The sequence below is a fragment of the Streptomyces lycii genome (assembly GCF_009735685.1).
GTDB lineage: Bacteria > Actinomycetota > Actinomycetes > Streptomycetales > Streptomycetaceae > Streptomyces > Streptomyces lycii.
In genome coordinates, this window is record NZ_WHPN01000327.1 from 1 (window position 1) to 57,671 (window position 57,671).

The 57,671-nt window shown below is 73.5% G+C and carries 42 protein-coding genes and 1 pseudogene (1 of these 43 running past the window's edge); 21 read left to right on the forward strand and 22 right to left on the reverse strand.

Translation table 11 applies throughout. The features are described 5' to 3' along the window. A partial coding sequence (locus GCU69_RS20520) for a lytic polysaccharide monooxygenase (protein ID WP_156206835.1) occupies positions 1-646 on the reverse strand: 646 nt, incomplete at its 3' end. 205 nt (positions 647-851) lie between these two features. Between GCU69_RS20520 and GCU69_RS20525 the strand changes: the two genes are divergently transcribed. Continuing rightward, positions 852-1,733: an SDR family oxidoreductase gene (locus GCU69_RS20525; protein ID WP_098754508.1), complete on the forward strand. Its 882-nt coding sequence runs from the start codon at positions 852-854 to the stop codon at positions 1,731-1,733. 449 nt (positions 1,734-2,182) lie between these two features. On the opposite strand, the gene GCU69_RS20530 is transcribed toward GCU69_RS20525, so the two are convergent. The 4 genes from GCU69_RS20530 to GCU69_RS20545 form a co-directional block, all read right to left on the reverse strand. Beyond that, a complete protein-coding gene (locus GCU69_RS20530) occupies positions 2,183-3,097 on the reverse strand; it encodes a universal stress protein (RefSeq protein ID WP_235978597.1) in 915 nt (304 codons plus the stop codon). 63 nt (positions 3,098-3,160) lie between these two features. After that, complete coding sequence (locus GCU69_RS20535; RefSeq protein ID WP_156206836.1) at positions 3,161-5,593, reverse strand: glycoside hydrolase family 65 protein; 2,433 nt, start codon at positions 5,591-5,593, stop codon at positions 3,161-3,163. Next, positions 5,590-6,471 (reverse strand): HAD family hydrolase, encoded by an 882-nt coding sequence (locus GCU69_RS20540; protein WP_098754510.1) that lies wholly within the window; start codon positions 6,469-6,471, stop codon positions 5,590-5,592. Before GCU69_RS20540 ends, GCU69_RS20535 begins: the two co-directional genes overlap by 4 nt. A 72-nt stretch (positions 6,472-6,543) precedes the next feature. Next, positions 6,544-7,416, reverse strand: coding sequence for a universal stress protein (locus GCU69_RS20545; RefSeq protein ID WP_098754511.1), 873 nt, complete (start codon positions 7,414-7,416; stop codon positions 6,544-6,546). A gap of 188 nt (positions 7,417-7,604) precedes the next feature. Here GCU69_RS20545 and GCU69_RS20550 point away from each other — a divergent pair, with 188 nt between their 5' ends. Continuing rightward, positions 7,605-8,066 (forward strand): cyclic nucleotide-binding domain-containing protein, encoded by a 462-nt coding sequence (locus GCU69_RS20550; RefSeq protein WP_408055826.1) that lies wholly within the window; start codon positions 7,605-7,607, stop codon positions 8,064-8,066. A 13-nt stretch (positions 8,067-8,079) separates the two neighbouring features. On the opposite strand, the gene GCU69_RS20555 is transcribed toward GCU69_RS20550, so the two are convergent. The 5 genes from GCU69_RS20555 to GCU69_RS20575 form a co-directional block, all read right to left on the reverse strand. After that, positions 8,080-9,495, reverse strand: a complete 1,416-nt coding sequence (locus GCU69_RS20555; RefSeq protein ID WP_156206837.1) for a GH1 family beta-glucosidase — start codon at positions 9,493-9,495, stop codon at positions 8,080-8,082. A gap of 9 nt (positions 9,496-9,504) precedes the next feature. Continuing rightward, positions 9,505-10,959: a GH1 family beta-glucosidase gene (locus tag GCU69_RS20560; RefSeq protein WP_098754513.1), complete on the reverse strand. Its 1,455-nt coding sequence runs from the start codon at positions 10,957-10,959 to the stop codon at positions 9,505-9,507. A 126-nt stretch (positions 10,960-11,085) separates the two neighbouring features. Next, entirely contained in the window at positions 11,086-12,006 is a 921-nt protein-coding gene (locus tag GCU69_RS20565; protein ID WP_098754514.1) for a carbohydrate ABC transporter permease, read from the reverse strand. A gap of 4 nt (positions 12,007-12,010) precedes the next feature. After that, positions 12,011-13,009, reverse strand: coding sequence for a carbohydrate ABC transporter permease (locus tag GCU69_RS20570; RefSeq protein ID WP_098754515.1), 999 nt, complete (start codon positions 13,007-13,009; stop codon positions 12,011-12,013). Positions 13,010-13,099: 90 nt separating this feature from the next. Next, a complete protein-coding gene (locus GCU69_RS20575; RefSeq protein WP_098754516.1) occupies positions 13,100-14,440 on the reverse strand; it encodes an ABC transporter substrate-binding protein in 1,341 nt (446 codons plus the stop codon). Between the two features lie 1,759 nt (positions 14,441-16,199). Between GCU69_RS20575 and GCU69_RS20580 the strand changes: the two genes are divergently transcribed. The 8 genes from GCU69_RS20580 to GCU69_RS20615 all read left to right on the forward strand — a co-directional run bounded on the left by GCU69_RS20580 (position 16,200) and on the right by GCU69_RS20615 (position 28,948). Continuing rightward, on the forward strand, positions 16,200-17,234 hold the full coding sequence (locus GCU69_RS20580; protein WP_098755457.1) for a LacI family DNA-binding transcriptional regulator: 1,035 nt from the start codon (positions 16,200-16,202) through the stop codon (positions 17,232-17,234). A 629-nt stretch (positions 17,235-17,863) separates the two neighbouring features. Then, positions 17,864-18,892: an ROK family transcriptional regulator gene (locus GCU69_RS20585; protein WP_235978598.1), complete on the forward strand. Its 1,029-nt coding sequence runs from the start codon at positions 17,864-17,866 to the stop codon at positions 18,890-18,892. A gap of 178 nt (positions 18,893-19,070) precedes the next feature. Beyond that, a complete protein-coding gene (locus tag GCU69_RS20590; RefSeq protein WP_098755293.1) occupies positions 19,071-20,498 on the forward strand; it encodes a GH1 family beta-glucosidase in 1,428 nt (475 codons plus the stop codon). Positions 20,499-20,547: 49 nt separating this feature from the next. Beyond that, positions 20,548-21,681 (forward strand): radical SAM protein, encoded by a 1,134-nt coding sequence (locus GCU69_RS20595; protein WP_156206838.1) that lies wholly within the window; start codon positions 20,548-20,550, stop codon positions 21,679-21,681. 25 nt (positions 21,682-21,706) lie between these two features. After that, positions 21,707-23,338, forward strand: a complete 1,632-nt coding sequence (locus tag GCU69_RS20600; protein ID WP_170315894.1) for an FAD-dependent oxidoreductase — start codon at positions 21,707-21,709, stop codon at positions 23,336-23,338. Between the two features lie 97 nt (positions 23,339-23,435). After that, the gene (locus GCU69_RS20605; protein WP_098755290.1) at positions 23,436-24,674 is read left to right on the forward strand and encodes a sugar efflux transporter; all 1,239 of its coding nucleotides are present in this window, start codon (positions 23,436-23,438) and stop codon (positions 24,672-24,674) included. Further along, on the forward strand, positions 24,667-26,313 hold the full coding sequence (locus GCU69_RS32745; protein WP_170315895.1) for a glycosyltransferase: 1,647 nt from the start codon (positions 24,667-24,669) through the stop codon (positions 26,311-26,313). Before GCU69_RS20605 ends, GCU69_RS32745 begins: the two co-directional genes overlap by 8 nt. Before the next feature lie 61 nt (positions 26,314-26,374). Further along, a complete protein-coding gene (locus GCU69_RS20615) occupies positions 26,375-28,948 on the forward strand; it encodes a glycoside hydrolase family 3 protein (protein ID WP_156206840.1) in 2,574 nt (857 codons plus the stop codon). A 178-nt stretch (positions 28,949-29,126) separates the two neighbouring features. Here the strand turns inward: GCU69_RS20615 and GCU69_RS20620 are convergent, their stop codons facing one another. The 6 genes from GCU69_RS20620 to GCU69_RS20645 form a co-directional block, all read right to left on the reverse strand. Then, the gene (locus GCU69_RS20620; RefSeq protein ID WP_156206841.1) at positions 29,127-30,278 is read right to left on the reverse strand and encodes a lytic polysaccharide monooxygenase; all 1,152 of its coding nucleotides are present in this window, start codon (positions 30,276-30,278) and stop codon (positions 29,127-29,129) included. 178 nt (positions 30,279-30,456) lie between these two features. After that, positions 30,457-31,830, reverse strand: coding sequence for a cytochrome P450 (locus tag GCU69_RS20625; RefSeq protein WP_156206842.1), 1,374 nt, complete (start codon positions 31,828-31,830; stop codon positions 30,457-30,459). A 145-nt stretch (positions 31,831-31,975) separates the two neighbouring features. Continuing rightward, positions 31,976-33,277, reverse strand: a complete 1,302-nt coding sequence (locus GCU69_RS20630; protein WP_098755285.1) for a cation:proton antiporter — start codon at positions 33,275-33,277, stop codon at positions 31,976-31,978. Between the two features lie 51 nt (positions 33,278-33,328). Beyond that, positions 33,329-34,882: a 3-hydroxyacyl-CoA dehydrogenase gene (locus tag GCU69_RS20635; protein WP_156206843.1), complete on the reverse strand. Its 1,554-nt coding sequence runs from the start codon at positions 34,880-34,882 to the stop codon at positions 33,329-33,331. Between the two features lie 102 nt (positions 34,883-34,984). Beyond that, on the reverse strand, positions 34,985-35,782 hold the full coding sequence (locus GCU69_RS20640) for a CoA-transferase subunit beta (RefSeq protein WP_098754793.1): 798 nt from the start codon (positions 35,780-35,782) through the stop codon (positions 34,985-34,987). A gap of 91 nt (positions 35,783-35,873) precedes the next feature. Continuing rightward, on the reverse strand, positions 35,874-36,827 hold the full coding sequence (locus tag GCU69_RS20645) for a CoA transferase subunit A (RefSeq protein WP_156206844.1): 954 nt from the start codon (positions 36,825-36,827) through the stop codon (positions 35,874-35,876). Positions 36,828-36,903: 76 nt separating this feature from the next. Between GCU69_RS20645 and GCU69_RS20650 the strand changes: the two genes are divergently transcribed. The 3 genes from GCU69_RS20650 to GCU69_RS20660 all read left to right on the forward strand — a co-directional run bounded on the left by GCU69_RS20650 (position 36,904) and on the right by GCU69_RS20660 (position 40,893). After that, entirely contained in the window at positions 36,904-37,824 is a 921-nt protein-coding gene (locus GCU69_RS20650) for a LysR family transcriptional regulator (RefSeq protein ID WP_098754795.1), read from the forward strand. A gap of 108 nt (positions 37,825-37,932) precedes the next feature. Beyond that, positions 37,933-39,156: an acetyl-CoA C-acetyltransferase gene (locus GCU69_RS20655; protein WP_156206845.1), complete on the forward strand. Its 1,224-nt coding sequence runs from the start codon at positions 37,933-37,935 to the stop codon at positions 39,154-39,156. 378 nt (positions 39,157-39,534) lie between these two features. After that, entirely contained in the window at positions 39,535-40,893 is a 1,359-nt protein-coding gene (locus tag GCU69_RS20660) for an MFS transporter (RefSeq protein WP_156206846.1), read from the forward strand. A 277-nt stretch (positions 40,894-41,170) separates the two neighbouring features. Here GCU69_RS20660 and GCU69_RS20665 read toward each other — a convergent pair whose 3' ends face one another. Further along, positions 41,171-42,088, reverse strand: a complete 918-nt coding sequence (locus tag GCU69_RS20665; RefSeq protein WP_156206847.1) for an endonuclease/exonuclease/phosphatase family protein — start codon at positions 42,086-42,088, stop codon at positions 41,171-41,173. Positions 42,089-42,465: 377 nt separating this feature from the next. Between GCU69_RS20665 and GCU69_RS20670 the strand changes: the two genes are divergently transcribed. After that, positions 42,466-43,494 (forward strand): glycoside hydrolase family 5 protein, encoded by a 1,029-nt coding sequence (locus GCU69_RS20670; protein WP_098754799.1) that lies wholly within the window; start codon positions 42,466-42,468, stop codon positions 43,492-43,494. A gap of 423 nt (positions 43,495-43,917) precedes the next feature. Continuing rightward, positions 43,918-44,745, forward strand: coding sequence for an alpha/beta fold hydrolase (locus GCU69_RS20675; RefSeq protein WP_156206848.1), 828 nt, complete (start codon positions 43,918-43,920; stop codon positions 44,743-44,745). Between the two features lie 35 nt (positions 44,746-44,780). Here GCU69_RS20675 and GCU69_RS20680 read toward each other — a convergent pair. Then, a pseudogene (locus GCU69_RS20680) lies at positions 44,781-45,575 on the reverse strand (glycoside hydrolase family 16 protein); the annotation flags it as partial. A gap of 373 nt (positions 45,576-45,948) precedes the next feature. On the opposite strand from GCU69_RS20680, the gene GCU69_RS20685 reads away from it, so the two are divergent. Continuing rightward, entirely contained in the window at positions 45,949-47,136 is a 1,188-nt protein-coding gene (locus GCU69_RS20685) for a lactonase family protein (protein ID WP_156206849.1), read from the forward strand. Positions 47,137-47,333: 197 nt separating this feature from the next. Here the strand turns inward: GCU69_RS20685 and GCU69_RS20690 are convergent, their stop codons facing one another. Further along, the gene (locus GCU69_RS20690; protein ID WP_098754802.1) at positions 47,334-47,765 is read right to left on the reverse strand and encodes a DnaJ family domain-containing protein; all 432 of its coding nucleotides are present in this window, start codon (positions 47,763-47,765) and stop codon (positions 47,334-47,336) included. 107 nt (positions 47,766-47,872) lie between these two features. Further along, positions 47,873-48,922, reverse strand: coding sequence for a LacI family DNA-binding transcriptional regulator (locus GCU69_RS20695; protein ID WP_098754803.1), 1,050 nt, complete (start codon positions 48,920-48,922; stop codon positions 47,873-47,875). Between the two features lie 115 nt (positions 48,923-49,037). Between GCU69_RS20695 and GCU69_RS20700 the strand changes: the two genes are divergently transcribed. From GCU69_RS20700 to GCU69_RS20710, 3 genes are all read left to right on the forward strand, one after another. Further along, positions 49,038-49,889, forward strand: coding sequence for a phytanoyl-CoA dioxygenase family protein (locus GCU69_RS20700; RefSeq protein WP_156206850.1), 852 nt, complete (start codon positions 49,038-49,040; stop codon positions 49,887-49,889). Beyond that, a complete protein-coding gene (locus GCU69_RS20705; protein ID WP_098754805.1) occupies positions 49,882-51,294 on the forward strand; it encodes a sugar porter family MFS transporter in 1,413 nt (470 codons plus the stop codon). The genes GCU69_RS20700 and GCU69_RS20705 overlap by 8 nt, the downstream gene beginning before the upstream one ends. Before the next feature lie 433 nt (positions 51,295-51,727). Continuing rightward, positions 51,728-51,976 carry a hypothetical protein gene (locus tag GCU69_RS20710; protein WP_098754806.1) on the forward strand — a complete coding sequence of 83 codons (249 nt, stop codon included), beginning with the start codon at positions 51,728-51,730 and terminating at the stop codon, positions 51,974-51,976. Between the two features lie 141 nt (positions 51,977-52,117). Here GCU69_RS20710 and GCU69_RS20715 read toward each other — a convergent pair whose 3' ends face one another. After that, complete coding sequence (locus GCU69_RS20715; protein ID WP_156206851.1) at positions 52,118-52,867, reverse strand: TetR/AcrR family transcriptional regulator; 750 nt, start codon at positions 52,865-52,867, stop codon at positions 52,118-52,120. A 60-nt stretch (positions 52,868-52,927) separates the two neighbouring features. Here GCU69_RS20715 and GCU69_RS20720 point away from each other — a divergent pair, with 60 nt between their 5' ends. Next, positions 52,928-54,736 carry a CocE/NonD family hydrolase gene (locus GCU69_RS20720; RefSeq protein ID WP_408055827.1) on the forward strand — a complete coding sequence of 603 codons (1,809 nt, stop codon included), beginning with the start codon at positions 52,928-52,930 and terminating at the stop codon, positions 54,734-54,736. Positions 54,737-54,792: 56 nt separating this feature from the next. On the opposite strand, the gene GCU69_RS20725 is transcribed toward GCU69_RS20720, so the two are convergent. Beyond that, a complete protein-coding gene (locus GCU69_RS20725) occupies positions 54,793-55,833 on the reverse strand; it encodes a LacI family DNA-binding transcriptional regulator (protein ID WP_098754810.1) in 1,041 nt (346 codons plus the stop codon). A gap of 127 nt (positions 55,834-55,960) precedes the next feature. Between GCU69_RS20725 and GCU69_RS20730 the strand changes: the two genes are divergently transcribed. Further along, positions 55,961-57,671: the 5' portion of a glycoside hydrolase family 2 protein gene (locus GCU69_RS20730; RefSeq protein WP_235978600.1), read on the forward strand. The gene runs 164 nt beyond the window's last position; only the first 1,711 of its 1,875 coding nucleotides appear in the window; it begins with the start codon at positions 55,961-55,963; its stop codon lies beyond the right edge, outside the window.

Here is a 57,671-nt window from a genome sequence, read left to right on the forward strand (position 1 = left end):
CCCGGGGTGCCGTCTCCCCGTCGCGGCTGCCGCCTGCCGGGACGAGGACGACGTCGGAGCACGCGTAGTAGGTGTCGGGCGTGTCGGTGTTCCGCCAGATCGTGTAGAGCAGATGCCGTCCCGTCCGGCCCCCGGGCAGCCGTCCCGCCATCCGGTACGCACCGTCCCGGAACTCCGGGTCGGTCGCCGTCAGGAAGGGCTCGCGGTCGAGGTCCGACCACGTCAGCGGGCGTGACGGGTCGTAACCCGGCCGGGTGAGATGAACGCTGAACGTCCCCCGGTGCTCGATCGTCGACGCGTAACGGAGCGTCAGCCGGTCCCCCGCCCGCAGCCGCGTCACGGGCCAGTCGGTGCGGGTGGAGTCCAGCGCCCGGTAGGCGTCCCGTCCCGCGCCGCACAGCCGGCCGTCGGGCACCGCCCCGCGGTCCCGGCCGCGGACGTCCGGCAGCCGCAGGTCGTCCCACGCTCCGACGCCCCGGCAGCCGGGCGAGCGGGCGAACTCCCCGCCGGGCGGACCGCAGGCGGCGGTCCGGCTCAGCGGGTCCGCGGGCGCTCCGTGCGCCGCCGCCGGCAGGGGCAGCAGCGGCAGCAGCAGCGCCGCGGCACCGGCGAGGGCAGCCGGAACGGCCGTGCGATGCGCGGTCATACGAGGGACCTCCCGAGCCCGAGCCCGTCCGGCGGCGGACCCGCCTGCCCCTCTATTACGCGGCGGCGGAGCGGCGTGTTCAGGCGCGCGCCCCCGCGGGGAGCACGCGCCCCGCTCGCGCCCCCGCGGGCGGACGGTTTCCGCCGCGGACGGCAGGGGCACCCGTAGACAGCTCCGAGCCGACCGACCCGAACAGGAAGCGCAGATGAGCGACGACCAGCAGAATCCCGTCACCCAGCACCCGCAGCCGGACTTCCCCCAGCAGGACCAGCCGCACCCCGGCCACCCGGGCGACATGCGGCCCGAGCCCGACCACGGCGAGTCCTCCTACCGGGGCAGCGGGCGGCTGGCGGACCGGCGCACCGTGATCACGGGCGGGGACTCGGGCATCGGGCGGGCCGTCGCCCTGGCATACGCGCGCGAGGGGGCGGACGTGCTGTTCACCCATCTGCCGGAGGAGGACAAGGACGCGCGGGAGACCGAGCGGCTGGTCCGGGAGGCGGGCCGGCGCGCGGTGGCCGTGCCCTGTGACATCCGCGAGGAGAGCGCCTGCCGGGATCTGATCGAGCGCGCGGTCTCGGAGTTCGGGCGGATCGACGTCCTGGTCAACAACGCGGCGTTCCAGATGGGGCAGCCGGACGGGATCGAGGGCATCAGCACCGAGCAGTTCGACCGGGTGGTGCACACCAACCTCTACGGCATGTTCTGGCTGTGCAAGGCGGCCCTCCCGCACATTCCGGAGGGCGGCAGCATCATCAACACCACGTCCGTACAGGCGTACAACCCCAAGCCGCACCTGCTGGACTACGCGATGACCAAGGGCGGCATCGTCACGTTCACCCAGGGACTGGCCGCGCAGCTGGCCGAGCGCGGCATCCGCGTCAACGCGGTCGCGCCCGGGCCGGTCTGGACTCCGCTGATCCCGGCCACTCTGCCGGACACCGAGCAGTTCGGGAAGCAGGCCCCGCTCCAGCGTCCGGCGCAGCCCGCCGAGATGGCGCCGGCGTACGTCTTCCTGGCCTCGCAGGAGGCGAGCTACATCACCGCGGAGATCCTCAACGCGACCGGCGGCAGCCCGCTGCCGTAACGGCGCGACGGTGCCGGTGCCAGTTGGCGGTGGCGGTGCCGGTGGAGGTGGCGGTGGCGGTGGCGGTGGCGGTGGCGCCAGGACGTACGGGGCGCGGGGCGCGGCGTACGCACCCACCGTCCGGCGGCCCGCCCGGACGGTGACAGCGCGCGGTCCGCCGGACGGTGACGGCGCGTGAGACCGGATACCCGATGCCGCGCGCCGTGCGGTGCCCGACGCCCCGCGGCGCCCGGCACCGGGCACCGTGCGTCAGCCCCACACCCGTGCACCGCGCGGCGGTCCCACACCGTGCACCGCGCGGCGGTCCCCCACCGTGCGGAGGGGGCCGCACCCGGCGGTGCGCGAGACACCGTGCGTGCCGACGCCGGAGGGCCGCGGCAGGGTCCGGGAGCACCGTGGCCCGCGCGGGCAGCCCCCGCGCAAGCGCCGCGCGAGCAGCCGCGGCCGGGTCAGGGATGCGCCACCACCGCGACCGGGCAGTCGGCGTGGTGGAGCGTCGCGTGCGCCGCTGGGCCGAGGTGCCGGCCGCCGGAGGCGGCCCGGCGGCCGATGACGAGAAGCCGGGCCCGGGCCGAGGAGGTGAGCAGCACCTCCGTGCCGCTGCCGATCTCCACCCGGGTGGTGACGGGCACCTGCGGAAACCGCTCCCGCCACGGCGCCAGCGCGTCCTCCAGCAGCTTCTCCTCGTGCGCCTCGATGCCGCCGTGCTCGTCGGCGAGCCGCATCGCGGACGGGCTGTAGCTGAACACCGTCGGCGGGCTCCAGGCGCGTACCGCGCGCACCCGCAGTCCGTGCGCCGCCGCCGCCGCGAAGGCGAAGGCCAGCACCGGACCGCTCTGTGCGGAGGTCCCCCGCAGTCCGGCGACGACCTCGTCGCGCTCCGGCCGCGGGCTCTCGTCGCCGCGCACCATCACCACCGGGCAGCCGGCCCGCCCCAGCACCCGAAGCCCCACGGAACCGAGCAGAAAGCCCAGCACGGGACCGTACCGGCGGGAGCCGAGCACCAGCATCTCCGCTCCCTCGGCCCCCTCCACCAGGGAGTCCACGGCGGGCTGCGGCACCCGCTCGGCGGTGATCTCCAGACCCGGATGGCGCTCCCGCAGCCCCCGTTCCGTGCTCCGCAGCATGTCCTCCGCCAGCCGCCGGTGGGTTTCCTCGTCCTGGGTGACGGGCATGTCGACCGGTTCCCAGCTCCAGGCGTGCAGCAACAGCAGCGGCAGCCTCCGCGCCGAGGCCTCGTGCGCGGCCCACTCGGCGGCGGCCCCGCCCGCGCGGCTGCCGTCGACACCGGCGACGACGGGACCGGGCAGCCGTCCCGGCCCGGGCACGGCGTCGGGCGTGGGCTCGGGCATGGGCTCGGGCATGGGTTCCACCTTTCGTCGTGACGGCCGGAGCCCGTGGCAGTGGGCCGGGGCGCCGGCTCCCCGTCAGTGCTCCGGGGTCTCCAGCACGCAGGACTCGCCGGGTTCGACGGTGACGGCCCGGTCGGGCAGCACCAGCCGGATCGGCGGCTCGTCGGACTCCGGTACGTCGATCCGCAGCCGGCCGCGGGTCAGCTGCATCCGTACCCCCCAGTGCCCGTGGTACCGCACCGAGAAGCCGTATTCGGACAGCTCGGGCAGCGGCGCCGGGTCGAGCATCAGCTCACCGGTCCGCGGCTCCATGCCGGTCAGGCCCCGCTGGACCAGGTCGAGCGTGCCGGCCATGGCGCCCAGGTGGATGCCTTCCTCCGTGGTGCCGCCCTGGAGGTCGGCGACGTCGCTCTCCAGCGCCTCCCGGCAGAACTTCCACGCCTCGGCGCGCCGGGCCCGGGCGAGGACCCAGCCGTGCACCAGGCCGCTCAGGGTGGAGCCGTGCGAGGTGCGGTTCAGGTAGTAGTCGACGGTGCGCCGCCACACGGTGTCGTCGAGGGTGTGCCCCAGCCGGCGGAACAGCGCGGCGAGTTCGGCGGGCGGGAAGAGGTAGCCGAGCATCAGCACGTCGGCCTGTTTGGAGGCCCGGTAGCGGTTGACGGTGTCGCCCTCGGCCTCCAGGATCCGGTCCAGCCGCCGGATGTCGCCGTGCCGCCGCCGCAGCCCCTCCCAGTCCAGCTCGGCCAGCCGGCCGTAGCCCTCGAACTGGCTGATGACGCCGTCGTGGAAGGGGATGTGCAGGGCACGGGAGACCTCCTCCCAGCGCTCCGGTTCGTCCTCCTCGGTGCCGGTGGCCTCGAACAGCTCCCGGCGGCGCGGCTCGGGCAGGGCGCGCACCACGTCCAGGGTGCGCGCCAGCACCCAGGCCGCGGTGACGTTCGTGTACGCGTTGTCGTCCAGGCCCGGGGACTCCGCGCCCGGGTAGCCCTCGTGGTATTCGTCGGGGCCCACGACACCGCGGATCCGGAAGCGCCCGGGCCGCGGGTCGTACACCGCGCTGCTCGCCCAGAACCGGGAGATCTGCACCAGCGTCTCCACGCCCTTGGTGTGCAGGTACTCGGTGTCCCCGGTGGCCTCGCAGTACCGGAGCACGTTGTACGCCACCGCCGAGCCGACGTGGTGCTGGAGCCGGGAGTGGTCGGGCAGCCAGCGGCCGGAACGCGGGTTGAGGTGCAGCTCCTGGGTCTCCTCCCGGCCGTCGCTGCCGCTCTGCCAGGGGAACATCGCCCCGTCCCGGCCCGCCTCCCGCGCCGACTGGCAGGCCCGCGGCAGCCGCCGGTGCCGGTAGTCCAGCAGGGCCCGCGACACCTCCGGGAAGTGCAGGTTCAGATACGGCAGCACGAACAGCTCGTCCCAGAAGACGTGGCCCCGGTACGCCTCGCCGTGCAGGCCCCGGGCGGGCACGCCCACGTCGAGTTCCGCGGTGTGCGGCGACAGGGTCTGCAGGACGTGGAAGAGGTGCAGCCGCAGGATCTGCCCCGCCTCGCCGGGCACGTCCAGTTCGGCACGCTCCCACAGCTCGCGCCACGCCGTGCGGTGCGACTCCAGCAGCTCCTCGAAGCCGGGTGCCGCCCCCGCCCGGTCCAGCGCCGCGTCGAGCGGCCCGGCGATGGCCGGGTCCCGGGAGGTGTGCAGGGCGACGGTCTTGTCGACGGTGACCGGCCGGCCGGGCCTGGCCGGCAGATACAGCGTCCGGTGGGCCTGGGCGGTGCCCGGCTCCAGCCGGTCCGCGGCGGGCCGCGGGTCGGCGGTGGTGCGCGCGGCGAACGCGATCCGCACGGCGGACTCGCTGGTACGGCAGCGCAGCCAGACCGTGTCGGGGGCGGCCGTGCCGGTGGTGACCCCGGTGAGGTGGCGGCCCGCCAGGTCGCGGTAGCGGGGGACGCCGGAGTTGGTGATCTCGCCGTCGAGCCCGGACTCGACCTCGAAGGCGCCCGACCAGTTCTCCGCCTGCAGCACGGTGCGCAGGACCGCCAGGTGCGGGTCGGCCATGTGCAGGAACCGGGTCTGCCGGACCCGGATCCGGCGGCCCCGCGCGTCCTCGTAACGGGTGTCCCGGTCCAGGGTGCCGCAGCTCAGGTCCAGGGTCTGCCGGTGGTCGAGCAGCCGGTCGGCGTCCGGCGAGAACCAGGCGGTGTCCGGCCCGCCGCTGCCCGGCTCGCCCTCCTGGCCGCGGAAGCGCAGCGGGAGCCAGTTGGGCAGATTGACCATGTCCTCGTTCTCCACGGTCCTGGTCTGCTCGCCGTGGACCGTCGAGGAGAGCCGGTTGTAGCAGCCCGCGGCGTAGGTGCCCGGGTAGTGCAGTCCGTCGTCGGTGGCCTCGGGGGCGGCGCCGCGGGTCGCGAAGTAGCCGTTGCCGAGGGTGCACAGCGCCTCGCGCAGCCGCTCGGCGGACGGGTCGTAACCCGTGTATCCCCAGCTCCACGCGGTCGTCTCGGGTTCGGTCACGGCGGGCCTCCCGCGGGCTCGGGTCCGGGCGGTTCCAGCAGCTCGGCGAGATCGCGGACCACGACGTCCGCGCCGTGCAGATGCAGGTCGCGGGCCGCGGTGGCCTCGGCAGCGGGGTCCGCCCCGGGGGCGTCCGCCGCCCGGTCGACGCCGATCACCAGCCCGAAGCCGCCGCGCCGGCCCGCCTCGACACCGGCGAGCGCGTCCTCGACGACGGCGGCCTCCCCCGGATCGGCGTCCAGCCGCCGGGCGGCCTCCAGGAACAGCGCCGGGTCGGGCTTGCCGGGCAGCCCCAGCCGGGCGGACTCGGCGCCGTCCACGACCGCGTCGACCATCTCCCGCACTCCGGCGCTCTCCAGCAGCTCGGGGGCGTGCCGCGACGCGGAGGCGGCGGCGCAGGGCGTCCCGGAGAGGTTCATCGCGCGCAGCAGCCGCACGGTGCCGGGATACGCCTCGATGCCCCCGGCCCGCAGCCGCTCGGTGAACAGCCGGTCCTTCAGCGCGGCGACGGCCCGCACGGTGTCCGTGCCGGGCGGGTCCTCCGGGTCACCCTCCGGCAGTCCCACGGCGCGGGAGGCCAGAAACGCGGCGGCACCGTCCAGCCGCGACTTCCCGTCCACGTGCCGGCGGTAGTCCTCCGCCGCGTCGAAGGGGCGGCGCTGCGCCGGGTCGGCCGGCGGGTGGTCGCGCAGCGCGGCGTCGAAGGCCTCTTTCCAGGCGGCGGCGTGCACCCGCGCCGAGTCGGTGATCACCCCGTCGGTGTCGAGGACCAGCGCCCGTACGCCGCCCAGTACCCGGGACGGGCGCTCCCGGGGCGCGGTTCCGCCCGCCGGGGCCGTTGTTCCGGAGCCCGCTCGGGGCTCGGCTGACGCCGCCATCGTCGGCTCCCTCCTGCACCGCCACCGCGCCCGGGTGCCCGGGCGCCGGGCGATCACACCTGGCGCGGGCCGTCAGGTCTGCTGCGGTACGACGGCCACCGGGCACGGGGCGTGGTGCAGCACGGCGTGGTTGACCACGCCGAGCTGGAGACCGAGGTGGTGGCCGTGCCGCCGCTGGGCCCCGACGACGAGGAGGTCGGCCGACGCCGACTCCTCCAGGAGGACCCGGCGGGCCGGCCCCTCCGGGGTGCGGCGGGTGACCTGCACCCCGGGGTGGGCGCGCCGCGGTTCGCGCAGCAGGTCGTCCAGGTACTCCGAGGCCCGGTCGGAGTGCGCCTGGGCGGGCTCGCCGCCGATCAGCGGGTGGTCGGGGACCTCGTGGGCGGGACAGCGCCAGGCCCGTACGGCGCGCACCTCGGCGCCGCGTGCCTCGGCCTCCCGGAAGGCGAACTCGGCGGCGGAGCTTCCGTCGGTCTCGTCGCCCGCGCCGAGGACGATCCGGCCGGTGCCGGGCGAGGGCTCCGTGCCCCGGGCCACGACGACGGGGCAGTCGGCGCGGGCGGCCACGGCCAGGCTCACCGAGCCGAGGAGCAGTCCCCGCAGGGTCCCCCGGCCGCGGGAGCCGGTGACCACCGCGGAGGCGTTGCGGCCCTGGCGCAGCAGGGCGTAAACGGGGTCGTCCGGCATCAGTTCCGTGCTGGTGCGCACTCCGGGCTGCCGGGAGCGCGCACGGTCCTCGGCGTGGCCGAGGATCTCCGCGGCGGTCGGCGGGTCCGCGAAGCGCTCGTCCCCGGCCGGTGACTCGGTGCCCTCGTAGGGCCCCCACAGCGAGGCGTGCACGATTTTCAGCGGCACCTGGTGCCGGGCGGCCGCGTCCACGGCCCAGTCGATCGCCGGCAGGCTGTGTTCCGAGCCGTCGGCGCCCACAACAACGGGCAGTTCCATCGTTCATCCTCCTCGTCGGATGACCGGCCCTGCGTGCTCACCTTCCACGGTCGCACCTGAGCGGGCCCGCCGGGAGGGCGTCCGGCCTCTCACGGGCGCGGCTGTCCGGCCCGGGGCATCGCGGAGCGTTCCGTATCACCATGGGAACAGGACACCGGTGGACCGGCGCGCGGGAAGGGGCGAGAACGATGATGATCACCAGAACGGGTGTGCTGCACTCGCTGGCGCCGGAGCAGCGCCGGCGGCTGATGGAGCTGGGCCGGGAGGTGTCGATCCCGGCGGGCACCCGGATCTTCGAGGAGGGCCGGCGGGCCGACCGGTTCTGGCTGCTGCACACCGGGAGCGTCGCCCTGGACCTCAGGGTGCCGGGGCGCCGCTCCCCCGTCGTGGAGACCCTCGGCAGCGGGGACCTGCTCGGCTGGTCCTGGCTGTTCCCGCCCCGGCGGTGGCACTTCGGGGCCGAGACGGTCAGCCGGGTGCACGCGTACGAGTTCGACGTGGCGGCCGTGCTGGAGCTGTGCGAGAGGGAACCGGCGCTGGGCCGGGACCTGGCCGTCGCCGTCGCCGCGGTGGTGGGCGAACGGCTGACGACGGCCAGGACCCGGCTGCTCGACCTGTACGGGCCCTACGGCAGCGGCCCGCGGCCCTGAGGAGCCGGGGTGATCACCGGGCCGAGCCGTGGGCGGCCCGGTGCTCGGCGATCAGTTTCCGGTACCAGTGGTAGCTGTCCTTCGGGGTGCGCTCCAGGGTGTCGTAGTCGACGCGGACGACGCCGAAGCGGCGGTCGTAGCCGAACGCCCATTCGAAGTTGTCCAGCAGGGACCAGACGAAGTAGCCCCGCACGTCCACCCCGGCGGCGATGGTGTCGGCCAGCGTGTGCAGGTGGTCGTGCAGATAGGCGACGCGTTCCTCGTCGTGCACGGCGCCGTCCGCGGAGACCTCGTCGGCCTCCGAGGAGCCGTTCTCGGTGATGAAGATCGGCGGCAGCCCCGGGTAGTCGCGGCTGAGCCCGGTCAGCAGGTCGGTGAGCGCGCCGGGGACCACGGGCCAGCCCATCGTGGTGTGCCGGACGTCGGTCCGCCAGGACTCCGCGGCGCCGATGTCCACGGCGGTGCGGGCGGCCGGGTCCGGCTCGTTCCGGGGCGCGTCCCGCACGGTGACCGGCCGGTAGTAGTTGATGCCGACGAAGTCCAGCGGCGCGCCGATCAGCTCCAGGTCCCCGTCCAGCCGGTACGGGGGGTCCTCGGCCAGCGTCTCCCAGGTCTCCCGCTCGTGGAGCGGGTAGCGGCCGGCGAACAGCGGGTCCAGCCAGACGTCGTTGTGCACGGTCCGCGCGCGCCGCACGGCGGCGATGTCCGCCGGGGAGTCCGTCGCCGGCAGCAGCAGGTCCGGGTTGAGGGTGATGCCGATCTCCCGCGCCCCCGCGGCCCGCAGCGCCCGGACGGCGAGACCGTGGCCGACCAGCAGGTGGTGCGCGGCGGCCAGGGCTCCCCGGCCCTCGCGGACGCCCGGGGCGTGCCGGCCCAGCCCGTAGCCGAGGAAGGCGCTGCAGTACGGCTCGTTCAGCGTCATCCAGCGCTCGACCCGGTCGCCGAGCCGCTCGGCGACGGTCCCGGCGTACTCGGCGAACCGCTCCGCGGTCTCCCGCACCCGCCAGCCGCCCCGGTCCTCCAGGGCCTGCGGCAGGTCCCAGTGGTAGAGCGTCGCGGACGGCGAGACGCCCGCTTCGAGCAGCGCGTCGACCAGCCGCTCGTAGAAGTCCAGGCCGGCCGGGTTCAGCGGGCCGTCGCCCAGCGGGCGGACCCGGGGCCAGGCGATGGAGAACCGGTAGCTGTCCACGCCCAGGTCGCGCAGCAGCCCGATGTCCTCCGGCCAGCGGTGGTAGTGATCGCAGGCCACGTCTCCCGTCGCGCCCTCGGCGACCTTCCCGGGGGTGCGGCAGTACGTGTCCCAGATCGACGGGCCGCGGCCGTCCTCGGCGTGGGCACCCTCGATCTGGTACGCGGCGGTGGCCGCGCCGAACCGGAAGCCGGCGGGGAACCGGGGGAAGGTGCGGGGCCGCGGGGTGGTCGTGGTCATGAGTTCCTCTCAGTCGTGCGGGTACGGCTCTTCCTCGGGTACGGCGTCCGGGAGCATCCCGGTGCGGGCGACGCCGCCGTACCACCGGGCGCTGGATTTGGGGATCCGGGCCTGGGTCTCGTAGTCGATGTAGATCGCCCCCACGCGCTTGCCGTACCCGTAGGTCCACTCGAAGTTGTCGAGCAGCGACCAGAGGAAGTAGCCGCGCACGTCGGCGCCGTCCTGCACCGCGCGGAGCACCGCGTCGAGGTGGCGGTGCAGATACGCGATGCGCTCCGGGTCGTGCACCGAACCGTCCGGACCGGGCTTGTCGTCGTACGCCGCGCCGTTCTCCGCGATCACCAGCGGCAGGCCGGGGAAGTCCCGGGTGAACTGCGTCAGCAGGTGGTAGAGGCCGGTCGGGTCGACGGGCCAGCCCATCGCGGTGTGCTCGCCCGACGGCTGGTGGAAGTCGACGCCCTCCGCGCCCGGCCAGGGCGACACGGGGCGGCCGGCGGTGCCGCGGACGCGTTCCGGCGGCGGGGCCGCGGACACCACACGGGACGTGTAGTAGTTGATCCCGAGCGAGTCCAGCGGCTGGTGCACCGCCTCCAGGTCCCCTTCGCGCACGAAGGACCAGTCGGTCAGCCGCGCCGTGTCCTGGAGCAGATCGTCCGGATAGGCGCCGGCCAGCATGGGCCCGGTGAAGATCCGGTTGCCGACCGCGTCGATGCGGCGGGCCGCCTCCACGTCCTCCGGCGCCTCGGACAGCGGCCTGACCAGGTGCGGGTTGAGGGTCACGGAGATCTGGGCGCGCGGCGGCAGGGTCTCCCGGAGCACGGCCGCGGCCCGGCCGTGGGCGAGGTTGAGATGGTGGGCGGCGCGCAGCGCGGCCACCGGGTCGGCGCGCCCCGGCGCGTGCGCCCCGGAACCGTAGCCGAGAAAGGCGCTGCACCACGGCTCGTTGAGGGTCGTCCACAGCGAGACCCGGTCGCCGAGGCCCTCGGCGACCAGGGCCGCGTAGTCGCCGAAGCGCTCGGCCGTGGCCCGCCGCGGCCAGCCGCCGACGTTCTCCAGGTCCTGCGGCAGGTCCCAGTGGTAGAGGGTGACCGCGGGCTGGATGCCGTGCGCCAGCAGTTCGTCGCAGAGCCGGCGGTAGAAGTCGAGGCCGCGCTGGACGGCGGGGCCGCGCCCGGTGGGCTGGACCCGCGGCCAGGAGACGGAGAAGCGGTACGCGGTCAGGCCCATCTCCGCCATCAGCCGCACGTCTTCCGGCATCCGGTGGTAGTGGTCGGCGGCCACGTCGCCGGTGTGGCCGCGGAAGACCTTGCCCGGGGTGTGGCTGAACGTGTCCCAGATCGAGGGTGTGCGGCCGTCCTCGGTCGCGGCGCCCTCGACCTGGTACGCGGCGGTGGCCGCCCCCCACACGAAGCCCGGCGGGAAGGAGCGAGCCGTGGTTCCGGGCCGGACGTCGTGCGCGGTCATGGGGGGTGCGCTCCTTCGGGTGGGTACCGATGGGGGGTGGGGTGGTCCCGGCGGCAGGCGGCGCCGGAGCCCGGACCTCGCGGTCGCGCGGACTCCGGCGTCACGGTGCCGGCGGGTGCGGTGCCGTCAGCTCTTGACGGCACCCTGGGTGATGCCGCCGACGACGTGCTTGCCCAGCAGCGCGAAGACCAGGAGCAGCGGCACGGTCGCGATGAGGGCACCGGTGAGGACGATGGCCTGGTTGACGGTGTGGTTGCCGGATCCCAGACCAGCGAGGGCGACTTGGAGGGTGGGCTGGCCGTCCGGGGTCAGGGCGATGAACGGCCAGAAGAAGTCGTTCCATGCCTGCACGAAGATCAGCATACCGAGCACGGCCATCGCGGGCCGGGCCACCGGGAAGACCACGTGCCAGATGACGCGGAGGCTGTTGGCCCCGTCCATCCGGGCGGCCTCGACAAGCTCCACCGGCAGCGCCTCCAGCAGGTACTGGCGCATGAAGAACACGCCGAACGCCGCCACCAGCATGGGCAGCATCACCGACTGGAGCTGGTCGACCCAGCCCAGCTCGGTGATGATCTGGTAGAGCGGGATCACGCTGAGCTGCGGCGGAATGGTCATCGTCGCGACGACGACCGCGAGCAGGGCGTTGCGGCCCCGGAAGCGCAGCTTGGCGAAGGCGAACCCGGCCAGGGTGGCGAAGAGCACCGTGCTGGCGGCCACCGTGCCCGCCACGACGGTGGTGTTGATCAGCGCCGTACCCATGTTGACCTGGTTCCAGGCGATCTCCAGGTTGGTGAAGAGCTGGTCGCCGGGGAGCAGCGGGGACGGGGCCTGGACGACGCGCTCGCCGGTGTGGGAGGCGGCGACCACGTTCCAGTACAGCGGGAACAGGGACAGGAACGCGGCGATCGCCAGGACGATGTACGTGACGGGCCCGGCGTGGTGCTGGCGCCCCGCGCGGTTCGCCTTCTTCCGGTGCCGCGTCGGCGGCTGCTGGTGCCTGGGCTGCTGCCGCTTGGCCGGCGCCTTGGTCAGGGCGTGTGTCATGAGGTCAGGCCCCCAGCTTCTTGCGGTTCCAGCGGGCGAACAGCGCCTGCACCGCGCCGATGAACAGCAGGAGCAGCAGCATCACCCAGGCGATGGCCGAGGCCTGGCCCAGCGAACCGGTGACCCATCCGTTCTCGTACATCAGCAGGCTCAGCGTCTGGTACTGGTTGGACGAACCGCCGCCGATGCCGAGGCTGCCGCCGAACAGCATGGGTTCACCGAAGAGCTGGGTCGCGCCGATGGTCGAGACCACGATGGTGAAGAGGATGGTCGGCCGGATGGACGGGATCGTGACGCTGATGAACTGCCGCCAGCGGGAGGCCCCGTCGAGCGCCGCCGCCTCGTAGAGGTCGTTCGGGACCGCCTGCATCGCGGCCAGGTAGATCAGGGCGTTGTAGCCGGTCCACCGCCAGGTGACGATGACCGAGATGGCGATCTGCGCGGGCCACTTGTCCGTGTCCCAGTTGACCGGGTCGACACCGAAGACCCCGAGGAGCCCGTTGATCATCCCGTAGTCGGTGTTGAACAGCTGGGCGAAGACCAGCGTCGCCGCGGCGATGGAAGTGGCATAGGGCGCGAGAATGGCGACCCGGTAGAAACCCCGTCCACGGAGCTTGTAGTTCAGCAGATGCGCGAGTCCGAGCGCCATCATCAGCTGCGGAACGGTGGAAATGACGCCGATGGTGAAGGTGTTCGCCAGCGCGTTCCAGAAGAAAGAGCTGTCCCACAGTCCGGTGTAGTTCTCCAGCCCGCGCCACTCGGCCGATCCGCCGAGTTCCACGCGGTGCAGCGAGAGCCATCCGGTGTAGATGAGGGGGAAAAGTCCGAAGGCAGCGAAGGTGAGGAAAAAGGGGGCGATATAGGCGTACGGCGTTGCCTTCATGTCAAGGCGGTAGAGCCGGCTGCGCCACGGACTCCCCGCCTTGCGGCGCTGTGGGGGTCGGGGGCCGGGCGGCGCGGACGGCTGACTGCCGTCGGCGGCCGCCCGTACGGAGGTAGCCACGGGTGGCGTCCTTCCAGGTCTCGTGTGACGGTGACTCAGGCGGACGGGCCGCCCGGCAGCTTGCGCCGGCGGGCGGCCCGTCGCGTCCCGTTACTGGTCGATCTTCTCGTCGATCAGGTTCTGCACGTTCTCCCAGGCCTTGTCCGGGTCGGTGCCGCGCTGCTCGATGTCGAGGATTCCGTTGTCGGTGATGAAGGTCTTCACCTGGCCGTCGTAGCGGCCGATCGGGGCGGGCTCCACGTTCTCGGCGGCGGCGGAGTAGATCTCACCGATCGGGGTGTCCCCGAAGTAGTCGATCTTGGCGTTCTGCACCTCGGGAGAGGCGATCGCGTCGGTCGTCGACGGCATCAGACCGGCCTTGGCGAACACCTTGGCCTGCTGCTCGGGCGCGGTCAGCCAGGCGGCCAGCTTCGCGGCCTCCTTGGTGTGCTTGCCCGCCTTGGGCACCGAGAGGAAGGAACCGCCCCAGTTGGCCGGGACCGGCGCCGCGGCGATGTCCCACTTGCCCTGGTTGTCCGGGCCCGCCTGGTCCTTGATGATGTTGGTCATCCAGCTCGGGCAGGCGACGGTGGCGAACTTGGAGTTCTTGAAGCCCGCGTTCCAGGTGCCCTTCTCGTCGAACTGCCGCAGCTTGGCGGTCAGTCCGGACTCGGCCGCCTCGGAAGCGATCTCCCAGGCCTTCTTCACACCGCTGCTGTTCTCGTAGTCCAGCTGGCCGCGGGAGTTGGAGTACTGCTCCGGCTCACTGGAGATCACCGCGTTGAACAGTCCGCTCGCGGAGTCGTGGAAGGCGGCACCCTTGGGCGCGTTCTTCTGGTACTCCTTGCCCTGCTCGACGAACTTCGACCAGTCGCCCTCCCAGAGCTTGGCGACTTCATCGCGGTCCGTCGGCAGTCCGGCCTTCTCGAAGAGGTCCTTGCGGTAGCAGATCGCCATCGGGCCGATGTCGGTGCCCAGCCCCACGACCTTGCCGTCGGGCGTGCTGGCCTGCTTGACCTTCCAGTCCAGGAAGTTGGCGGTGGAGACGCCCTCGGCCGAGGTGAGGTCGAGGAACTTGCCGGCCAGGGTGGGGCTGGTGGCCTCCGCGATGTAACCGACCTCGATGGCCTGGATGTCGGAGAGCCCGCTGCCCTGGGAGAGCCGCAGCTTCAGCGTGTCCCAGTACTTCTGACCGTCGGAGACGTTGTTCTCGACGATCTTGATGTCGGGGTTCAGCTTCTCGTACTCGGCGTAGAGCTTGGCGCCGGTCTTGTTGTCGTAACCGAACGACCCGAACGTGCCGATGCGCAGCTCGATCTTGCCGTCACCGCCGGCCCCGCCGCCGGAGTCGGCGCTGCAACCGGTGATCAAGGCCGCGCAGGTCGCGAGCCCCGCAACCGCGGCGATCGCGGTTCTGCGGCCACGGCCGCGGATCCTGCTGGAAGTGCGCATTCCACTCTCCTTGTCCAGGTGATTCTCTGGGCGGTTCCCACGGCGGTCCGGGGACGGCGACGGCGGCTCGGCAGCGGCCGCACCCGGATCACGGGGAGCAGACGGGGCCGGCCCCGGTTGGCCGGGCCGGCGAAGGCAGTGCTCGGTGCTGTGGGGGTGACGAGCGGTGGCCCTCCCCCCGGAAGGCCCCGCTCCGCCTGGCAGGATGTGGGAGCGCTCCCACTCGCGCCATGCCGGAAGGCTCGCCCCTCCAGGGGGAAAGTGTCAAGACGTGAATGCGGATTCGTTGCGCGTATGTGTCCCAACGGCCATGTGGACATGCCTGCGGAGGCAGGTCCGGCGCAGGCGGGACGGGCCGGAGCGGCACCGGAGAGCTTCCGGCGCAGGTCCGGCAAGGGGGCGCGCCGAACCAGAACGCCCATCACTTTTCGAAGGGAGGACCGGAGCCGGCCCTCCCGCGGGCCCGTCGCGCCGCGCACCGGCCCGGGCCACCACCGACCACGAGGCGCCACCCGCCACCCTTTCCCGGCGCCGGGCCCCGGCACCGCCCCGCCCACCGGCGTACGCCTGCTCCTTCTGAGGGTTCAGCACATCCTGCCGCTTCCGGCCGCCCGGCGCTCCCGGACCGGAGAAGGCGCCGGAATTTCACGCGCGGACGCCCGGAAACCCTTCGGATCCAGGGCGCGGGACGCCTCCGCCGGAGCCGTTCGGACCGGCGCCCGTCGCAGAACCGGGCGCCGGGCCGTGGCTGCGGCCGGATGCCGCCGCCTGTGACCGGCAGTCCGGCGGCGAGGCCGGAGGGCCCCAGGCGGGGCACGGTGGAAGGACCCGGTCCTCCTCCGTGGTCGCGGCTGCTGAAGTTTCCGGGTGGCAGCCCGTCCGACCGGGCGGGAAGCGGCGAGTGCGGCCCTCGGCGGGAGGAGTCGGCCCTTCCCGTGTCGGCGGCTGGATGCCGTCGCCGTGGGGTGGCAGTCCGGCCGGCGCGGTGCGCGGCTGGGGGCGGGGGTTGCGGCGGGCCGGGTGGAGCGGTTGCCCGTGTCCGTGGCCGGATGCCGACCCTGCGGGGCGGGGCGTCGGGGTGCTCGTTGACGGGCGGCGGGTGCGGGACGGCGGGCGGGACGGGTCCGCAGGGAGGGGTCTTCACGCTTACGTGCATGTGCGCCCGCCACCACGGGTGCAGCCTGCCGGTACCGGTCCACGCGGCCGTGAATACGCCATGGATGACCCCCTCCCGGGGGGCCGGCCCCGGCACCCCCACCGAACCGGGCCGCCCCACCCCGCCCCTCGACAACACACCCGGACACACCCCGGCCGCAGCTCAACCGCCGCTTCCGACCAAGCCCGGCGGACCCCGTCGACCCGGTCCCCCCTCCAGCAAGCAACCCCTGCGGGAGCCCGGGGCGTTGGCCCGCACGACCACCGCCGGCGGGCGCCGGAGCGGGCCCGGCGGCCCCGGGGCCGGCCGGAGCAGCGAAGACCACTGCCCGGGGGCACAGGACCGCCCCCGGAACCCTCGGCTAGCATGGGAGCGCTCCCAGGTCATGCGCCGATTCGGGGAGCGGGAAGCGGAACCGGGGCGATCAGTTCCGCACGACCGCCGGCCCGCCACCCGCGCCGGCACCCGCGCCCGGGTGAGCACACGACAGCAATCCGTACGAACGTACGACCACTGGCCGGCGACGGCCTGAACCCGGCTTCCGCCCTCCAACACTCAGCCACTCAGCTGCCGGGCGGGCAGGCCGACGGCATGGAGGCCTGAATGGCGGTGAACGGACGGCGCAGCCGACAGCCGACGCTGGAGGAGGTCGCCGCCCGGGCCGGGGTCGGCCGGGGCACCGTGTCCCGGGTGATCAACGGCTCGATGCGGGTCAGCGACCACACCAAGGCGGCGGTCGAACAGGCCGTCGCCGAACTCGGCTACGTCCCGAACCGGGCGGCCCGGGCCCTGGCGGGCCACCGCACGGACGCCATCGCCCTGGTGATCCCCGAGGCCGAGACCAAGCTGTTCGCCGAGCCGTACTTCTCCGACATCGTGCGGGGCGTCGGAGCCGAACTCGCCGACACCGACATGCAGCTGCTGCTGACCCTGATCCGCACCAGCAAGGAACGGCAGCGCTTCGCGCACTATCTGCGCGCCCAGCGGGTCGACGGCGTCCTCGTCGTCTCCGTGCACGAGGACGACCCGCTGCCCGACCTGCTCGAGGACCTCGGCCTGCCCGCCGTGCTCAGCGGGCGGCGGTCCGACCTGGAGTCCGTCTCGTACGTGGACTCGGACAACGTCGGAGGGGCCCGTTCCGCCGTCGCCCACCTCATCGCCGGCGGGCGTCGGCGGATCGCCACCATCACCGGCCCCGCCGACATGTACGTGGCGCAGTGCCGGCTCGACGGGTACCGCCAGGCCCTGGAGGCCGCGGGCACCGGGCCGGACGGGCAGGAACCGCTGGTCGCCCGGGCCGACTTCACCGAACAGGGCGGCCGCCGGGCCATGGCCGAGCTGCTCATCCGGGAGCCGAAGCTGGACGCGGTGTTCGCGGCGTCCGACGTCATGGCGGCCGGAGCGCTCTACACCCTGCGTGAGGCGGGGCGGCAGGTCCCGGACGACGTGGCCCTCATCGGCTTCGACGACTCGGCGATCGCCCGGCACACCGATCCGCCGCTCTCCAGCGTGCGGCAGCCCATCGAGGAGATGGGACGGGCCATGGCGCGGGTGCTCATGGAGGAGATCACCTCGCGGTCCACGGCGAAGCGGCATGTGGTGCTGGGGACGCGGCTTGTGCACCGTGCCTCGACGTAGGGCGCTCGCGCTGGGCGGTGCTCATGGGGGCGCCGGGGCGCGGCCGGTTCGTGCCCTCGGACCGGGTCGCGCGCTCGGGCCACGTCGCCCGGCCGGTTCGGGCGGGGTGGTCGGGGCCGGGGGGAGCGGGGGTGTGTTCGGGTGCCGGGGACGGGCCCTCCGGGAGTGGGGGCCTCCACCGCACATGTGCGGCCGCCTGAATCGGTACCGGAGGTCTGAACCCGTGGTGGCGGCCACAAATACACGTAAGCGTGGAGGACACCCTCCCTGCGGCCCCGTCCCCTCCCGCCACCCCGCGACTGCGGCCCGTCACCCCGTCGGCCGGGCCGCCACCGGGCCTCGGCCGTGCCCCGCAGCCGCGGAATGGGGCCGGGATGGGAACCGCCACCCCGCGACTGCGGCCCGTCACCCCGTCGGCCGGGCCGCCACCGGGCCTCGGCCGTGCCCCGCAGCCGCGGGACGGGGCCGGGATGGGATCCGCCGTCCCGCGGCTCGTCGTCCGGCCGGACGGGCCGCCACGGGCGCCTGCTCGGCGGTGTACCGCGCCGGAGGCGGCATTCGTGCAGGCCAGGAACGCACCCCGGGGAGGTGTTCAACTCTTGAATGATCGGTTTCGTCCAGGTGAGGCCGTGGCCTACCGGACCGCCACTCCGCGTACGGCGCGGGCCATCAACGACCGGATCGCGCTGGAGCTCCTCGTTGAGCGGGGACCGCTGACCGCGCCGCAGTTGCAGGGGATCACCGGGCTCTCCCGGCCGACCGTCGCCGAGATCGTGAAGCGGCTCGGGGACGCCGGGCTGATCGAGGTGACCGGGCGCACCGGGGACCACCGGCGCGGTCCCAACGCCCGGGTGTACGCCCTCGCGGCAGGGCGCGCACACGTCGCCGCGCGGGGGCGCGGGGGCGAGATCCGGGTGGCCGATCTCGGGGGCCGGACGGTGGTCTCGGTGGGCTCGCCGGGCGAGCTGGACGCGGCCCTGCACGCGGCCGGTGTGCCGGTGCTGCACACGGCGGCCCTCGCGGGCCCGGACCCCGAGGTGCGGCGGGCGTTCGCCCGGCGGGCCTCGACGGTGGTCGTGGAGAGCGAGGCCAACCTCGCGGGGCTCGCGGAGCACCGGCGGGGAGCCGCCCGGGACCGGCGGGACTTCGCCCTGCTGTGGCTCGGTGCGCGGACGGACGCGGCCCTGGTGCTCGACGGCAGGCTGCGCCGGGGGGCCTCCGGCGGGGCGGGGGCGATCGGCGGACTGCGGCTGCCCGGGGGCGAGTCGGACTTCCAGTCCCTGCTGGGCGGGCCCTCCGTACGGGCCCTGGCCCGGCGGCACGGGCTCGCCGGGCCGGCCGCGGCGGGCGGCAGCCGGGGCGCGGCGTTCTGGGCGGAGCTGGCGCAGCGGGCGGCCGCGGGGGCCGCGGTACTGGCGGCCGTGCTCGATCCCGGGTGCATCGTGCTGGGCGGGGAGGCCGGGCGGGCCGGCGGGGAGTATCTGGCCGGGCTCGTCCGGTCCCGGCTCGCCGGGATGTCGCCGGTGCCGACCGAGGTCCGGCCCGCCGCCGGGGGCCCCGGAGCGGTGCTGGAAGGGGCTCTGCAACTGGCGCTGGACACGGCGCGCGCGGAAATCTTCGGCGGGGTTCCGCGGCAGCGTACAGCGTTGAAATCTTGACACCGGCAGTTGGCTCCGCCACATTTGTGGGAGCGCTCCCAGTTCCCTCTGTTTTGGATAGTAGAAATGTCAGCTGACCTGGTGAGCACATTCCGACTGGATTTGGGAGCGCTCCCATCACTCGCGACGCCGCGAGACCGTATTCGACAGTTTTTGATGACGAGGTCCCGACGTGACAATGCACGACGAACAGACCGCTGTGGCACCGGCTTCCAGCAGGTCCCAGGATGCCGCCTTCCCCAACGGCTTTCTCTGGGGTGTCGCCACTTCCGCCTACCAGATCGAGGGCGCGGTCCAGGCGGACGGCCGCGGCGCCTCGGTCTGGGACACGTTCGCCCACACGCCCGGACGCGTCGTCGGCGGTGACACCGGTGATGTGGCGGCCGACCATTACCACCGCTACCCGGAGGACGTCGCGCTGATGTCCGAGCTGGGCCTCGGTGGCTACCGGTTCTCCGTCTCCTGGCCCCGGATCCAGGCCGACGGCACCGGCCCCGCCAACCAGCGCGGACTCGACTTCTACAAGCGGCTGGTCGACTCCCTGCTGGAGCGGAACATCGAGCCGGCCGTCACCCTCTACCACTGGGACCTGCCGCAGGCCCTGGAGGACGAGGGCGGCTGGCTGAACCGCGACACCGCCTACCGCTTCGCCGAGTACGCCGCGCACGTCCGCGAGGGCCTCGGCGACCGCGTCCGCCTGTGGACCACCCTCAACGAGCCCTGGTGCGCCGCCTTCCTCGGCTACGGCGAGGGCAAGCACGCCCCGGGCGTGCAGGACACCAAGGGCTCGCTCAAGGCCGCCCACCACCTGCTGCTCGCGCACGGCTTGGCCGTCCCGGCGCTGCGCTCGGCCGCCCCGGGGCCGATCGAGATCGGCACCACGCTCAACTTCTACCCGGTCTCCGCCGCGTCCGAGGACCCCGCGGACCAGGACGCCGCGCACCGCATCGACATCCTGCAGAACCGGATCTTCCTCGACCCGGTGATGCAGAGCCGCTACCCCGCCGACATCCTGGCGCACGTCGAGAAGGTCACCGGCACCGATCACATCCACGACGGCGACGAGGCCGCGATCGGCGCGCCGATCGACTTCCTCGGCGTCAACTACTACACCTCGTACCACGTGGCCGGCGGCGGCGAGAGCGACGGCAGCGCCTCCCCCTGGCCCGGTGCCGAGGACGTGCGGTTCCTGCACTGCGGCCGCCCCGAGACGGGCATCGGCTGGGAGATCGACTCCGACGGCCTGCTCACCCAGCTGGAGCGGATCAACGCGGACTACCCCGGCATCAAGATCCTCATCACCGAGAACGGTGCCGCCTTCGACGACACCATCACGCCGGACGGCCAGGTCCACGACGCCGACCGCATCGCCTACATCGACGCGCACCTGCGCGCCACCCATGAGGCGATCGCCCGCGGTGTCGACGTACGCGGCTACTTCCTCTGGTCGCTGCTGGACAACTTCGAGTGGGCCGAGGGCTACGCCAAGCGCTTCGGCATCGTCCATGTCGACTTCGAAAACCAGCAACGCACCCTGAAGGACAGCGCGCGCTGGTACGGTGCCGTCGCCCTGCGCAACGGTCTTCCCGCCGACCGGGAGGCCTGACCTCTCACATCTCCGCACCGCATCCGCACAGCTGTGAAAGAGGAACGTCATGACGGAAGCCGACAGACCACTGGGAACCCCCCGGGTGGCGGACAACCTCGACCTGGTGGGCAAGCTCTACCAGCGGTCGGTCTACCCCGCGGTGCGCGAGGTGGCGGACGGCCGGCGGCTCAAGTGGCCGCTGGTCGTCGACCTCGACCCGACCACCCTGTGCGATCTGGCCTGTCCCGAGTGCATCAGCTCCGGGGTGCTGCACAGCGGCCAGTTCTCCGGTGACCGGATCCTGGAACTGGCGCACGAGATGGCGGATTCGGGTGTGCGCGCTGTCATCCTGATCGGCGGCGGCGAGCCGCTGATGCACCGCTCCATCGGCAAGGTGATCGAGGTGCTGCACGGGGCGGGGATCCGATTAGGACTCGTCACCAACGGCACGCTCATCGGGCGCTACCTCGACGAGCTGGCGGACATGGTCTCCTGGGTCCGCGTCTCCATGGACGCGGCCACCCGGGAGACGTACGACATCTTCCGGCCCAGCCGCCGCAAGACCAGTGTCTTCCCGCAGATCGTGGGCGACATGCGCCGGCTCGCCGAGCGCAAGGCCGGGCGGCTGGGCTATTCCTTCCTGCTGATGCAGCGCCGCGACGCGGAGGGCCGGGTCACCGAGAGCAACTACCACGAGGTACAACTCGCCGGTGAGCTGGCCAAGGACATCGGCTGCGACTACTTCGAGCTGAAGGCGATGCTCGACGCCGACCACTTCACCGTGAACCAGGCGGCCGAGGACACCGAACTGGTCGAGAAGCAGTGGAAGGCCCTCGGAACCATCGAAGACGAATCGTTCCGGCTGCTGCGGTCGTCCAACTGGATGGCCGTCCGCTCCGGCTCCGACCCGGTGCAGCACAAGGACTACGCGGCCTGCCCGGTCGCCGAGCTGCGCACCACGGTCACCCCGAACGGCGTCTACATCTGCCCGTACCACCGCGGCAACCCGAAGGGGAAGCTGGGCGACCTCACCGGCACGACGTTCGCCGAGATGTGGGAGAACGCCGACACCACCGCCGTCGACCCGCGGTCCGACTGCCGGTTCCACTGCGCACGGCATCCCACGAACGTCGAGATCGGCGCGCTCCGGGAGCGCACCGGACCCGTCGAACTGACCGATGACTTCGATCCCTTCATCTGACGGCACATCCGGACAGGACCCGCCCATGTCACCTTCCCCCGAACCCCGGCCGGCCCAGCGCCGGTCCGTGCCCCTCCTCCGCGCCGGGGGACGGTTACGGATCGCTGTCATCGGCGCCGGGCCGGCCGGACTCACCAGCGCCAAGCAGGCACTGGCCGAGGGCCACGAGGTGGTGCTGTACGAGAAGAACGCGGACGTCGGCGGCATCTGGGACCCGGCGTCGGGCGGGGCCTATCCCGGCGTCCGCATGCAGAGTTCCCGGATGAGCTTCCCGTTCTCCGACCACCCGCCGGTCCGGGTCGACGACTTCCCCACCCTGGAGCAGGTGCACGCCTATCTGCGGTCGTACGCCGAGTCCTTCGGTGTGCTGCCGGTCTGCCGCTTCGGCCACCGGGTGAGCCGGGTCGTGCGGCGCGGCTCCGGGGGCTGGGAGGTCACGGCGCGGCACGGCGGGGAGGAGGACCGGGAGGTCTTCGACGCGGTGATGGTGGCCAGCGGTGAGCTGTGGGAGCCGCGCCGCCCGGAGCGGCTGCCGGACGCCTCCGCCCCGGTCCGGGTCCTGACCGCCAAGGGGTACCGCGGGCCGCGGGAGCACGCGGGGCGCCGGGTGCTGGTGGTCGGCGGCGGGGTGAGCGGGGCCGACATCGCCTCCGAACTGGCGGGCACCGCCTCGCGCGTGGACTGGTCGGTCCGCCGCCCGGCGCTCTTCCTGCCGCGCGACTGCGCGGGGATCTACAACGACGCGCTGTTCTCCTACATCGGCCGGATCGGCCTGGAGGAGTTCCCCTACGACCGCTATCTGAAGTGGCTGGGCGAGCTGCTGCCGGACTACATGGCCATGTACCGGGCGACCGGGCTGCTGCCCACCGAGGGCTACCACGGGGCGGTGCACATCAACGAGAAGGTGATCCCCCGCGTCTACCGCGGCCAGATCGCCGTACGCCCCGCCTTCGAGAGCTTCGGCCCGGACGGCTGCGTCACCTTCGCCGACGGCACCACCCGCTCGTACGACGACGTGGTGCTGTGCCTGGGCTACGGCATGCCGGACTACGGCTTCCTGGCGGACTTCCGGCAGGAGGACCTGTACGAGCACCACTTCTGGCGGCACGATCCCACCCTGATGGTGATCAACACCCCGGTCGACACGGAGGCGTTCGGCACCGCGTGCCCGTACTTCGAGGCGATCGCCGGCTGGGCCCTGGCGGTGCTCGCGGGCCGGGCCGGGCTGCCGTCGCCGGAGGCGATGACCGACTGGTGCGAGCGGCACATGAGCCGGCTGGACCAGCGGCGGTACTTCGACTGCTGGCTGGAGACCATCCGGATCGGTCTGGCCGCCGGCAACCTTCCGGACCCGCGCACGGACTTCGGCGCGTACTGGCAGCTGGTGTCGGGCACGGTGGCGCCCTCCCGGCTGCGTCCCGGCGGGCCGGCCGCGACCCGGCCGGCCGCGTTCGACCAGCTCTTCGACATGGACGCGCTCCGGCACCGGGTCCTGGCGTCCCTGCCGCTGGCCGACCGGGACGCGCTGCTGGCCGGCGGGCGCATCGGGCGGGCGGACTACGAGGCCGCGCTGCTGGTCCGGGAGGGCCGGGAGCTTCAGCCCTGGCTGCCGTACCGGCAGCGGGAGAGCACGGCCGGGGCGCCCGTTCCGGGCTGAACACCGCCGCCTTGGCTCGCGGCTCCACCCGTGCCCGTCGTGCCCGTGCCCGTGCCCGTGCCCGTAACCGTGACCACGCTGTCCGCGAGGGAGAAGCTTGAACACCACCACCACCAAGACGCGTGTCGTCGGCGTCCTCAAGGACGGCGCGCTCAACAGCCTGGTCGGGGTCACCGGCCTGATCGGCATCGCCGGTGCCATGGTCGTCACCTCGGTGAGCCTGTTCCTCTCCGACGAGGTGCGGGTCTCACCGTTGATGATCGGCCTGTTCTTCGCCACCCGGGCCGGCTCCGAGATCTTCTGCGACCTGGTGGTCGGCGCCCTGTCCGACCGGCTGTCCAGCCGCCGTTCGCTGCTCGTCATCTGCGCCGTCTTCTCCGGGCTGGGCGCGATCTGCTATCTGCTGATGCGGAACTACTACGCGCTGCTGGTCACCGGCGCGGTCTTCTTCGGCATCGGCGGGGCGGTGTTCTCCCAGCTGTTCGCCTACACCCGGGAGTTCGCCGACCGGCGGGGCGTCGACGCGGCGTTCTTCAACTCGGCGCTGCGTTCGGTGACCTCGGTGGCCTGGATCGTGGGCCCGCCGTTCGGCTTCTATCTGATCGCCTCGCGCGGCTTCGGTTCCCTGTTCCTGGTCGCCGCGGTCTTCTACCTGCTCTCGGCCGCCCTGTGCGTGCTCGGTCTGCCGGACACCCGGGGCGGGGCCGCGGCGGAGGAGGCCGGAGGCGAGGGGACCGGGGAGAAGGCGGGCGAGGAGGCGGCGCCCGCGCCCCGCAGTGCCTTCCGCGGACTGACCCCCAAGGTCCGCGCCATGCTGGCGGTGATCGTCCTCATGCTGACGGTCAACAGCATGTACCAGATCAACATCGCCCTCTTCGTCACCAAGGACCTCGGTCTCGGCGCGGGCTTCACCGGCATCCTGCTGGGGCTGTCCGCCGCGCTCGAGATCCCGCTGATGATCTGGACCGGGGCGAAGGCCGAGCGGATCGGGAAGTGGCGGCTCGTCACCGTCGCCGCGGTGTGCGCGGTGGTCTTCTTCGGCGCTCTGCCGTTCGCCGACTCCCCCGTCGCCCTGCTGCTGCTCCAGGTGCCGAACGCCCTGTACGTGGCCATCGTCCTCAGCATCCCCGTGGTCATCCTGCAGAACGCCATGTCCGACCGGATCGGCGCCGCGTCCGCCCTCTACGGCGCCTCCTTCAAGGCCGGCAACTTCCTCGGCGGCATGATCGCCGGCGTCGTCGCCCAGGGGCTGGGCTACACCAACGTCTTCTGGGTCTGCGCCGCGATCAGCGCCGTGGCCGCCGTCCTGCTCGTCACCGGAGGAACCGATGAGTGAACCCACGCTGTGCAGCGTCGTCGTCCCCACGTACAACCGCTCGGACCTGCTGCGGCACACCCTCGACTCGCTGGTCCGGCAGACCCTGCCGGCCTCCCGCTTCGAGGTGATCGTCGTGGACGATGGTTCCCGGGACGACACGGCCGCCGTCGCGGCCTCGTACGAGGACCGGCTCGCGCTGCGCTACTTCTTCCACGAGGACGACGGCTACCGCGTCGCCCGGGCCCGCAACACCGGCATCGAGCACGCCCGCGGCGAGATATGCGTCCTGGTCGACTCCGGGGTGCTGCTGCACAGCGGCGCCCTGCGGGCCCATCTGGACAGCCACGCGGCGCACGAGGGCCCGGTGGCCGTCTGCGGCTATGTCTACTGCTTCAACGAGGACAACGAGGACGGCGCCGAGATCCAGCGGGCCATCGACTTCGCGGACCCGGACGGCTTCATGGCGGGTCTGACCGAAGAGGGCCGCTGGCTGGACATCCGCGAGGAGTTCTACGAGAAGTACACGGACGACTTCGCGGACCTCCCCGCGCCCTGGCTCGTCTGGTGGACCTGCAACGTCTCCGCCCGCACCGAGCAGCTGCGCTCCACCGGCATGTTCGACGACGCGTACCGCTCCTGGGGCGCCGAGGACATCGACATGTCCTACCGGCTGCACCGCGACGGCGCCCGCTTCCTGCTCAACCGGGAGGCGGCGGCCGTCCACGTCCCGCACGACAAGAGCTACCACGCCAACATGCGCTCGGTGGCGGGCAACTACCGGTACTTCGCCTCCAAGTACGGCACTCCCATCGCCTCGCTGGTGGTGGACCACCACTTCTTCGCGATCAACGACCTGATCCGCGAGCGCGACCTGCCCGCCTGCGCCGACTTCCTGGCCGCCGCCGACCGCGAGGACACCGCGGCGGCCGGTGACCCGCCCGGGCCGGTGCTGGTCTTCTCGCCGCACCCCGACGACGACGTGATCGCCTGCGGCGGGACGATCGCCCGCCGGGCCGCGCAGGGCGCCAGGGTCCGGGTGGTGTTCTCCACCGACGGCTCCCAGTCGCACGAGGCCGTTCTCGGCATCGACCGCGACCCCACCCCGGAGGAGCTGACGGCCGTCCGGGAGAAGGAGGCCGGCGCGGCGGCCCGGGTGCTCGGCCTGGGCCCCGACGACGTGACGTTCCTCGGCTTCCGGGACACCGCCCTGGCGGAGTCGCTGCCGGAGTTCCGGGCGCGGGTGCTGGAGGTGCTGCGGGAGCAGCAGAGGGACGGCGGTGTCGCCGAGGTGTACCTGCCGCACGAGGTGCGGGAGCTGAACGCCGACCACCGGCTGACCGGCGAGACCGTACTGGACTGCCTGGCCGAGCTGGGGCTCACCCCGCGGGTGCGGAAGTTCGTCGTGTGGGACGAGCAGACGGAGGCGGAGTTCGCCTTCGTCAACCGCAACGAGCCCGGCCGCGCACCGGCGCCCGGCGAGCGCCTGGTCACCGTGCCGGTCCGGGACCAGCTGCCGCGCAAGCGGGCGGCGCTGGCGGAGCACCGGACCCAGGTGGACCTCTACTCGCCCGCACAGAACCGGCCGGTGGTGCCGGAGGTGTTCGCCGCCCGGGTCCGGGGGCGGGAGACCGAGCAGTTCTGGACCGACGGCGGCTGATCCGCACACCCCGCCGGGACTCCCCCTCCGCGTTCGCCACCACTCGCACCGAGGAGCAGTTGTGCACCCTCTCGAACACCTTCCCGACTGGCCCCGCGTCACCTCGGCCGTGCCCGCCGACCCCGCCGTGGAGGAGCGCGTCGGCGCCGTCCTGGCGCAGCTCACCCTGGAGGAGAAGATCGGCCAGATGCTCCAGCCGGAGCTGGCCGAGCTGACCCCGGAGGACGTCACCGCGTACAAGCTGGGCTCGGCGCTCAACGGCGCCGGCATCTGGCCCGGCGGCGCCCGGCACGCCGATCCCTCGGACTGGGTGAAGACCACTGACGCCTACTGGGAGGCGGCCGAGGCGGCGTACGCGGACCGGCCGTTCCGGATCCCCTTCATGTGGGCGACGGACGCGGTGCACGGCCACAACAACGTCTTCGGTGCGACGATCTTCCCGCACAACATCGGCCTGGGCGCGGCACGTGACCCGGAGCTGCTGCGCCGGATCGGGGCGGCCACCGCCCGGGAGATCACCGCCACCGGCATGGACTGGACGTTCGCGCCCACCGTCACCACCCCGCGCGACCGCCGCTGGGGCCGCTACTACGAGGGCTGGTCGGAGGAGGCCGAGGTCGTCCGGGCGTACGCCGGCGAGATGGTGCACGGCCTCCAGGGCGGCGCGGAGGGCCTGCGCACCGACCGGCACGTCGTCTCCTGCGTCAAGCACTGGGTCGCGGACGGCGGCACCGCGGACGGCGGCGACCGCGGCACCTGCCGGAGCCCCGAGGACCTGGTGCGCAACATCCACGCCGCGGGGTACTTCTCCGGGCTCGAGGCGGGCGCCCAGTCGGTGATGGTGTCCTTCAGCAGCTGGGACGACCCGGCCAACTACGACCACTCCCCCGGCACCGGCGAGCCGTACAACCTCAAGGTGCACGGCAGCCGTTACCTGATCACCGACGTGCTCAAGGAGCGGATGGGCTTCGACGGGATCGTCATCAGCGACTGGGACGCGCACGCCGAGGTCTCGGACTGCTCGATCGGTGACGCGGGCTATGTGATCAACGCGGGCGTCGACGTGCTGATGGTGGCGGGCCGCGACGCCTGGCGCTCGGTGATCGAGCGGGCCCTCGCCGGAGTCCGTTCCGGGGTGATCCCCGAGTCCCGGATCGACGACGCCGTACGGCGGGTGCTGCGGGTGAAGATGCGCGCCGGGCTGTGGGAGAAGCCCCGGCCCCGGGACCGCTCCACGGCCCGGGAGACGGGGGTGCTGGGCTGCGCCGAGCACCGGGCGCTGTCCCGGGAGGCCGCCCGCAAGTCCGTGGTGCTGCTGAAGAACACCGGCGGTGTGCTGCCGCTGGACCCGGGCGGGCGGGTCCTGGTCACCGGCAGCGGCGCGGACGACATCCAGAAGCAGACCGGCGGCTGGACCCTCACCTGGCAGGGCAACGACGTGGACCTGGCGGACCTGCCGGGAGCGACGACCGTCGCGGGCGCGGTCCGCGGGATCACCGGCGACGCGCGCTGCACGGTGGACCCCTTCCCGGAGCGGATCGAACCGGAGCGCCACGATGTCGCGCTGGTGGTCATCGGCGAGGACTCGTACGCGGAGATGCGCGGCACCATCAAGCCCTGGCGTTCCATCGGCTACGCGGACCTCAAGCGCTCCTACGCCCGGGACCTGGAGACGCTGCGCAGGCTGCGGGAGGCGGGGATGCGGGTGGTGACGGTCATGCTGACGGGCCGTCCGCTCTACACCACCGAGGAGATCAACCTCTCCGACGCGTTCGCGGTCGCCTGGCTGCCCGGCACCGAGGGCGCGGGCATCACCGATGTGCTCTTCGGCGGCCCGGACGGCGCGCCGCGGTACGACTTCCGGGGCCGGCTCCCGGCGAGCTGGCCGCGCAGCCGTACCGCGTCGGCCGCCAACCGGATCCCGCCGCACATCCCCGGCTACCGGGTGCCGCCGGAGGAACAGGCCCCGGAGGGCGAGCACGAGCCGCTGTTCCCCTACGGCTTCGGCCTGTCGCTGGACGAGCCGGACCCGAACCGTCATCCGCTGCCGCTGGACACGGCGCGGGACGACACCCCTCCGCCGCCGGCGACGGGCCCGCTGCCGGTGCTCGGCGGCGGCTCCGGCACCGGCCCGGGCTACGGCTTCCGGATCGGCGGCCACAACACCTGGTCGCGGGTGGACATCTCCTTCGAGGAGCCGACGGAGTGCCTGGTGGTCCGGTCCGAGCCGGGCACCGCCGAGGACGGCGGACCGGCGCTCTCGCTGCGCTTCAAGGGCTATCCGGCCTTCGTCTACGCCCAGCGGCCCGGCCCGCAGTCCGATCCGCTGGACCTGCGCGGGCACGCCGCCGCGGACGGCTGCCTCGCCTTCCGGGTGCGTGTCACCGAGCGTCCCTCCCAGCCGCTGTATCTCGCCTGCCACGACGACTATCCGGCGCAGCCGGGCCTGGACCTGACCGAGCGGCTGTCGGGGCTGCCGGAGGGGAGCTGGGCGGAGCTGTCCGTGCCGCTGTCCCGGCTGGCGGAGCTGGGGATGGATCTGCGCCACGTGGACGTGCCGTTCATGCTCTACACGGAGGGCACGGCCGAGATCGCCGTCGCGGATGTCCGCTGGACCGCCGGGGAGGCCCCGTGACGGGCCGCCGTACGGGCTGACCGGCTCTCGGACCGTCTTTTCGCCCCCGCCGGGCGGTCCGAGCCGCGGCCGGCCGGCGCACCACCTGACCCGTGCGCCGGCCGGTTCGCACCGAGGCCGCTCCACCGGCGTGGTGGAGCGGCCTCTCCGTGCGCCCGCCTGCCCGCGGCGGTTGCGGTCAGCTCATCTTTCCGCCGGCCATGCAGACCAGGTGCGGCGCCTCGGGTGCCGTGCCTCCGGCCGCCACATAGCCGAACGTGGTCGACTCGCCCGGGTCGAGGGTGCTGTTCCACTCGAGGCTGTAGAGGGTCAGCACGGTGTCCGTTCCGTCCAGTTCGGCGTTCCAGATGTTGTCGACACGCTGGCCGTCGGGCAGTGTCGTGTGGACCATCCAGTTGCGGAGCACGCGGTCACCGGTGTTCGTGACGGTCACCTCGGCCTGGTAGCCGCCGCTCCAGGTGCCGGCGTAGCTCTGGCCGGCGGAGCAGGTGTTGACGGGCACGGGGTTGGGCTCCTCGTCCTCGCCGCCGCCGCCGCCGCCGTCCTCGCCGCCGCCGTCGCCCTCGCCGCCGCCGTCGCCCTCACCGTCTCCCGGGTCACCGACGCCGGTGACCTCTCCGTTGCCGCCGTCGAAGACGACGTCGGAGCAGTTGTAGAAGGTCTCGTTGCTGTCCGAGCGCTCCCAGACCGAGTAGATGACGTGCTTCCCGGTCTTCCCCTCGGGCAGCTGCGCGGTCCAGTTGTACTGGCCCTCCACGGTCCCCACCTGACCGGTCATCGACGGGTGGTCGGCGGTGTGGAACGGCTCGAGGTCGTCCCAGCCCAGCGGCTGCCCCGGGTCGTAGCCGTCCTTGGTGATGTAGAGGTGGAACCAGCCGGGGTGGGCCGCCCAGGCGTTGTAGGCGAACGTCAGCTCGGCGCCCGAGGTGAGGTGGGTCAGCGGCCAGTCCTCGCGGGGCAGGTCGAAGCCGCTGAAGTTCGGGTTGCCGCCACTGCAGAGCTGTCCGTCGGGGATGAAGCCGTCGGTGCGTCCCGCGCCGTCGGAGCGGAGCACGGAGAACCAGTTGTAGAGCGAGTTGTCCCCGCTCCGCGCGACCGCCGCGTCGCACGCCGGGTTCTGCGGGTCGATGTTGCCCTGCGGTGTCCGCCCGTCCTGCCAGCACAGGAAGGTCCGGCTGCCCGGTTCCATCATGGCGCCGTGCGCAGCCGCCGTACTGCTGCCGGACAGCACGAACGCCAGGGCGGGCAGGATCGCGAACACGGTGAGCAGCGACAACCGGCGCAGCCGGCGCGGTACACGGGGCCGCTCGGGTCTCGGAGGTCTGTCCATGGGGGTGCTTTCTCCTTCGGGGATACGGAGTGCCGGACACGGCCGCCGGGTGGGGGCACGGAGCCGGTGGGCACCGAATCATGGGAGCGCTCCCACGGAGCGTATCCCCAGCGGCCCCGGTACGGAACACCCGTGACACGGCCACCCTGTGGCGGCAGCCCCGTCCTTCCGTCCGTCCTCAGCGCACGGCGAAGCGCAGCGCGAAGTGGTCCAGCGTCGCCGGGAGGGGGCGGTCCGGCGCGGGCCGGACCCTGGAGACCAGCCGGTAGTCGTGGTCCGGCAGCATCGCGGCCAGCCAGGTGCTGACATGGAGCAGCACGACGTTCTCGCCCGGGCACACGCCGGGGCCCGCGCTGAAGGGGACCAGGGCCGGGTTGGCCGCGGCCCGCCCGTCCAGCCAGATATCGGGGTCGAACCGGTCGGCGTACGGGGTCTCTGGCTCGGCGCGGTGGAAGTACGGGGTGTGGGCGAGGAAGGTGGTGCGGCGCGGCACCGTCTGGCCCTGCCACCGGGTGTCCGTCGTGCCCTGGCGCAGCAGCAGCGGCGTGGTGGGCCACAGCCGCACCGCCTCCAGTGCGCAGGCCCGCAGGAAGGGCAGCAGCCGGGGCCGGTCCGGGCCGCCGCCGGCGGTCTCCTCGCGGGCACGCGCCATGGCGTCCGGGTGGGTGGCGAGCAGGGCGAGGGTCCGCATCGCGGTGATCCCCGCCGCGTCGAAGGCGAACAGCCAGTGCGGGACCTGGCCGGCGGCCTCCTCGCCGGACGTTCCCGGCTCCGGCTCGCCGGGCAGTGCGGCGACGGCCTCGGCGAGCGTGCCCGGCCCCGCCGCGCCCGCGAGATCCCGGATGCGGCCCAGGAACCGTGCGCGCAGCCGCCGGCGGCGGGGCAGCAGCACGGACCAGTTGCCGGCGGCCCGCAGCCGGCCGAGCTGGTCGGTGAGCTCCACGTCGTCGCGCGCCGCCTCGCCGAGCACGGTCCGCCGTACGGTGCGCCACCAGCTGTCCGCGAAGTCGTCCCAGCCGAGCCGCCCGCGGGCGGCCGTGCCGCCGGCCAGGATGCCGGCCTCGTCCCGCACGGCCGCGGTGATCGCCGGGGCCAGCCGGTGCAGCGGCCGGTCCTGCTCCAGCGCCTGTTCGTTGGCCCGGCGCCGCGCGTCCCGGGCCGGGCCGCGGGTGATCAGTGAGCCGTGCGGCTGGAACTGCGAGAGCGCGCCGCGTTTCTCCCAGCTCGCCGGGGTGAAGGGCGCCGGGGTCTCCGCCAGTACCCGGCGCAGCGACTCGGGGGTGAGCAGCAGGGCGACGGGGCGGCCCGCCGGGCTGAGCAGCAGGGGGCCTTCCCCGTACGTCCGGCGCAGCCGGGCCAGCGTGCGGATGCCGTACCGGTCGAGCTGGAACCGTTCCGCGAGTGCCGTGCCCGCGGGGCGCCGCTTGATCACGCCTCCCGCCAGCGCGGGCAGCACCACCGCGGCGGCGATGCGCAGCTGCTCGGCGGGGGTCGCCCGCGGGAGGGCGCCGCCGGCGCGGCCGGTGCGGTCGGATGAGGTGTGTGGCGGCATCGGGGCTCCGGGCGCTGGTCGGGGCGTGCGGGGCGGAGCCGGGTACCCGGGCCCGCGCCCCGGAAACGAGAGGTGGTCCGTACGGGTCCGGACGGCCGCCCGGTGCGGGGGATCCGGGGCCCGAGCACGGCCGGTGGCGACCCGCTCAGGGCGGGACCGGCGGTCCGCTCTCCGGTCCCGCCTCCTCGGCGCGGCGCAGGCGGTGGGCGCGGAGGCGGTCGACGCGGGAGATCAGCGGGGTCGCGGAGACCCCGTGCAGCACGACGGAGCAGAGCACCGTGAAGGCCACGACGGCCCACAGCTCGCGGGCGGGGGCCGGGAAGTGGTCCTGTCCCAGGGCGTAGGAGAGATAGAACAGCGAACCGACGCCGCGGATCCCGAAGAACGCGGTGACCAGCCGCTCCCGGGGTCCGCCGGAGCCGCCGAGCTGCCCGAGCCAGCCGCTGAGGGGCCGGATCACCAGCAGCAGGAGCAGGGCGACCGCGGCGCCCCGCCAGGTGAGGGCCGCGAGCCCGCCGAGCGCGATGAAGCCGCCGAGGACGAACAGCAGGAAGACGGTGCCGAGCCGCTCGACCTGCTCGGTGAACTCGTGGAGCACCAGGTGGTAGCCGTGCGCCCGTTCTGCGGCGCGGACGGTGCAGGCGGTGACGAAGACGGCGAGGAAACCGTATCCGTGCAGCAGTTCGGTGACGCCGTACGACAGGAAGGTGGCGCCGAGGGCGACGAAGCCCTCCTTGTGCTCGGCCAGCCGCAGGACGGCCCAGCCGGCGCGGAAGAACATCCATCCGAGGAGCCGTCCGACGGCCAGGCCGCAGAGCACGCCGACGACGCACTTGTAGCCGACGTCGACCAGCGCCCAGTGTCCGATCCAGTCCGCCGACCAGCCCGCCCCGGCGGCAGCGGCCAGCGCGAGCGCGGCGTTCACCACCGGGAAGGCCAGGCCGTCGTTGAGCCCGGCCTCGCTGGTCAGCGCGAAGCGCACCTCGTCCTCGTCGTGTTCGGAGTCGGTGGGTTCGCCGACCCGGACCTCGGCCGCCAGCACCGGGTCGGTGGGGGCGAGCACGGCGGCGAGCAGCAGGGCCACGGCGGGCGGCCAGCCGGCCAGCAGCCAGCCGGCGAGGGCGGTGGCCGCTATGGTCAGCGGCATCGTGACGGCCAGCAGACGCCAGGTCACGGCCCAGCGGCGCGGCCCCACCGGACGGTTGAGGGCCAGACCGGCACCCATCAGGGCGATAATGACGACGATCTCCGTCGCGTGTTCGACCCAGACGTGCTGCTCCACCGGGTCGATCTCGGGCAGCGGCAGCGGCGAGAGGTAGAGCAGCAGTCCGCAGACGAGGAAGACCAGCGGCATCGACAGCGGTCTGCGGGCCACGGCCCTCGGCAGGACGGCGGCCAGCAGGCCGCCGAGCCCGAACAGCGCGAAGGTCCAGTCGATCGTTCCCACCGCCACCGTGTGCCCCGCCGGTGGCCTCCGCGAAACCGGCGGGGCCGGTGATCAGCCGCCTGCGTGCGGCGGAGGAGTGCCGGGGTCGGTCAGCTCCAGACCGAGCTGCGCGCGCTCGGTGACCCAGCGCGTGGGCCGGTAGCGCGGGTCGCCGGTGATCTCGTACAGCGCCCGGTGCAGCGCCAGCATGCGGTCGGCGCCGGTGCGCCGGGCCCAGGCGAGCGGGCCGTACGGATAGCCGAGTCCGGTGGTGACGGCCATGTCGATGTCGGCGGGGGCGGCGATGCCCCGCTCGGCGATGGAGGCCGCGACCGACACGACGGAGGCGAGCAGCCGCTGCGCCACGGAGCCCGCCGTGTCCCGTACGACGGAGACGGCGACCGGGCCCCCGGGGCCGGCGGGTCCCGCGGGTCCGGTGAGCCCGGCCAGCACGGTGCGGGCGTCGCGGACGGCGGCCGGGTCCGAGGCCGGGGTCATGGCGAGCACCAGCCGCCCGGTGCCGAGGGAGAGCGGGTCGACGCCGAGGGTGCGGCGGGCGGGCAGGCCGTGTCCGGCGACGGCGGCGGCGACCGTGCCGCCCCAGACCGGGACGAGGACGACGGCGTCCTCGGAGGGTGCCGTGCCCGGGTCGGTGACGGCGTCCGCCGCGGCGAGGGCCCGGCGCAGCTCCGCGGCGTCCGGTCCGTGGCCGGGGACGTGCACGGGGCGGGCGGGGTCGCCGTCGAAGGGCGGCTCGGCGGGGGTGCCGGGCGCGCCGGGCCGGTGGTCGTAGAAGCCGCGCCCGGTCTTCCGGCCGTACAGCCCGGCGGCGACCCGGTTGGGCGTCAGATAGGACGGGCGCAGCCGGCCGTCGTGGCGGAAACCGTGCCAGACGGTGTCGATGACCGAGGCGGTGACGTCGAGCCCGGTGAGGTCGGTGAGTTCGAACGGGCCCATGCGCAGCCCGAGTACGTCGCGGGCGATGCGGTCGATGCCGGCGACGTCGCTGACGTCCTCCTCCAGCAGGGCGAGTGCCTCGGTGATCAGGCCGCGGCCCGCGTGGTTGACGAGGAAGCCGGGGGTGTCCGCGACGACCACCGCGCGATGGCCGCCGCTCTCGACCAGTTCGACGAGCCGGGGCGGGATGTCGGGGCGGGTCTCGGCGCCGGGGATCACCTCGGCGATGCGCATCAGCGGCACCGGGTTGAAGAAGTGCAGGCCGGCGAGGCGCGACGGGTCCGCCAGTTCCGCGGCGATGCGGGTGACGGACAGCGAGGAGGTGTTGGTGGCGAAGACGGTTCGGGCGGGCAGTACCCGTTCCAGGCCGGTGAACAGCTCCGCCTTGACGGCGAGGTCCTCCAGCACGGCCTCGATGACGAGGTCCACCGCGTCGCCGGGGGCCAGCGGTGATTCCACGGGCACCAGGCGGCGGGTGGCCGCCGCGGCGTCCTCGCTGCTCATCCGGCCCTTCTCGGCGGCCCGGCCGAGCATGCCGGTGACAAAGCCGACCGCCTCGTCGACGGCTTCCCGCCGGGCGTCGGCCAGTTCGACGGTGTGTCCGGCGGCCGCGGCCCACTGGGCGATGCCGCGCCCCATGACCCCGGCTCCGACGATCCTGATGCGCATACGGCCCTCGTCCCCTTTCGTCGTCCCCGTGTGCCCGGTGTGCCGGGCGTGCAGGGGCGTTCGGCGTGCCCGGTGTGCCGGGCGTCCCGGCTCGGCATTGTGTCAGCGAAGATAGACCCGGCCGGGGTCGACCTCGTCGCGGAGCAGCCTCAGCTCGGCGGCGGTCGGGGGCTCGACGACGGCCAGGTCGTCCGCGACGCGGAGGTCCCAGCCGGTGGCCGCGCGGACCTGGCCGGCGGTGACACCGGGGTGCACGGCGATCAGCCGCAGTTCCTCGCCGACGCCTTCCCGGGCGAGGATGCCGAGTTCGGTGATGACGCGGGTGACACCGGCGCCGAGCGGGGTGATGCCCTCGGCGAGCGCGCGGTCCGGGCCGGGCGAGGTGCAGAAGTCCAGCTCCGCCACGAAGGAGCGGGGATCGTGGCGGCGCATCACGACGAACACCTCGCGGGAGTTGGCCATCACCTCCATGGCGCCGCCCGAGCCGGGGAGCCGTACCGCGGGGCGCTCCCAGTCGCCGATGACGGAGGAGTTGAGGTTGCCCAGCCGGTCGATCTGGGCCGCGCCGAGAAAGCCGACGTCGATGTGGCCTCCCTGGAGGACCGAGCCGAAGAGGGCGGCCATGGAGAGCACGGCCTCGGCGCCGGTGATGAGCACCGCGTCGGCGATGGTCTCGGGCAGCCGGTCGGGGTGGGCGCCGCAGACCCCGGACTCGTAGACGATCTCGATGTCCGGGGCGACGGTGAGGTGGGCCAGCGACGCGGCGAGGGTGGGCAGGCCGATCCCGGCGAAGACGGTGCGCCGGGCGGCCAGTTCGCGGGAGGCGACGACGGAGAGCAGCTCCGAGGAGGTCGCCGCCGCCGGTGCCCCGCCGGTGCCGGCGGTGGCTGCTGCTGTCATGTCCCACTCTCCCGTGGTGTGCGGTGGACGGTCTGCGGGCGGCGGCCCGGGGTGCCCCGGACGGGGCGGGGCCGGGTGCGCGGGCGGCGGGTCACCGGCGGCGCCCGTAGTTGACGGGCAGGCTCAGGGCCTCGCCGACGGCCAGCCCGGCCCAGTGGTCCTCGCCGAGCCGGGCGGTGTACTCGGCGTGGTCCCGGGTGCCGTACACCCATTCCGCCATCCAGTCCCGCAGCCGCGCGGGATCCTTGCTGATGTGGGACCAGGCCCGGTAGAAGGCGTTGTCCCGGTCGTAGTAGCCCTGGGCGAAGGACGGGTGGGCGCCGCGCGGACAGGCGACGACGGCGTCGACGGCGTGGGAGGGGACGACCGTGCGGTTCGGGTCGGACCGTACGACCTCGTCGCCGACGATCTCCTCGACGACCACGACGGCCTTGCGGGCGGCGTAGACCGCCTCGGCCTGGACGCCGGTCAGGCCCCAGATCTGGGTGTTGCCGGCCCGGTCGGCGCGCTGCGCGTGGATGATCGTGACGTCCGGGCTGACGGGCGGCACGACGTGGATGTCCTCGGGACGGCCGTCCGGCCCCGGGTAGGGCGAGCGGACCTTGCGGATCCCCGGGTTGACCGAGGGCAGGTCGCTGCCCGCGTAGGAGCGCAGCGGGTAGAAGGGGAGCCGCTGGGCGCCGGCGAGATAGCGGCAGATCATCCCGTAGTGGCTGTACTCCCGGAAGTCGAGCGGCTCGGGGTCGGCACGCTCGATCCGGCGGCGCAGCTCCCCCAGCGAACCGGCGGAGGAGTTCCCGACGAAGGAGGAGACCAGTGTCGTCACGCAGCCGCCCGCGAGCATCTGGTCCACCACGATGTCGGCCGTCATCCGGACCACGGTGAGGTCCCGGCGGCCCTGCCGGATGATCTCGTGTCCGGCCGCGGTGGGGATGAGGTGGGTGAAGCCCTCCAGGGCGACGGTGTCCCCGTCGTGCACGAAGGCCGCGATCGCGTCCTTCATCGTCATCGTCTTGTCCACGGCGCACACGCTGCCACCCGGCATTGATTGCCGTCCAATACCGAATTAGGGTCGCATTGATACGCCAGACGAATAAGAAACACGTGAGAACGGGACGGCCGTGGAACTGCGCCATCTGACCTCCTTCCTCGCGGTGGCCGAGGAGCTGCACTTCGGCCGCGCGGCCAAGCGGCTCCAGATGGCCCAGCCGCCGCTCAGCCAGCAGATCCGCCAGCTGGAGCGGGAGCTGGGCGTGCAGCTCTTCGAACGGAACACCCGCTCGGTCCGGCTGACCAGCGCCGGGCAGTCCTTCCTGAAGCCGGCGCGGACCGTGCTGGACGATCTCGACATCGCGGTGCGGGTCGCCAGGGCCGCGGGCGCGGGCGAGTACGGGCGGGTCACCGTCGGCTTCGCCGGTGCCTCCTCGCACCACACGCTGCCGCTGCTGACCCGCGCGGTACGGGCCGCCCACCCGGGGCTGGAGCTGGTCATGAAGGGCCAGACCTACGCCAATGTCGCGCTGGCCCGGGTCGCGGACGGCTCGCTCGACCTCGGCTTCGTCCGGCTCCCGGCGGCCCGGCCCGGCGTGGAGACCCGGGTGATCGACGAGGAGGAGCTGCTCTGCGCGCTGCCGCAGGACCATCCGCTCGCGGGCCGGGAGCGGATCCCGGTGGCCGATCTGGCGGCGGAGCCCTTCGTCACCTTTCCCGCGAACGCCGGGTCGACGCTGCGCGACGCCACGGTACGGACCTGCGAGGACGCCGGGTTCCATCCGCGGGTCGTGCAGGAGGCCCCGGACTCGTACACGATTCTGGCGCTGGTCGCGGCGGGTGTCGGGGTGACCCTGACCCTGTCGTCCTGTCTGCACATCCAGCAGACGGGCCTGGTGCACCGGCCGCTGGACGGGCCGCCCGTGCGGCTCCAGGCGGCGCTGGCCTGGCGCCGGGACAACCCGTCGGCCGCGCTGCGCAGCGTGCTGCGGGTGGCCCGGGAGGCCCTGCCGACCCCGGCCGGAGCGGCGGCGCCGCCCACCGGGGATTGAGAGCCTGCGCGTCTCAGTCGCACCGCGATCACATATTGGACCGGTACAACCGGCCGGTGGAAGGCTCGGGGGCGACACGTGCCCGAACCCGCCCAGAAAGGCCCCGACATGTCCGGTCAGTCCGACGTCGTCATCTGTGAACCGCTCCGCACGCCCATCGGCAGGTTCGGCGGCGCCCTGTCGGCACTGCGCCCCGCCCCGCTCGCCGCGCGCGTCGTCGCGGAGGTCGTCCGCCGTACCGGCATCGACCCCGAGCGGGTGGACGAGGTCATTCTCGGGCACGTCTACCCCACTTCCGACGCCCCGGCGATCGGCCGGGTGGCGGCCCTCGACGCCGGCCTGCCGGTCTCGGTCACCGGCGTCCAGCTCGACCGGCGCTGCGGCTCGGGCCTGCAGGCGGTGCTGGACGCGGCCATGCAGATCCGGGCGGGCTTCAGCGAGGTCGTGATCGCGGGCGGTGTCGAGGTGATGAGCGCCGCGCCCTTCTACACCCACGACGCGCGCTGGGGTGTCAAGGGGCCGGGCCTGGAGCTCAAGGACGCGCTGGCCCGGGGCCGGGTGACGGCGGGCGGCGTCAACCACCCGGTACCGGGCGGCATGATCGAGACCGCGGAGAACCTCCGCCGCGAGTTCGGGATCAGCCGCGAGGACCAGGACGCGCTCGCACTGCGCTCGCAGCGGCGCGCCGGGCGGGCGATCGAGGCAGGGCTGTTCGACGAGGAGATCGTCCCCGTCACCGTACCGGGCCGCAAGGGCGGGACCGTGGTCTCCGCCGACGAGCACCCCCGGCCCGACACGACCGCCGAGAAGCTGGCCGCGCTGCGCCCCATGGCCGGCAAGGACGACCCGGAGGCCACGGTCACGGCGGGCAATGCCAGCGGCCAGAACGACGCCGCCGCGGCCTGCCTGGTGACCGGCGCGGAGACCGCCGAGCGGCTGGGGCTGACGCCGCTGGTGCGGCTGGTGTCGTTCGCCAGGGCCGGAGTGCCCGCCGCGACGATGGGCATCGGTCCGGTGCCGGCCACCCGGGCGGCGCTGGAGCGGGCGGGACTGGGCCTCGCCGATATGGACCTGATCGAGCTGAACGAGGCCTTCGCCTCCCAGGTCCTCGCCTGCACCCGGGAACTGGGCCTGACCGAGGCCGACCACGAGCGGATCAACGTCAACGGCTCGGGCATCTCGCTGGGCCACCCGGTCGGCGCCACCGGCGCCCGCATCCTGGCGACGCTCGCCCGGGAGATGCGGCGCCGGGAGGCCCGCTACGGGCTGGAGACGATGTGCATCGGCGGCGGCCAGGGCCTGGCCGCCGTCTTCGAGCGCGTCACCGGCTGAAACGGGCGGCCGAGGCTGCTCTGCACGACCCGGATGCCGGGCTCGGGGGGCCGTCGCGGACCGGCCGGTTCCGCGACGGCCCCCGGAACCGGCCGGGGCCGGAATCGGAGTCGGAACCGGAATCGGATGCTACGAGGGGCCGCGACGCGGCGCCTCCGGGAGCCGGCCGGAACCGCACGAAGCCTGCCGGAGCCGAACCGGAGCCGCGCGCTCCACCAGCCCGATTGAGACCCCGGGGCTCTCACTGCGGCAGCTATTCGGTATTGGACCCGTCTGGGTTCCTGCTGGCAGCGTTACCGCCGTCACATCCGGGAGGCGGAACGCGCCGGGACGGCCCCTCCCGCTCCCCTCGCACAGCCCCGGGCCTGGAGCCGCCGTATGAGTGCGAACACCGCACGCCAGCAGAACAGAACCGCGAACCGGGCAGGGCTCGGCGCCTTCATCGGGTCGACCATCGAATGGTTCGACTTCTACATCTACGGCACCGCCGCGGCCCTCGTGTTCGACAAGGTGTTCTTCCCCGAACTGGAAGGCCCCGTGGGCACCCTGGTCGCGTTCGCGACCTTCTGGGTCGGCTTCCTCGCCCGCCCGCTCGGCGGCATCGTCTTCGGCCACTTCGGCGACCGGCTGGGCCGCAAGAAGACCCTCGTCATCACCCTGCTGATGATGGGCATCTCCACCACCCTGATCGGGGTCCTGCCCGGCTACGCCACCATCGGCGTGGCCGCCCCGGTCCTGCTCGTCCTCATCCGCATGGTGCAGGGCATCGGGCTGGGCGGCGAATGGGGCGGCTCCGTCCTCATCGCCTCCGAACACGCGCCGAAGGGCAAGTCCATCCTCTACGGGGCCTTCGCCCAGCAGGGCTCCCCCGTCGGCAACACCCTCAGCACCCTGAGCTTTCTGGCGATCAGCCGGCTCCCGGACGAGGCGTTCGTCTCCTGGGGGTGGCGGGTGCCGTTCCTGGCCTCGGCGGCACTGGTCCTGGTCGGGCTGCTGGTCCGGATGAAGGTCGCCGAGTCCCCGGCGATGGAGGGCCTGATCAAGGCCAAGAAGGTCGCGAAGCTGCCGCTGACGGAGATCCTGCGCGGCAGCCCCGGGCTGATCGCGCTCGGCATCGGCGCCTGCACGATCGGCCTGTCCGCGACCTACTTCAAGGGCACCTTCGCGCTCTCCTGGGCGACCTCCGCCCTGGACTTCACCCGCAGCGACTTCCTGACGATCCTGCTGGTCGCCAACATCACGCAGGTCCTCGTACAGCCCTTCGGCGCCGTGCTCGCGACCCGGATGCGCAGCCTCTCCCGGGCGGTGTGCTTCATGCTGCTGCCCGAAGTCGTGCTGATGCCGCTGATGTTCGTGCTCATCTCCACCGGGAACTACGGCCTCGCCATGGCCGGGGTCGCCGTCGCGACCGTGCCGCACTGCCTCTACTACGCGGCGCTGGCCGGCATGCTCGCGAGCCGCTTCCCCGCACACCTGCGCTACACCGGCATCTCCCTCTGCTACCAGCTGTGCGGCACGCTGCTCGGCGGCACCACCCCGATCATCGGCCAGTTCCTGCTGAACCGGACCGGTTCCATCGCCGCCGTCATCGGCTACGCGGTGCTCCAGGTGCTGCTCTCCCTGGGCTGCATGCTGCTCCTGCTGCGCCGGCCGGACCACGACGAGCGCGGGACCGGGCGCAGGACCGGACACGGGGAGCGGCCCGCGCCGCGGACGGGTACGGCCGTCGCGGTCTGACGCCGCGGCAGCACGGTTCATGGCTCCCGGTCACGACTGCCGCCGCTGTCACGCCGTGACGGCGGCGGCAGTCGTGACCCGGCGGCAGACCCGACGGCCAGACGCGGCGGCAGACGCGGCGGCACGGCATGACGGGGCACGGCGTGACGGGGCACGGAGTGCCACCGCCACCGCCCGACGGGCCGCCGTCCGGGCCGGGCCGGGCCGGAGAACACACCTGCCCGGGCCGCGTACCGGACTCGGGCCACCGGCCGCCGTGCCGGGACCTGCGGTCCTGTCAACCCGGTCCGTGTCCGGCGGACGGCCGCCACTCCGGGCCGGGCCGCGCGCCGGGCTCCGCGCCCTTCGCAGCGGGCTCCGCCCCGGGCTCCCCGCCCGGCGGCAGGGCCAGGTCCGCGACGACCGCCGCGTGGTCCGAGGGCCACACCCCGCGCACCGGGCCGTCACCGGTGCGCCGTACGGACATCACCCGGCCCAGTCCGCCGGGGCCCGGCGCGCCGGCATGGATGTAGTCGATCCGCGTCGGCGGCCCGTGGGACTGCGCGGCGTACGGGTTTGCCGGGTCCCACGTCGCCCAGGGCGCCGCCGGGTCGGCGTAGGACCAGGCGTCGAGCATCACCTGCCCGGGCACGGCGGGCTCCGTCAAGCAGCCGCCGAACAGCCGGATCTCGTCCGAGTCCGGCCAGGCGTTGAAGTCGCCCGTCACCACCGGCGGGAAGACGGCGTCGGCTCGGCGCTCGGCGACGAAGGCGGACAGCGCCCGCACCTGGGCACACCGCACGGCCGACTCTCCCGGCGAGGAATTCAGATGGACCGTGAAGAAGGGCACCGGTCCGCCGGGCGCGTCCAGCAGCGCGTACAGGGCGGACCGCCCGTCGTCCCGGCCTCCGTCGGCGGGCAGCGGCGCGACTCCCCGGGCGGCGATCGGCCAGCGGCTGAGCACGGCGACACCCACGTCCACGGCGGCGTCCCCGATCCGCTTCTGCCAGCGCTCCGGTGACGCGAACGGGTCCCAGGTCCAGTGCATGTCCAGCTCCCCGGCGAGCCACGCCGCCAGGTTCTCCCCGTTCCGGGCCCAGACCTCCTGCAAGCCCACGATGTCCGGCCGCTCCTCGCGGAGCACTTCCAGGATCGCTTCGCGCCGGGCCTCCCACGGCCCGAACCGCCACCACAGATTCCAGGTCAGCACGCGCATTCGGCCATCCTCTCCCGTCCCGGCGGGCACCGCCCGGCGGTCGCTCCGGCCGGTCCCGGCGCGTCAGCCTGCCAGTTTCCCGGACCGGTACGGGAAACAGCGGGGGAACGTCCGGTGTGCGGCGTGAAGGGCCGCTCGGGGCACAGCGATTGTGTGCGCCGGGCGGGCGGTTGACCGGAGGATTTATGCAACCTTCCCACGGTGGTTCAGTTGTTCGACATGTACTTGACACCCCGCCCGCGGGCCCCGTACACACATGACTCACCCAACCGCACCCCTCCCGGGGCCGACGGGCAGACATCGTTGTCACCGACGGGCGATGACAACGATGTCAGGAGTACGGCGGCCCCGGGCCCCAACAAGGAGCCGAACCCCCCATGAGAAAACGGCTTGCCGTCGTCACGACGGCTCTGCTGGGACTGCTGTCCCCCCTCGCGTTCACCGCCGGCGCCGAGACCCCGGGCACGGACGCGGACGCGCCCTCAGCCGCCACCGGGCTGCACGTCAGCGACGGGCGGCTGGTCGAGGCCGACGGCTCGGACTTCGTGATGCGCGGCGTGAACCACGCGCACACCTGGTACCCGTCGGAGACGGGATCGATCGCCGACATCAAGTCGCTGGGCGCCAACACGGTCCGGGTCGTGCTCAGTTCGGGCGACCGCTGGACGAAGAACGACCCCGCCGACGTCCAGAAGGTCGTCGACGACTGCAAGGCGAACCGGGTCATCTGCGTCCTGGAGGTCCACGACACCACCGGCTACGGCGACCAGGAGGGCGCGAGCACCCTCGACAGCGCCGCCGACTACTGGCTGGAACTCAAGGACGTACTGGCCGGTGAGGAGGACTACATCGTCGTCAACATCGGCAACGAGCCGCTCGGCAACAACACCGCCTCGCAGTGGGCCGCCGACACCACGGCGGCCATCGGCAAGCTGCGCGAGGGCGGCTTCGAGCACGCCCTGATGGTCGACGCCCCCAACTGGGGCCAGGACTGGTCGGGGACCATGCGCGACAACGCGGCCGAGGTGTTCCGTTCGGACCCGGCCGGCAACACGGTCTTCTCGGTGCACATGTACGGCGTGTACGCCGAGGCCTCCACGATCACCGACTATCTGAACAGCTTCGTCTCGGCCGGCCTGCCGCTGGTCGTGGGCGAGTTCGGGCACGACCACTCCGACGGCAACCCCGACGAGGACACCATCTTCGCCGAGACGGAGCGGCTGGGACTGGGCTATCTCGGCTGGTCCTGGAGCGGCAACAGCGCGGACGTCGGCTACCTCGACATGGCGAACGGCTTCGACGCCTCCTCGCTGACCGAGTGGGGTGAGCGCATCTTCAACGGCCCCAACGGCATCAAGGAGACCGCCGAGGAAGCGGCCGTCTTCTCGGCCGGCTCCGCCGGCTGACGCTGTTCCACCGGCTGACGCCGTGACGCCGTGACGCCGTTGCGTAACCCCGTAACCGCGTAATCCCGTAACCCCGCAACGGCGCAACGGCGCCCCACAGTCCCACCGCACCACAGCTCACCGAGCACGACCCGCACCACCGTGCACGACCGCACCACAGCTCCGCCCGCACCACAGCTCCACCCGGGCAGCGCCCGGCTCCGGACACCACCCCGGAGCCGGGCGCTGCCGCGTTCCCACTGCCGCGTTCCCACTGCCGGGCCCGACGTGCCGGAGCCGCCGCGCCGGGCCGCCGTACCGGAAGGCCGCGCCCCCGGAAGAGCGGCTCCCGTGCCGGAGGACCGCCCGGCCGAAGGTTCCCTACCCGGCGGTAGCCCGGATCTGGAACGCTGTCGGCACGTCCTTCTCGCGAAAGGTTGTTGTATGCGCATCGACGTCGACGGCACCGGCCTCGAAGTCCTCGACACCGGCTCCGGACCGGCCGTCCTGCTGATCCACGGCTTTCCCGACACCCACCGGCTCTGGCGGCACCAGACCAAGGCCCTCACCGACGCCGGGTACCGGGTCATCGCCCCGGACCTGCGCGGCTTCGGAGCGTCCGACAAGCCGGCCGAGGTCGGGGCGTACGGCGCCGCCCGGCACGTCGGCGACATGCTGGGCGTACTCGACCGGCTCGGCGTCGAGCGGGCGCATGTGGTCGGCCACGACTGGGGAGCCCTCATCGCCTGGTCCCTGGCCATGGCGGCGCCCGGCCGGGTGGCCGGACTGACGGCGCTGTCGGTCGGCCACCCGGCGTCCATGGCCGACGCCGGCTTCGAACAGCGCCAGAAGTCCTGGTACATGCTGCTGTTCCAGTTCCGCGGCATCGCCGAGGGGTGGCTGTCCCGGGACGACTTCCGCAACCTCCGGGACTGGGCGCGGCACCCCGAAGCCGAAGAGGTCGCCGGGCGGCTGCGCGACCCCGGGGCGCTGACGGCGTCCCTGGGCATCTACCGCGCGGCGGCGACCCCGGAGATCCTCTTCGGCCCGCCGCGGGAGTTCCCGCCGGTCACGATGCCGGTGATGGGGGTGTGGAGCAGCGGTGACCTCTTCCTGACGGAGAAGGCGATGCGGGACTCCGGCAAGCACGTCAAGGGCCCCTGGCGGTACGAGCGGGTCGAGGACGCCGGGCACTGGATGCAGCTGGAGGCCCCGGAGCGGGTGTCTCAGCTGCTGCTGGACTTCCTGGGGGAGGTACGGGCGGAGGCCTGATCCCCGTCGGCGGCGGTCCCGGCCCCCGGCTCCGCCGCCGGCACGGTGTCCTCGAAGGAGGTGCCCGCGGCGCGCCGGTCCGTGACGCGTTGCGCGACCTCGCCGGGCGTCAGCACCTCGTCCTTGACGTGCAGGACGTAGTCGACCTGCTGGGTGTAGGACCGCGGCTCGGTGGCGGTCTGCCCCTCCAGGTCGATCAGCCACTGGTTGAAGCTGATGGTCATGGGCTTCTCGGGCAGGTATTCCGGGCCGTGCTCGGCGAACTTCTCCCCGTCGATCCAGTAGGTGATGGCGCTGTCGTCGATGGTGAGGACCAGGTCGTGCCAGCCCGCGAAGGAGGCGGACTTGCGGGTGGCCTCGCTGACGGTCTCCCAGGGGTCGGGCCGGTAGGTCTCGTACGAGGTGGTGAAGAGGGTGCTCTCCGTCTCGCCCCAGCCGCCGTTCGGCAGATACTCGAAGTCGTACTCCGCGTAGTCCGGGTCCATCGGGGCCTTGAGTTCGTTGATCGTGTAGAAGGTCTGGACGAGCCGGTCGCCGTCGGGGCCGGACCCGGGCTCGTCGGCGAAGTGGACCCGGGCCGCGTAGGTGCCGTTGCGGAACTTCATGTCCCGGGTGGAGATCTCGGCCTGTTCGGTGGTCCGGGCCGTGCCCGCGGTGGAGGTCTCCAGCCGCATCAGGGAGTTGCCGTCCTCCTCGGCGAAGGTGACGTTCTCCGCCGCCCAGGCGGCGCCCGGAACGCCCGGGCCGCCGGCGTAGTCGCGGACCGACCAGCCGTTGGCGGTGAGTGCCGGGTCGTCGTGCCCGGTGTAGTCGAAGTCGTCGAACAGCACTTCGTCCGCGGCGGGGCGGGCGTCACCGCCGGTTTCCGGAGCGCTCTGACCGGCGTCGGCGGTGACGGCGAGCGCGGAAAGGGTGAGGGCCGCTGCCGCGGCGGTGGCCAGGGCGGTGCGCCGCCTGGTGAGGATTCGCTTGTTTCGGTGCACGAGCGTCTCTCCTGGGTGGGGTCCCCCGCGAACCGCCGGGGACCTGGTGGGGGGTTGGACGGGTCGCGGCGGTTCAAATTGGCATGGACCATTGCCGGCGTCAAGCCGCGTTGCGTGCCGTGCAACCACAACTGGCGGGTCTTGCGGGAGAGTTGGGACGTGGGACAGGCTGTCGGGGCTCTGCCTCCGCATCCCCCACGACCCGCGAGGTGCCCGCGCCATGACCAGCGCCAGGACCAGCCCCGGACGCCGCCGTTTCCTCACCACCGTCGCGGCGGGCGCCGCGGCCGGTGCCCTCTGGGCCTCCGGCTCCGCCCAGGCCCGCCCGGAGGACTCCGCCCGTCAGGCGGGCGGCCGCGGGGCGAAGGCCGCCCCGCGCCCCCTGTATCTCGGCACCTACACCTCGGAGGCGGGCGGCGGCACGGGCATCGGCCTCGGTTCCTACGACCCCGCCGACGGCTCGGTGACGCTCTCCGGGACCCTCACCGGGGTGGACAACCCGTCGTTCCTCGCCGTCTCGCCGTCCGGCGGCCATCTGTACGCGGTCAACGAGCAGGCCGACGGCGGCGTGACCGCCGTCGCCGTGGCCGAGGACGGCTCGCTGACGGTGCTGGGGACGCGGAGCACCGGCGGGCAGGCCCCGTGCCATCTGTCGGTGCACCCCGGCGGGCGGCATCTGCTCAGCGCCAACTACAACTCGGGCTCGGTGGCCGTACACCCGATCGACGAGAACGGCGCGCTCGGCGAGCGCACGGATCTGGTGGAGCACACCAGCCCGCCGCCCGGCCCGGGGCAGCAGGGCGCGCACGCCCACCAGATCCTGACGACGCCCGACGGCGGCCATGTGCTGGCCGTGGACCTGGGAACCGACAGCGTGTACACCTACCGGCTCGACACCGGCGCCGGGACCCTGGAAGAGGTCTCCGTCGCCTCGCTCCCGGCGGGCGCCGGCCCGCGGGCGCTGGCCTTCCACCCCTCGGGCGCGTACGCGTATCTCGCCAACGAGCTGAACAACACGATCGCCGTCTGCGCCTACGCACCGGAAACCGGCGAGGTCACGCCCGGCACCCCGCAGCCGACCGGCACCGCGGAGGGCGTCGCCAGCTATCCGGCGCAGCCGCTGGTGACGCCCGACGGCGCCCACGTGTATCTGTCCAACCGCGGGGACAACAGCATCTCGCGCTTCGCGGCCGGGGAGGGCGGCGCGACGCTGACGCTCCTCGACACGGTCCCGGTGGGCGGCGACTGGCCGCGGCACATCGCCCTCTCCCCCGACGGCGGACTGCTGTTCGCCTCGAACCAGCGGTCGGACAACCTCACCGTCTTCACGGTGGATCCCGGCTCGGGCGCGCTCACCGAGGCGGGCAGCAGCGCGGCACCGGTCCCGGTGTGCGCCCTGCCGCTCTGACCGGCCGCCGGGGCGGACCGGGCGGGACGGCGGACCGGGCGGGACGGCGGGCGACAGGACACAGCGGAACGACGGGACGCAGCGGAGGACGGCACAGCGCGGAGAACGACGGAGGGCGGCGGGCGACGGTGGAGGCGGCCCGGCGGCCGGCGGCGGACGCGGCCCGCGCGCCGCCGGTGTCCGCGGACGCCCCCGGCTCAGCGCGGCCCGCCGCCCGGTCTCGGCTCGCGCGGCTCCCGGCGCTCGCGCCACCGCCGTACGACGTCCTCGGCGTCGTACGGCGTCAGGTTGTGCGGGGGCCCGGAGGGCGGCACCCGGATCGCCTCGTGGATCTTCTCGTTGATCTCCGCCACGATCCGGCGCACCTCGCCCTCGGCGGAGGCGGCCGAGGCCGCCTCGAGCGCGTCCTCCGCCTCCTTGCGCAGCGCCAGCGACGGCGGCAGCACGGAGACGCCCTCGCGCTCCAGCTTCTGCTTGATCCACCAGTTCTCGTCGTACGGGCCGTCCAGCCCGCCGAGCGGCTTGCCGGCGCCCGGCAGATTCTCGAAGGCACCGCGCTCGGCGGCCTCCCGAATCTGCTTGTCGACAAAGGACTCGAAGCTGATGCCCGCCGGTTTCCGCTCCGTCATGGTCCGCGACCCCCTGGGATACGTGCCTTCTCGACCCGGCCTCCATGGTACGGAACGCGCTTCGCCGCCTCCCGTACGCGCGCGGGGAGGCCGCTCCCCCGGCGGGTTCAGCGCGCTTCGGCGGCGGCGCCCGCGGGGGGCCCCGGCCGGGGGTGCGTACTCGCCCGGATCTCCAGCCGGTGGGGTACGGCGATGTCGAGCGGCGGCACGCCCGCGCCGGGGCTGTAGATCCGGTCCGCCAGGCACTGCAGGGCCCGCTCGGCGATCTGCCGCTTGTCGGGAACGACGGTCGTGAGGGCCGGGTTGGCGTAGCGGGCGTCCTCGATGCCGTCGAAGCCCACGACCGCCACGTCCTCGGGGACCCGCAGGCCGTGGTTCAGGACCGTGTGCAGGGCGCCGAGGGCGAGTTCGTCGCTGAACGCGAAGACGGCGTCGGCCCGCACCCCGCTGTCGAGGAGTGCGGTCATGGCCCGGGCTCCGTCCTCGCGGTGCAGGGCGGTGACCGTCCGCTCCAGTTCGGGCTCGGGCGTGAGCCCGGCCCTGCGCAGCGCGCTGCGGTAGCCCTCCAGCCGCCGCAGGGCCGTGCCGTTGCGCAGATGGGGCTGGAGCCCGATGGCGGCGACGCGGCGGCGCCCCGCGTCCAGCAGGTGGGTGGTGGCCTCGTCGGCCGCGAGGACGTTGTCCACCGCCACCCGGTCGGCGTGGCCGTTGGGGTCGCGTTCCCCGAGCAGCACCACGGGTATGTCGCGGGCGCGGGTCGCGAGTTCCTCCGGGCTCAGCGACCAGGGGCTGATGATCAGGCCGTCGACCATGCGGCCGCCGGCGCCTTCCAGCAGCCTCCGCTCGGCGTCCGGGTCGCCGAAGGTCTGGTCGATGACGACGGTCCACGCCCGCTGCTGGGCGGCCTCCACGATCAGGCCGGCCAGTTCGCCGAAGTACGGCGAGTGCAGTTCGGGGATGGCCAGGCCGATCAGCCCGGTGCGCCCGGCGCGCAGATTGCGCGCCGCGATGTTGGGGCGGTAGCCCAGCTCGTCCAGGGCCGCCTGGACCCTGGCCCGGGTGGATTCGGCGACGGCACCGGAGCCGCTGACGACGTTGGACACGGTTCTGATCGACACGCCGGCGCGGGCGGCGACGTCCTTGAGGCGACTGCTCACGCGGCCATCCTTCCATGCCTCCCACCAGGTACGGCAAAGATCCGCCACGAGGTATTGCCACGTTGCATGCGACGTTGCAACATGAGGGCGTACCTCGCAGCGCAAGGAGGCGCACATGAGCACGCACCTGTACCCCGGGACAAGCGTCCACGAGTTGGACGTCGATGTGTCACCGGACGTCGAGGCCCTCTACACGGACGGCGTCACGGCCCGCAAGGGCGCCTTCTCCACCCGGTGGGCCGACGAACTCCGGGAGGACATCGAGGCGGCCTTCGAGGAAGCCCTGTCCCGGCCGGGCGGTGCGGTCGGCCGCGGGCCGAACCGCTACTACGTCGAAATCCACCCCGAGCAGATCAGGGGCTTCGTGGAGCTGGTCGACCACCCGTGGGTGCGCTCCGTGTGCACCGCCGTCCTCGGGCCCGACTACCGCATCGTCGAGCTGGGCTTCGACGTACCGCTGGAAGGCGCCGTCAACCAGCCCTGGCACCGGGACTTCCCCATGCCCGAGGAGACCCGCCGCGAACGGCGCCTGACCTCGCTCGCCTTCAACGTCACGGCCGTGGACACCGCCGAGGACATGGGGCCCTTCGAGATCGCGCCGGGCACCCAGTGGGACGACAGCCCCGAGTTCGGGCACGGCATGTTCCCGCCCCGGGCGCACTACGGCCGCTACCAGGAGCGGGCCGTGCGCAAGTACCCCCGGCGCGGCGACATCTCCGCCAGGACCGCCCTGACCATCCACCGCGGTACGACCAATCTGTCCGACAGGACCCGCCCCGTCCTCGTACTGGGCGTGGACGGCCCGGAGGCGGACAACGGCGACCGGCACGACACCGCGGTGACGCGCCGCTACTGGGACACCCTGCCCGAGCGGGTGCGCCGGCATCTGGACTGCCCCGTGGTCGAGGAACTCACTCCGGTGACGCAGAAGCACACCATCGAGGGTCTGGTCATGGGTGATGCCTGAACTCACCGCGGCGCCCGCACGAGCCGCCGGCGGCCCGGCACGCCAGCCGGCCCAGCTGTACGCGGTGGCGGCCGTCTCCGCCCTGGGCGGTCTGCTCTTCGGCTACGACACGGGCATCATCTCCGGCGCCCTGCTCCATCTCCGCGACGACCTCGCCCTGTCCTCCCGGGGCCAGGAGATCGTCGTCAGCGTCATCCTGGTCGGCGCCATGGCCGGGGCGCTGTGCTCGGGGCGGCTCGCGGTCCGCTACGGGCGGCGCCGGGTGGTGCTCTGGGTGGCGCTCGTCTTCGCGGTCGGCGCCCTGGGCTCCGCGGCGGCGCCCGGCGTCGGCACGCTGATCGCGGCCCGGTTCGTCCTCGGTCTCGCCGTGGGCGGCGCCTCCAACATGGTGCCGGTGTACATCGCGGAGGTGGCACCGGCCGCCATTCGCGGCCGGCTGATGGTGCTGTTCCAGCTGATGGTGGCCATCGGCCAGCTGATCTCCTACCTGTGCGGCTGGCTGCTCGCCGATCACGGCGGCTGGCGGCTCATGTTCGGGCTGGCCGTCATCCCCGCGGCGGTGCTCGCGGCCGGCATGGTCAAACTGCCGGAGAGCCCCCGATGGCTCGTCGAGCACGGCCGCACCGACGCGGCGCGCGCGGTGCTCCAGCGGCTGCGTCCGGCCGGGACCGACGTCGGCGCGGAGATCGCCGGCATCCAGGACGTCTCGGCCTCGGCGCCGCGCGCGGACCGGCGCGCACTGCTCCGGCCGTGGCTCCGGCCCGCCCTCGTGGTCGCCCTGGGAGTGGCCGCCTTCTCCCAGCTGACCGGCATCAACGCCGTGGTGTACTACGCGCCGACGATCCTGTCGGACGCAGGCTTCGGCGACTCCGTCGCCCTCGTCACCGGTGTGGGTATCGGCGTCATGCTCGTGGTGGCCGGTGTCAGCGGAGCGATCGCCGTGGACGCGATCGGCCGCCGGCGCACGATGCTGGTGTTCGTCCCGCTGTCGGGGCTGGCCATGGCCGTGCTCGGCGCGGCCTTCCTGGCGGGCGACTCGCCCGCACAGCGGTGGGTCGTGATCCTCTCGCTGTTCGCCTACATCCTGTTCAACGGCATCGGGATCCAGTCCGTGGTGTGGCTGATCGCCCCGGAGATCCTCCCGCTCGCCGTGCGCGGACCGGCGGCCAGTCTGGCCACCCTCTCCGTCTGGGGCTTCGACCTGCTGATCGCCGTCACGGCGCTGAGCGCGATCAACGCCATCGGCCGCTCGGGAACCTTCTTCGTGTACGCGGCCATGAACGCCCTGTGCGTGCTCTTCGTCGCCCTGAAGGTGCCCGAGACCCGGGGCAGGAGCCTGGAGGACATCGAGAAGGCCCTGCGCGCGCCCGGCACCTTCCGGCGCAACCTGGCCGCCCGGAACTGAGCGGCGGCCCGCCCCCCTCCGCGACCGCGCCGCCGCCGGCCTCCATCGGGCCGGCGGCGGCGCCGTGGCGCGGTGAGCCCTCCGCGTCACCGGGGACCGGGCGCCGACCCGCCGCCGTACGGGCGCGCCGCCCGCGGCGGGACCCGTGCCGCCCGGACCGGAGTAGGAGTCCACGGCCCGGGGTACCCGGCCTCCGCCACCGAGACGGGCCGGGAAGAGGGGCTTGCCGCCACCGCCGGAGCGGGTCCGGAGCGGTCCGGTCCGGACCGCTCCCGTACGGGCCGAAGCGAGCAGGTACCGGGCACCAGGGCCCGGCTCAAGTCCGCAGGGCCCGGCTCCGGTCCCGGTCCGGTCCGGCCCCCGAGAGTCCGGTCCGGGACGATCCGGTCCGGGGCGGAGAGTGCAGGAACCACCCAGTGGAGGACGCACCGACATGATCACGCCCGCGCAGATCACGGCCCTGCTCGAATCCGAAGCCGACGACCCGATCCTGATCGTCACGTCCGGCACCGCCGTCGTCGTACCGGCGGCGGCGCTGGGCACCGAGCGCTACCGGGGCGCCATGGAGGTCGTCTCCCGGCAGGATCTCGTCTCCCGGCTCGGCACCGGAACACCGTCCCGGGACGGACTCGAGGAGATCGCCGCACGCCTGGACACCACCGTGGCGCAGCTCGGCGCCTGATGTCCGGCATCCCGGCCACGAACCGGTGACGGGGCCGGGGCCGTGTCACACCCGCGCGGCCGCACCCCGCGCCCGCGCCCGCACCCGCACCCGCACCCGCACCCGCACCCGCACGGTCGTACGGCTTCTCGGAGGAGGCGGTCAGCCGGTGTCCAGGCCGTCGACCAGCCGGTCGAGGAAGCGGCTGAACGTCGCTTCGGGATCCGGCGGACGGCCCGGCGCGGCCAGGACTTCGGCCAGTCCGGGGTGGCGGCCGTCGGCGGCGACCGCCGCCAGATAGCGGGCCTCGGCCGCCGCCCGGCCGGACGAACCGGCGGCCGCGGCCTGGCTGATCTCGTAGCCGACGTGCCCGGCGACGAAGCCGGTGAGCATGCTGAAGACCTCCAGTTTCGCGGCGCCGTCCAGCCGGGTGGGCCGCAGCGCCGCCAGCGCGTACTCCAGGAACGCCAGCGTGTTCGGCCCGAGGGACCGGCGGGCGGACAGCGCCGCGGGGAGCCAGCGGTGCCGGAGCATGAGGTCCCGCTGGAGCCGGCCGACGGACTTCAGGTCCGTGCGCCAGTCGCCGGTCAGCCGCCCGTCCGTGGGCAGTTCGCCGCTGACGTGGTCGACCATCAGCTCCAGCAGCGTCTCCTTGTCGGGGGCGTAGCTGTAGAGCGACATGGCACCGGCCCCGACCCGGGCGGCGACGCGCCGCATGGTGACCGCCTCCAGCCCTTCGGCATCGGCCAGGGCGACGGCCGCGGCGGTGATCTCCTCGCGGCTGAAGGCAGGCTTCCGCCCCCGTCCGGTCCGGCCGGGGTTCAGCCAGAGCTGCTGCGGGTCGACGCCGGACGCACCGGCTCCGCCGCCACGGGTCACGATCTCCGCCCTCCTTCCCGGGCAAGGGGACATGCGCACTCCATCCAAGCATCCGTTATTCTCGTACGACGTACGAGAATAACGAGGAGAGCCATGACACCGACCCCGCACGGCGCCACGTCCGGAACCGGCCGGGCGGCCGCGGCCCCGCCCGGAAAGCCGCCGCTGTCCTCCCGGATGATGCGGGCGACCTGGCGCGGTCTGCCGGCCCGCCGGTACGACACCGGATTCGAGCCGGGGCTCGTGGTGCCGGCCGCCGACGGCAGCCCGCTGCTCACCGACCACTACTTCCCCCGCGCCGAGGGTGACTTCCCCACCCTGCTCGTGCGCTCCCCCTACGGCCGCGGGCTGCCGTGGTCGCCCATGTACGGCATGCTCTTCGCCGAGCAGGGCTTCCATGTCGTCCTGCAGAGCTGCCGCGGCACCGGCGGCTCGGGCGGCCGGTTCGACCTGTGGCGCAACGAGCCCGCCGACGGCCTGGCCACCGTGGCGTGGCTGCGGGAACAGCCCTGGTTCACCGGGCGGCTGGGCACCGTCGGCCCCAGCTATCTCGGGTACGTGCAGTGGGCGCTCGCCCTCGACCCGCCGCCGGAACTCCGGGCGATGGTCGTCCAGGCAGGCCTGCACGATCCGTACGACCTCTTCCACTCCGGGGGCGCCCTCCGGCTGGAGAACGCCCTCGCCGTCGGCGCGGGCATGACGTACCAGCACCGGGGCACCGGGCCCCTCCTGCGCGCGACGCTCCGCCTGCGACGACGGCTGCGCGCGATCACGGACGCGCGGCCGCTGCGCGGGGCGTACGTCTCCGCCCTGGGGGAGATCCCCTGGCTGGACGGCGCGTTGGCCCACCCGGACGCCGACGACCCGTACTGGCGCGGCGCGGCCCTGGGCGCGGCGGCGGAGCGGCTGAACGTCCCCACCTGTCTGGTGACCGGATGGCACGACGCGCTGGCCGGCCAGACCTTGCAGCAGTACGCCCGGCTCCGCGCCGCCGGCTGCGAGACGGCCCTGCTCGTCGGGTCGTGGACGCACACCTCCGCGCTCCGGGAGGGATGGCCCGAGGTGTTCGCCGAAAGCCTCGCCTGGCTGCGCGCCCATCTCTGCGCGGATCCCTCCGCCCTGCGTCCCACCCGGGTGCGGGTGCAGGTGGAGGGCCTGGGGGCGTGGCGGGACCTCGACGACTGGCCGCCCTCGCGCGAGACGGCTTCCTGGTTCGCCGCCCCGGACGGCCGCCTCGCCCCGCGGGAACCCGCCGGATCCGGGCCACTCGCGGGCTTCCGTTACGACCCGGACGACCCCACGCCCTCCGTGGGCGGACCGCTGCTCTCCGGCGCGGCCGGCCCCCGCGACAACAGCGCCCTGGAGGCCCGCGAGGACGTCCTGACCTTCACCGGCCCGCCGCTGGCCGAACCGCTCGACGTCCTCGGCCCGGTCTCCGCGCGGCTCCGGATCTCCACGGACACCGGATACGCCGACGTCTTCACCCGGCTCTGTGACGTGGACCCGCGAGGCCGCTCCACGAATGTCTGCGACGGACACACGCGGTTGCGGACCACTCCGCGGACGTCCGCGGAGTTCACGGATACAGCGGAGATCGCGGAGGTCGCGGAAGCCTCGGAGATCGCGGAGATCGCGGAGATCGCGGAGATCGCGGAGATCGCGGAGATCGCGGTGCCGATGAGTGCGACCGCCCACCGGTTCCCCGCCGGGCACCGCGTCCGCTGGCAGATCAGCGGCGGCGCCCATCCCCGTTACGCCCGCGGCACCGGCAGCGGTGAGCCGGCGCTCGACGCCACGGAACTGCTGCCGGTACGCGTCACGGTGCACCCCGGGTCGGCGCTGCTGCTGCCCCGCCCGGACGGCGCCGGGGCACCGGAGCCCGGGAGCGCGTCCGGCCGGTGAGCGGACCGGGGGGACGGCCCCGGTCGCGCGGGTCGGGCGGCGCGCGGGGGCCGTGGTCAGCCGGCGCCGGAGGCGGCGCTGCTCTCCCGTACCAGCAGGCGGTGCGGCGGGGTCCGTTCCACCGCGGGGGCGTTCCCGCCCTTCGCCGCCTCCTCGATCCGGGACAGCAGCAGGTCCAGCGCGGTGACGGCGATCGCGTCCTTGTCCGGGGCCACCGTCGTGAGCGACGGCACGCTGAACCGGGAGGCCGCTATGTCGTCGAAACCGGCGACGGCGACGTCCCGCGGCACCCGCAGCCCGCGTTCGTGCAGCGCGCGCATCGCGCCCAGCGCCAGCTGGTCGTTGAGGCAGAACAGCGCGTCGGGGCGGCCGCCGTCCAGCAGGTCCAGCAGTTCCTCGGTGGCGCTGGCGCCCGGTGGCCACAGGAAGTCGTGCACCGGGACGACGAGCCGCGGGTCGTACGGGATGCCGGCGTCGGCCAGGGCCTCCCGGTAGCCGCGGGTGCGCAGTTCGGCCGCCCCGGCCACGTCACCGGTCCGGCCGCCGAGGACCGCGATGCGCCGCCGCCCGCCCGCGATCAGATGCGCGGTCGCCTCCCGCGCGGCCGCGACGTTGTCGATGGCGACGTGGTCGCTGACCCCGGAGGCGTCCCGCTCCCCCAGCAGCACCAGCGGCAGCCGGCTGTCCCGCTCCCGGAGATCCTTCGGCAGCAGCGAGAGCGGGCTGAGGATGATGCCGTCGGCGAAGTCCGAGTCGAAGCCGCTCAGCGCGGCGATCTCGCGGTCCCGGCGGCCACCGGTCTGGTGGACGAGGACGGTGTACGAGCGGCGCTCGGCCTCGGTGACGATGAGCTTGGCCAGTTCGGAGAAGTACGCCACGTCCAGCTCGGGCACGACGAGCGCGATCATGCCGGTGCGGCCCCGGCGCAGATGGCGGCCGGCCAGGTTGACCCGGTAGCCGAGGGCGTCGATGGCCTCCTGTACGACGCGCCGGGTCGCGTCCGAGACGTGCTGGTAGTCGTTGATGACATTGGAGACGGTCTTCTCCGACACACCGGCGCGTTTCGCGACGTCCTTGATCCTCGGCCTCGGCGGCACGGGCTCTCCCCTCCTGGCGGCACTAGATCGTACCCAGGACCGGCCGTATCGCCGTCAGACCTCTTTACATCGATGTAAACACGTGGTGGCATATGGGCTCCGTCAGCCTCGTCACGCGAGGAGCAGCGTGCCCAGCAACACCTCCCCCGCCCGTTCCGCCCAGGCCGGCGGACCCGTGCCCCGGCCGGAACATCCGCGTCCGCAGTTCGTCCGCCGGGACTGGCTGTGCCTCAACGGCAGCTGGCAGTTCGAGACCGACCGCGGTGACAGCGGACTGGAGCGCGGGCTGCGGGAACGCCCGCTGTCGGGCGTCATCACCGTGCCGTTCTGCCCCGAGTCGGAGCTGTCCGGCATCGGCGAGAGGGACTTCCTGGAGGCGGTCTGGTACCGCCGCACCGTCACCGTCCCCGCCGGATGGGACACGGACAGCCGGGTGCTGCTGCACTTCCAGGCCGTCGACCACGACACGACGGTCTGGGCGGACGGCACCGAGGTCGCCCGGCACCGCGGCGGCTTCACCCCGTTCACCGCCGATCTGGACGGCATCGCCACGCCCGGCCGCGAGGTGACGATCACCGTCCGGGCCCGCGACACCCGGCACGGCCCGCAGGCCCGCGGCAAGCAGGCCACCTGGTACGCCAACTCGGGCTGCCACTACACGCGCACCACCGGCATCTGGCAGACGGTGTGGCTGGAGGCGGTGCCGCGCGCCGCGCACCTGCGCCGCCCCCGCGTCACCCCCGATGTCGGCGCCGGTGCCTTCCACGTCGAACTGCCGCTGTCCGCGAACCTCCCCGGCCACCGGGTGCGGGCCGTGCTGACCGACGAGCGGGGCGAGGTCGTGGCCGCCGGGGCGCGCGCCGACCTGGACCTGTGCCCGCGCCTCGTGCTGCCGGTCCCCGAGGACCGGGTCCGTCTCTGGTCCCCGGCGGACCCGCATCTCTACGGGCTGCGCCTGGAACTCACCGACGCAGCGGGGCGCACCGTCGACGCGGCCGACTCGTACGCCGGGCTGCGCTCGGTCTCGGTGCGCGGCAAGGCGGTGCTGATCAACGGCGAGCCGGTGTTCCAGCGGCTCGTCCTGGACCAGGGCTACTACCCGGACGGGCTGATGACGGCCCCGTCCGACGAGGCCCTGGTGCGGGACATCGAGCTGTCGCTGGCCGCCGGCTTCAACGGTGCCCGGCTGCACCAGAAGGTGTTCGAGGAGCGCTTCCTGCACCACGCGGACCGGCTCGGCTATCTGGTCTGGGGCGAGTTCGGCGACTGGGGCTGTGAGACCGGCGTCCGCGACGACAACCAGCGGCCGGACGCCTCGTACACCACCCAGTGGCTGGAGGCGGTGGAACGCGACTACTCGCACCCCTCCGTCGTCGGCTGGTGCCCGCTGAACGAGACGTACCAGCGGCTGCACGACCGGATCACACCGCTGGACGACGTGACCCGCGGGATGTTCCTGGCGACGAAGGCGCTGGACACCACCCGCCCGGTGATCGACGCCTCCGGTTACGCGCACCGCGTGCCGGAGACCGACGTCTACGACTCGCACTGCTACGAGCAGGACCCGGCGGCCTTCGCCGAGAAGATGACGGGGCTCGCCGGGAACGCGCCGTACGTCAACACCGGCCCGGACGGCGCCCCGTGGTCGGTGCCGTACCGCGGGCAGCCGTACTTCTGCAGCGAGTTCGGCGGCATCTGGTGGGACCCGGAGGTGGCCGCAGCCGCTGCCGCCGCCGGCCGGGACGAGAGCCGGGAGACTTCCTGGGGCTACGGCGACCGGCCGCGCACCGAGGAGGAGTTCCACGAGCGGTTCGCCGGGCTGACCGGCGTCCTGCTCG

What these genes read in the sequence shown, in the direction of transcription:
- GCU69_RS32745 (WP_170315895.1), top strand. Translation starts at nt 24,667, where the DNA reads ATGAGTGAACCCACGCTGTGCAGCGTCGTCGTCCCCACGTACAACCGC.
- GCU69_RS20590 (WP_098755293.1), top strand. Translation starts at nt 19,071, where the DNA reads ATGCACGACGAACAGACCGCTGTGGCACCGGCTTCCAGCAGGTCCCAG.
- GCU69_RS20645 (WP_156206844.1), bottom strand. Translation starts at nt 36,827, where the DNA reads ATGCCGGGTGGCAGCGTGTGCGCCGTGGACAAGACGATGACGATGAAG.
- GCU69_RS20580 (WP_098755457.1), top strand. Translation starts at nt 16,200, where the DNA reads ATGGCGGTGAACGGACGGCGCAGCCGACAGCCGACGCTGGAGGAGGTC.
- GCU69_RS20640 (WP_098754793.1), bottom strand. Translation starts at nt 35,782, where the DNA reads ATGACAGCAGCAGCCACCGCCGGCACCGGCGGGGCACCGGCGGCGGCG.
- GCU69_RS20660 (WP_156206846.1), top strand. Translation starts at nt 39,535, where the DNA reads ATGAGTGCGAACACCGCACGCCAGCAGAACAGAACCGCGAACCGGGCA.
- GCU69_RS20690 (WP_098754802.1), bottom strand. Translation starts at nt 47,765, where the DNA reads ATGACGGAGCGGAAACCGGCGGGCATCAGCTTCGAGTCCTTTGTCGAC.
- GCU69_RS20560 (WP_098754513.1), bottom strand. Translation starts at nt 10,959, where the DNA reads ATGACCGCGCACGACGTCCGGCCCGGAACCACGGCTCGCTCCTTCCCG.
- GCU69_RS20530 (WP_235978597.1), bottom strand. Translation starts at nt 3,097, where the DNA reads ATGCCCGAGCCCATGCCCGAGCCCACGCCCGACGCCGTGCCCGGGCCG.
- GCU69_RS20670 (WP_098754799.1), top strand. Translation starts at nt 42,466, where the DNA reads ATGAGAAAACGGCTTGCCGTCGTCACGACGGCTCTGCTGGGACTGCTG.
- GCU69_RS20720 (WP_408055827.1), top strand. Translation starts at nt 52,928, where the DNA reads ATGACACCGACCCCGCACGGCGCCACGTCCGGAACCGGCCGGGCGGCC.
- GCU69_RS20685 (WP_156206849.1), top strand. Translation starts at nt 45,949, where the DNA reads ATGACCAGCGCCAGGACCAGCCCCGGACGCCGCCGTTTCCTCACCACC.
- GCU69_RS20555 (WP_156206837.1), bottom strand. Translation starts at nt 9,495, where the DNA reads ATGACCACGACCACCCCGCGGCCCCGCACCTTCCCCCGGTTCCCCGCC.
- GCU69_RS20620 (WP_156206841.1), bottom strand. Translation starts at nt 30,278, where the DNA reads ATGGACAGACCTCCGAGACCCGAGCGGCCCCGTGTACCGCGCCGGCTG.
- GCU69_RS20600 (WP_170315894.1), top strand. Translation starts at nt 21,707, where the DNA reads ATGTCACCTTCCCCCGAACCCCGGCCGGCCCAGCGCCGGTCCGTGCCC.
- GCU69_RS20575 (WP_098754516.1), bottom strand. Translation starts at nt 14,440, where the DNA reads ATGCGCACTTCCAGCAGGATCCGCGGCCGTGGCCGCAGAACCGCGATC.
- GCU69_RS20675 (WP_156206848.1), top strand. Translation starts at nt 43,918, where the DNA reads ATGCGCATCGACGTCGACGGCACCGGCCTCGAAGTCCTCGACACCGGC.
- GCU69_RS20550 (WP_408055826.1), top strand. Translation starts at nt 7,605, where the DNA reads ATGATGATCACCAGAACGGGTGTGCTGCACTCGCTGGCGCCGGAGCAG.
- GCU69_RS20565 (WP_098754514.1), bottom strand. Translation starts at nt 12,006, where the DNA reads ATGACACACGCCCTGACCAAGGCGCCGGCCAAGCGGCAGCAGCCCAGG.
- GCU69_RS20540 (WP_098754510.1), bottom strand. Translation starts at nt 6,471, where the DNA reads ATGGCGGCGTCAGCCGAGCCCCGAGCGGGCTCCGGAACAACGGCCCCG.
- GCU69_RS20710 (WP_098754806.1), top strand. Translation starts at nt 51,728, where the DNA reads ATGATCACGCCCGCGCAGATCACGGCCCTGCTCGAATCCGAAGCCGAC.
- GCU69_RS20655 (WP_156206845.1), top strand. Translation starts at nt 37,933, where the DNA reads ATGTCCGGTCAGTCCGACGTCGTCATCTGTGAACCGCTCCGCACGCCC.
- GCU69_RS20700 (WP_156206850.1), top strand. Translation starts at nt 49,038, where the DNA reads ATGAGCACGCACCTGTACCCCGGGACAAGCGTCCACGAGTTGGACGTC.
- GCU69_RS20545 (WP_098754511.1), bottom strand. Translation starts at nt 7,416, where the DNA reads ATGGAACTGCCCGTTGTTGTGGGCGCCGACGGCTCGGAACACAGCCTG.
- GCU69_RS20665 (WP_156206847.1), bottom strand. Translation starts at nt 42,088, where the DNA reads ATGCGCGTGCTGACCTGGAATCTGTGGTGGCGGTTCGGGCCGTGGGAG.
- GCU69_RS20625 (WP_156206842.1), bottom strand. Translation starts at nt 31,830, where the DNA reads ATGCCGCCACACACCTCATCCGACCGCACCGGCCGCGCCGGCGGCGCC.
- GCU69_RS20595 (WP_156206838.1), top strand. Translation starts at nt 20,548, where the DNA reads ATGACGGAAGCCGACAGACCACTGGGAACCCCCCGGGTGGCGGACAAC.
- GCU69_RS20715 (WP_156206851.1), bottom strand. Translation starts at nt 52,867, where the DNA reads ATGTCCCCTTGCCCGGGAAGGAGGGCGGAGATCGTGACCCGTGGCGGC.
- GCU69_RS20635 (WP_156206843.1), bottom strand. Translation starts at nt 34,882, where the DNA reads ATGCGCATCAGGATCGTCGGAGCCGGGGTCATGGGGCGCGGCATCGCC.
- GCU69_RS20705 (WP_098754805.1), top strand. Translation starts at nt 49,882, where the DNA reads ATGCCTGAACTCACCGCGGCGCCCGCACGAGCCGCCGGCGGCCCGGCA.
- GCU69_RS20525 (WP_098754508.1), top strand. Translation starts at nt 852, where the DNA reads ATGAGCGACGACCAGCAGAATCCCGTCACCCAGCACCCGCAGCCGGAC.